This window comes from Undibacterium sp. 5I2, assembly GCF_035019605.1.
In the GTDB taxonomy this organism is placed as follows: Bacteria; Pseudomonadota; Gammaproteobacteria; order Burkholderiales; family Burkholderiaceae_D; genus Undibacterium.
The window spans coordinates 1-44,106 of record NZ_JASJVS010000037.1; the positions used below are offsets into that span (position 1 = coordinate 1).

Consider the following 44,106-nt stretch of genomic DNA (forward strand, 5'->3'; position numbering starts at 1 on the left):
ACCCACCGAAGCGACTCAAGCAGTTTTTGTTTGAGCGCCGTAGGAATCCCTGTCCTTTAGGGCGGCGAGGATGTCAATTGTTGCGGATGGCGCAGGTCGTGAAGCCGAACGGCAGGTAGGCTGGACAACGGCCGACCAAGCCGGTCAGCAGTGGGATGAGGCCGAGATAGCCCCAGGGCGTTTGCGGGCCGAAAAAGGCCAGGCTCAGTATGGCTGCGCCGAGCAGCAGACGGAGGATACGGTCGGCATTACCTACATTTTGTTTAAACATGGTGATTTCCTTGCTGTGTATGAAGCTGTATTACACCGCGGCGGCGGCAGGACCGTCTGTGACTAGCTCACAGATGGCGCAAAACAATGGTTTGCAGCAAGGCGCGGTCACAGATTTCTATTTGCTTATGCCCGAGGCGCAGCGCGCCCTGATGCTCAAATTCCTTGAGCATGCGCGAAACGACTTCGCGTGCCGAGCCCAATTCGACGGCGAGCTGTTGGTGCGTGGCCAATACGATGCCGGCAGTGTCTGGTGCCGCGAGTAAGTATCGGGCCAGTCTGACATCGATACGTTGCAGGGCGATTTCTTCTATGCGGGCGATCAGATTTCCTAGCCTTTGCGAGAAGGCGGCAAACACGAAACGACGGAAGGCCGGACTGTTGCTGAGTGCTTGTTCGAAGGCTGCCGCATCGAGCGTCAGCGCGTGCACCTGGGTTTCGGCAATAGCGCTGGCCGGATAGCATTCTTGGGCCATCAGACAGGAGGTGGTGATGCTGCAGGTTTCGCCGCCGTTGACACGATAGAGCACAATTTCACGGCCGTTTTCGGCCGTTTTTACTACCCGCACCGTTCCCGCCGTCACGACAAAGTAGCGCTCACAACGGTCGCCCGGACGAAACACGACGGTGCCGACCGGAAGCAGGATTTCCTGACATGCCGGCATCAAGGCGCGCCAGTCGGCTGGGCTCAGCATGGCATTGCTTGGTACAGCTTGGGCGCGGCGTAACGCGTGTTGCGTGGTGACAGGAGGGACGGCGACATCGGCTTGCTCGCTTGTATGCAGACAGAGAAGGCTTGATGATACGGCTTTCAGCATGACGGCGGTAGCTTTAGAACGTGCAGACATCGTTGGCGCAACGTTTCAATCGTGTTTCATATGTGTTTCAATGGATTTAAATTGCAACGCCATGTGAAACGTATACCGATTGTTTTGGGATAGGTTTTTCTTGCTAGCGGCGCTAAGTCGATGATTTTGTTGAGGAGTTTATATTTCTCTCACTGTTGGCATGGTGTTTGCGTTATGCCTGACAGTTCCTACCCTTTCCGGAGTGAAAAATGAGTCATTATTCAGCAGGCGCCGCTTTCCGCAAGGCGATCCAAGAAGAATCACCTTTGCAAGTGATCGGCGCGATCAATGCCAATCATGCCTTGCTGGCCAAGCGTGCCGGTTTCAAGGCGATTTACTTGTCCGGTGGCGGCGTTGCTGCCGGTTCCCTGGGTTTGCCTGATCTCGGTATTTCCAATCTCGACGATGTGCTCACCGATGTGCGCCGCATTACCGATGTCTGCGATTTACCGCTGCTAGTCGATGCCGATACCGGCTTCGGGGCGTCGGCTTTCAATGTTGCCCGTACTGTTAAGTCGATGATTAAATTCGGCGCGGCGGCCATCCATATCGAAGACCAGGTCGGTGCCAAGCGCTGCGGTCATCGTCCCGGTAAAGAAATCGTCACGCAGCAGGAAATGGTTGACCGTATCAAGGCGGCGGTGGATGCCCGTAGCGATCCCGATTTCGTGATCATGGCGCGTACCGATGCCTTGGCGGTGGAAGGCTTTGAGCGTGCGCTCGAACGTGCCCACGCCTATGTCGAAGCCGGTGCCGATATGGTGTTTCCGGAAGCGATCACGGAATTGCCTATGTATCAGCGTTTCGCTGCGCATTTGCGCGTGCCGATTCTGGCCAATATTACCGAATTCGGTGCTACACCTTTGTTCACGGTGGAAGAGTTGAAATCGGTCGACGTCGGTCTGGTGCTGTATCCCTTGTCGGCTTTCCGTGCCATGAATAAGGCAGCGGAAAATGTGTATGAAGCGATCCGTCGCGATGGTACACAGAAAAACGTCGTCGATACCATGCAAACGCGGATGGAACTCTACGAGCGCATCAATTACCACAGCTTCGAGCAAAAGCTCGACGCGCTGTTTGCTCAGCAAAAAAACAAATAAAACCATTCCTTACCATATCTGCGAGACATCGAGGAGCAAAAAATGACTGAAGCTACTACCCCATTCAAACCGAAAAAATCGGTGGCCTTGTCCGGTGTTACCGCCGGCAATACCGCTTTGTGCACGGTCGGCAAGACCGGCAATGATTTACATTATCGCGGCTACGATATTCTCGACATCGCCACCACGTGTGAATTCGAAGAAATCGCGCATTTGCTGGTGCATGGCAAATTGCCGACGCCGGCCGAACTGCTCGCTTATAAAGCCAAACTCAAAGCCCTGCGCGGTTTGCCAGCCAGTTTGAAGGCGGCCTTGGAATGTTTGCCGGCTTCGGCTCATCCTATGGATGTGATGCGCACCGGGGTGTCTGCACTCGGTTGCATGCTGCCGGAAAAAGATGATCATAATTTGCCGGGCGCGCGCGATATTGCCGATCAATTGATGGCGTCGTTCGGTTCCATGCTGCTGTACTGGTACCACTACAGCCACAATGGCCGCCGCATCGAAGTTGAAACCGGCGATGATTCCATCGGTGGCCACTTCTTGCATCTGTTGCACGGCATTGCGCCGTCTGCGCAATGGGTCAGCGCCATGCATACTTCCTTGATTTTGTACGCGGAACATGAATTCAATGCTTCGACCTTTGCCGGTCGCGTCATCGCCGGTACTGGTTCCGACATGCATTCGGCCGTGGCCGGTGCCATTGGTGCTTTGCGCGGTCCTAAGCATGGCGGTGCCAATGAAGTCGCTTTCGAAATTCAGAAACGTTACGATAATCCGGACGAAGCCGAAGCCGATATCAAAAAACGTGTGGAAAACAAAGAAGTGGTGATTGGTTTCGGCCATCCGGTGTATACCATTTCTGATCCGCGCAACAAGGTCATCAAAGATGTTGCCAAAGAATTGTCGCAACAGGCCGGTTCGACCAAGATGTACGATATCGCTGAACGGCTTGAAAGCGTGATGTGGGAAGCGAAAAAAATGTTCCCGAATCTCGATTGGTTCTCGGCGGTGTCGTATCACATGATGGGCGTGCCGACGGCGATGTTTACGCCCTTGTTCGTGATTGCCCGTACTTCCGGTTGGGCCGCCCATATCATCGAGCAACGCATCGATAACAAGATCATTCGTCCGAGTGCCAATTATGTTGGCCCGGAAGATCTCGCATTTGTGCCACTTAAAGACCGTCAATAAGCTGCGCGCCGACGCTGCCGCCGTGATTACTGCGGCGGCGCCGCTGCTGCTGTCTCTTAATTTTTCCCTGACTGAGCCATGAATACTGCAAATCGCAAAGCCCTACCCGGCACTAAACTCGATTACTACGATACCCGTGCCGCGGTCGACGCCATCACTCCTGGCGCCTATGACAAACTGCCCTACACCTCGCGTGTTTTGGCCGAAAATCTGGTGCGCCGCTGTGATCCGGCCACGCTGGAGGATTCGCTCAAACAATTTATCGAACGCAAGCGTGATCTCGATTTTCCTTGGTTTCCGGCACGCGTGGTGTGCCACGATATTCTGGGACAAACTGCGCTGGTCGATCTGGCCGGTTTGCGTGACGCGATTGCGGCGCAAGGCGGTGATCCGGCGCTGGTGAATCCGGTGGTGCCGACTCAATTAGTGGTCGATCACTCGCTGGCAGTCGAATGCGGCGGTTTTGATCCCAATGCCTTCGCTAAAAACCGCGCGATCGAAGATCGACGTAATGAAGATCGCTTCGATTTCATCAATTGGACTAAAAAAGCGTTTAAAAATGTCGATGTCATTCCACCTGGTAATGGCATTCTGCATCAGATTAATCTTGAGCGCATGTCGCCGGTGATCCAAGTGCAGGATGGCGTGGCCTATCCCGATACCTTGGTCGGTACTGACAGCCATACACCGATGGTCGATGCGCTCGGCGTCATCGCCATCGGCGTTGGCGGTCTGGAAGCCGAGAGCGTGATGCTGGGACGTGCCTCGTGGATGCGTCTGCCCGATATCATTGGGGTGGAACTGAGCGGCCGACCGCAGGAAGGCATCACCGCCACCGACATCGTGCTGGCGCTGACGGAATTTTTGCGCAAGCAAAAAGTGGTCTCGTCTTACCTCGAATTTTACGGTGACGGTGCCGCGCGTTTGACGCTCGGTGACCGCGCCACCATCGCCAATATGGCACCGGAATTCGGTGCTACCGCGGCGATGTTTTACATCGATGAACAAACCATCAAGTATTTGAAATTGACCGGTCGCGACGATGAACTGGTCAAGCTCGTCGAGTTGTATGCGAAAGAAACCGGCTTGTGGGCCGAGAGTTTGAAACATGCCGAATATGAACGCGTGCTGCATTTCGATTTGTCGTCGGTGGTAAGGACGATTGCCGGGCCATCGAATCCGCATAACCGTGTGCCGACTTCGGAATTGGCGGCGCGCGGTATCAGCGGCAAGGTCGAGAACGAAGCCGGTTTGATGCCGGATGGTGCGGTGATCATTGCCGCCATCACCAGTTGCACCAATACCAATAACCCCCGCAATATGATTGCCGCCGGTTTGATCGCCCGAAATGCCAATGCCCGTGGCTTGACGCGTAAGCCTTGGGTGAAGAGTTCCTTGGCACCCGGTTCGAAAACCGTCACCTTGTATTTGGAAGAAGCCGGTTTGATGAGCGAGCTCGAACAGCTGGGTTTCGGCGTGGTGGCGTATGCCTGTACTTCTTGCAATGGCATGAGCGGTGCGCTCGATCCGGTGATTGAGCAAGAAGTGATCGCGCGTGATTTGTATGCGACTGCGGTGTTGTCGGGTAACCGAAATTTCGATGGTCGGATTCACCCGTATGCGAAACAAGCATTTTTGGCTTCGCCGCCGCTGGTGGTGGCGTATGCGATTGCCGGCACAATACGCTTCGATATTGAAAAAGATGTGCTCGGCATCGATGCCGCCGGCTTGCCGGTGACGCTCAAGGATATTTGGCCCAGCGATGCGGAAATCGATGCGATTGTGGCTAGCAGTGTTAAACCTGAACAATTCCGCAAGGTGTACATTCCTATGTTCGCCAAACAAGCCGATGATGGCAGCAGCGTCAGCCCGCTTTACGACTGGCGTCCAGCAACCACCTACATCCGCCGGCCACCGTACTGGGAAGGTGCACTGGCAGGGGAACGCACGATGAAGGGCATGCGTGCGCTGGCGGTATTGGGTGACAATATCACGACCGATCATTTGTCACCGTCGAACGCGATCATGCTCGACAGTGCGGCCGGTGCGTATTTGGCAAAAATGGGTTTGCCGGAAGAAGATTTCAATTCCTATGCCACTCACCGCGGCGATCATTTAACCGCGCAACGTGCCACTTTCGCCAATCCAACTTTAAAAAATGAAATGGTGCAGGAAAACGGTCAAGTCAAGGCCGGGTCGCTGACGCGGATTGAACCGGAAGGAAAAATTTCGCGTATGTGGGAAGCGATAGAAATTTACATGGAGCGCAAGCAGCCGCTGATCATCATCGCCGGCGCCGATTATGGGCAAGGTTCTTCGCGTGATTGGGCCGCTAAAGGCGTGCGTTTGGCCGGGGTGGAAGCGATTGCCGCCGAAGGTTTTGAGCGTATTCATCGGACTAACTTGGTCGGTATGGGCGTGCTGCCTTTGGAATTTTTCCCTGGTGTGAATCGTCTTACGCTCGCGCTCGATGGCAGTGAAACCTATGATGTCAGCGGTGTGCGCAGTCCGCGCGCGACGCTGAGCTTGCTGATTCATCGCAAAAATGGTGAGCGCCTCGAAGTGCCGATGTTGTGTCGTCTCGATACCGCTGAAGAAGTTTCGATTTACGAAGCTGGCGGCGTGTTGCAACGCTTCGCGCAGGATTTCCTCGAATCGAGCAAAGCGGCGTAAAAGTTGTTTGAGTTACTTGTTGTTCCGGGCGCGCCGGTTCCGGCGCGCCCCTTTTTTCTTCGGAGTGCTAGACATGGCCCATCTTCCTCAAATTAAAATTCCTGCCACGTATATGCGTGGTGGTACCAGTAAAGGCGTGTTCTTCCGTCTGCAAGATTTACCCGTGGCCGCGCAAGTGCCCGGTGCGGCGCGCGATGCTTTGTTATTGCGCGTGATCGGTAGTCCTGATCCTTATGGTAAGCAGATCGACGGCATGGGTGGTGCCAGTTCGAGTACCAGCAAGAGCGTGATTCTGGCGACCAGCACGCGGCCCGAGCACGATGTTGATTACTTGTTTGGCCAAGTGGCGATCGACCAGGCATTTGTCGATTGGAGCGGGAATTGCGGTAATTTATCGGCGGCAGTCGGCTCGTTTGCCATTGCCAGCGGCTTGGTGGCGTTGGAGCGCGTGCTGGGCGTCGGCATACAGAGTGGCATGGCGAGGGTACGTATTTGGCAAGCCAACATCGGCAAAACCATCATCGCCCATGTGCCGGTTACTGATGGGCTAGTGCAGGAAACGGGCGACTTCGAACTCGATGGCGTGAGCTTTCCGGCGGCTGAAGTACAACTTGAATTTCTGGATCCGGCCGCTGAAGAAGAGGGCGGTGGCGGCGCGATGTTCCCGACCGGGAATGTGGTCGATGATCTTGAGGTGCCTGGTATCGGTACGCTCAAAGTCACGCTCATTAATGCCGGCATCCCAACTATTTTCGTCGACGCGGCGGCGCTCGGTTATACCGGTTGTGAACTGCAGGAGGCGATTAACAGCGATCCGCTCGCCTTGGCTAAGTTGGAAACGATACGCGCCCACGGTGCGCTGCGCATGGGTTTGATCAGCGCGCTGGATCAGGCAGTCACGCGCCAGCACACGCCGAAGCTGGCGTTCGTGGCCGCCCCAGCTGATTACATCGCCTCGAGTGGTAAGGCGGTACAGGCAGCTGATATCGATTTGTTGGTGCGCGCCATGTCTATGGGTAAGTTGCATCATGCGATGATGGGCACGGCCGCCGTTGCCATTGGCACCGCCGCCGCGATTCCTGGCACCTTGGTGAATCTGGCTGCCGGTGGTGGCGCACGCAGTGCGGTGCGCTTTGGTCATCCATCGGGCACGCTGCGAGTTGGTGCCCAAGCCGTGCAAAATCCACACGATGGCAGTTGGAGTGTGACCAAGGCGATCATGAGCCGCAGTGCGCGCGTGCTGATGGAAGGGTGGGTCAGGGTGCCGGCTTAGCTGCGCTTGCGGCAGCAGCATACTGGAACGATGGCGACATTGAACTGTTTTTGCGCGAGCATATTCACATCGCGTGCACAAGCCTTGCATCGCCATTCTATCCTGCGAATTGTGTGAGGAAGAATGTAGAAAAAATCTTGCTTCAATTGATCGCTTGCGCGGCAAACCTCGCCCTTCAGAGGCTGTCGCAAAAGGGTATTGAGTCGGTATCATTACTCCAACTGGCCGACATGTCATTCCCCCATGCTCTCGACTCGTCATTCCCCGCGCAGGCGGGGAATCCAGTGGCACGTCAGTGCCTTCAGGGTGGGATGGTCGATCAAGGGCATTTTTTTTTCTGTTAAATCAACACGTCCTGCTGCGCCTGAGCCGCACAGATATAAAAAGCGCGTGCGCGCCACTGGATTGCCGCCTACGCGGCAATGACGAATTGGGCGATTGGGTGGATACGTAGTCGACCTGGCCTGCTCTCGACTCGTCATTCCCCGCGCAGGCGGGGAATCCAGTGGCACGTCAGTGCCTTCAGGGTGGGATGGTCGATTAAGGGCATTTTTTTTTCTGTTAAATCAACACGTCCTGCTGCGCCTGAGCCGCACAGATATAAAAGGCGCGTGCGCGCCACTGGATTGCCGCCTACGCGGCAATGACGAATTGGGCGGCGGGATGGATGCGCAATCGACCTGACTTGTGGGTAATGATCAGCGCGCTTTTGCGCGGGAACCTGGCGGCGTTCGTGCTGAACTGAAAATGCCAGAAATCATGCTGTTTTCAGTGCTGAAAACGATACTGGGTTCCAGCCAAAAGCATGCGGGACTGACGAGGTATGCGGTGTTTCAGGTGTAAAAAAGCGTCCATCAGGCTTTTGCGACAGACTGCCCACGCGCCGCATCAAGCTTGCCGCTGCAAGCCATTGTCGATCAACCAATCGACCGCGCTTTCCCAGGCAATGCCGGCGGCATTGAGCATCAGCGGGACGATGCTGTTTTTTCCCAAGCCGGGATGGGTATTGACTTCTAACAGATAGGGCTGGCCATCGGCAAAGCGGAAATCGACGCGTGAAAAGGCATTGAAGCGAAAACAGGCATGCAGTTTTTCCGCGATGCTTTGTAATTCCAGTTGAGTGGCGGCGGACAGGCCGCAGGGAATGGCGACTTGGTAGCGATCAGATTTTTTGATAGCCGCATCGAACATTCTTCCTGCGTAGGCGATGCGGGCTACCGGCAGGCTCTGGAACTGCGGGCTGCCGGGCCGGCCGAACACGGCAGCAGTGTATTCGAGCCCATCCAAAAAGGGTTCCAGATAAATTTCATCATAATTGATCAGCAGGCGCGTGATGGCTTGCTGAATGTCTTCTTGGCTTTCGACTAATTCAGTCGAATTGCTCGAGCCACCGGTGGCTGCCTTGACGATCAGTGGAAAGCCGAAAGCGGCGGCAGCAGCGCCGATGTCGGCAGCGCGGCTGGGCCACTCGGCGCGGGTAAATGCATACCAGTCGGGCGTGAGGAAGCCGGCGGCGCGCATGATTTGTTTCGACAGGATTTTATTCATGCCTTTGATGCTGGCCATTTTTCCATTGCCGGTGTAGGGCTGGCGTATCAATTCAAACATGCCTTGCAGTTGGCCATCGCATTCGAGTTCGCCGTGCAGGGTGTTGATGACGATATCGAAGCGCCCCTGAATGGCAAAGGTGGCCAGTACGTTGGCATGGCGCGTGACGATGTGCGCGGCTTGATCCGGGGCTGATTCGTCGACCCAGCCGGCGCTATCCCAATTCAACAGGGTACAGCGATAGCGCTGTGGATTGGCGTGGGCGATGATTAATTCAGCACTGCGGCGCGACAGATAATCTTCAGAAGAAAATCCGCCGCTCAGTACGGCTACGTTCAAGCGATGCTGTGTGTTTACCATCGCTCAGGCCGTCGCGTTTGGGCTGGATTTTTCTGACGCGGCGATGACTGCGCTGAGCGTGACGTTGGTGTAGATATTAGCCAGCGTGGCGATCGGGTCGATGATGGGATTGATCGCTAACAGCAAGATCGTGATCGCTTGTGCCGGTAATCCTAAGGGAATGAGCACAATTGAGACCATGGCGATCGAGACGATGCCGGGTGCACCGGCACCGGCAGTGGCGGCTAACACACTCAATACCAGCGCCAGAGCCAGATCGGGGAAGCTCAGCGATATGCCATACAGTTGGGCCGCAAACACGGTTGCTGAGGTGTAAATGATGATCATGGAAAAGCGGTTGATGACGGCACCAAGCGGGATGACCAGGTTGATGATGTCCGGTGACATCCTGAGTTTGTCGCCGGTCAGGCCATCGATTGCCGCCGGCATGGAAGCGAAGGTGCTGCTGGTACCGAAGGCGATGAGCATGGATTCCTTCATGGCGGACAATACCACCAGCGGCGAGCGGCGCGTCGCCATGCACAGCACTATGGTGTCGAGCAAGATGATGAGCAGTGAAATACCCCAGATCATGGCGACGAATTTGGCCATTGCCACCAGGGTTTCGGCACCGGTGCTGGCGAGTTCGCTGGCCAGCAGCGAGAATAAGCCGAACGGCAGCAAATACATGATCCAGCTGATGATTTTGAACAACACCTTGAACAAGGCATCGGTGAAATTGAGGATGTGATGGGCGGTGCTGCCGCCGATCTTTCCGGTGGCTACGCCCAGCACCAGTGAAAAGAACAGGATGGACAGATTCGAGCCTTCGCCCATGGCTTGGAACACATTCGAGGGGATCATCGATTGCAGAAAGTCGAAAAAGCCGCGACTGGTGCCGAGCTGGGTGCCACCGTCAGACTGGTCGGCGGCATTGAGTGTTTTACCGAGCAAGATCTGCGCTTCTTTACTCAGGTCTTCACCGGGGCCGACTAACAGGCTGACCACCAAGGCCAAGAGGCTGATGGCGAATAAAAAAATCAGGCTGCTGACGATGATTTTAACGATGTTGTGGCGCGCACTTTCTGAGGAAAATAAGCGCCCGACGCTGGTGATGAGGGCGGTCATCAGAATCGGGATGATGGTCATTTGCAGCAGCTTGAGATAGATCGCACCGACCGGTGCGATCATGTGCGAGAACGCGGGGAAGAATAAGCCGGTCAGGATTCCGACGATCATGGCAATGAGGATGACGACGGGCGACTTGAGCCAGTCGAGAGAGTAAGCCTGCACTGCTTCGGGAGCGGATTTCATGGGGGTGTGACCTTGTGTTGATTTTAATAATGATGCAGAAACAGCTGATTAACCGTGGTGTTGCCGGAGCTTGGTTCGAGCAAGAGGTTGAGCCAGGCCAGCCAGTGCTGCTGCGGCCAGTCGACCATCGCCACGATTCCGCTGGTTAATTCCGGTAAGGCGATATAACCGAAGCGGATGCCGAGTTCGGCATGTTCGATGAACAGGTATTTGGCTTCGACTTCATCGCAGAATGCGGCATCGATGCGACCGGCTTCGAGCGCCGCACGCAGACTGGCGATATCAGCAAAGGCGCTGATGCGGCCAGCTGGAAAGCGTTGTTTAGCCATGCTCAGGTAGGCGCTCTGGTCGATTGTACCGATTTGCAGCGGCAGCTTGCTCAGGGCTTGGATCGATTCGTCGCCGGGGCGCTGCGCCATGATGCGCATGCGATTGGTCAGCAGCACGTAGTTGAGACTGATGTAGGGCTTGGTGTAATGGATTTGCCGCGCGCTTTGCAAGTCACGTTTGAGGCGGGAGAAGGCGATGTCGGCTTTGTTTTGTTTGAGGGCGGCAATCAGTTCGGCATTGCTGCGGTAACTGGCATCCCAATTGAGCTTGACGCCGATGGCGTTGGCGATGCGAGTGGCGAGGTCGACGTCGTAGCCGCTCCAGACACCGTCTTTTTGCAGCGTGAACGGATAGACTGGGACGGCCATGGCGGCCACGCGCAATTGGCCACGCAGGCGAATGTCTTGCACCATCTGCAGATTATCCGGTACTTGCTGGGCTGGCACGGCCGCGGCGTAACAACACCAGAAGCTGAGCGCGAGTAGCGCTAGCGGCAGCCGGAAATTATTTTTTATAATATTTCGCATAGATTCTGACTAAATCTTCGGCGCTGCGCGTCGGATAGTTGAGTTCCAAATACAGATTAATCCACGATAATAAATGCGTACTGTTGCTGTTGACGGCAATGCCAAGGCCATCGGCGCGGGCGGGGTCGGTGATCGGGATGGTTTTCAATTGCACCGAACGTTCCGGGTATTTCATCAGATAATTTTTGACGCCGATTTCATCGCGCAGGGTGGCCATGGCTTTACCTTCGAATACGGCATTGAAGACTTCGTCCCAAGTGGCGAGCTCGAGCACGCTGGCTTTGGGAAAGGCGGCCTTGGCAAAGTCGATGTAGGAGTTGCCCTTGGGTTCGGCCAGTTGACCGCGGAACAGCGCCATTTCCTTGAGCGGGTTATTACCGTCGAAACCGGCGCGGCTGGCGGTGAGACGATTGAGCACCAGTACCGGGCGCACGATCACATATGGATGGGAAAAACGTACTTTTTCAGCACGGCCGAGGGTTCGACTGATTAAGCTTAAGCCGATGTCGGCCTTACCGCTGGCGACTAAGTCGACCAGCTCATTGAAGGTTTTGGCCGAGCGATCGATACTGATCTCAACTTGCAGTGCTGCAGCTAAATTTCTGGCTAAGTCGACGTCATTACCCGATAATTGGCCCATGCTGTCGGCCATCAAATACGGGATCACATCTTTGGAATACATAGCGACTTGTAAGCTGCCACGGTCTTTGATTTTTTGTATATCGGGTGGTAGCAGCGTGCCGGCCGTGCCATTTTGTGCTTGCGCTGGCAAACTGATCAGGCACAGCCAGCACAGGCGGTAAAAAAGTTTCTTGAACATCGACATGCGTTTCCTTGTTATTTACTGTCTGGCACAAACGCGCCATTCCAGTTGTCGGCGGGTGGGTGCAGGGTGAATTCGGCGCAGCGCGCGCGCATCAGGGTGCAGGCATGGTCGTTCGCTTGCAATTGTTGCGCTTGGGCGAATAAACTGTCGGCTGCTTCCCAGCGTTGCGCGAAGTATTCCAGCAGGGCGCTTTCATAGAGGGCGCGGAATTGCTGGGCCGGTTCGCCCAGTTCACCTTTCTTTGCCAGCAGTTCGTAGATATTGATGGCTTTACTCTTGCCCATCAAGATGACGCGATCGAGCCAACGGGCTTCGATGCCGCTGCCGGCTTCGCCAAAGGCGACTTCGCCGATCAAGATGCTGACTTGGTAGAATTTACCCAGCGATTCGAGGCGGCTGGCTTGATTGACGGTGTCGCCAATGACGGTGTAGTTGAGGCGCTTGGCGCTACCCATGTTACCAACTACGACGTCGCCGGTCTCGATGCCGATGCGGGCATGGAAGATCGGCAGGCCTTGGGCTTGCCAGTGCGGCCGTTGTGCGCGTAAGGCGGCTTGCACCGCCAGTGCGGCTTCGCAGGTGCGCAGCGCATGCTGCTCGACCGGCAGCGGCGCATTCCAGAATGCCATGATGGCGTCGCCGATGAATTTGTCGACGGTGCCGCGCATTTCTTCAATGACATTGCTTTGCAAGCTGACATATTCGCCCAAATGCGTGATCAGGGCTTCGGCACTCATTTGTTCGGCGATGCGGGTAAAGCCGACGATATCGGAAAAGAAAATCGTGATCCGTTCGCGCCGCCCACCCAGACTTGCTTCTTCGCCCGACTGCACCAGGGTGCGCACCAAATCGGCCGGCACGAATTTGCGGAAGGAGCGCAGGCCGGCCTTCATGCTTTCGAACGCCGTCGCCATTTCATGTAACTCGCGAAAGCGCGTATGGAGCGGCAATGAGCCGTCGACATGGAATTCGCGGATCGCCAGTGCTTCACGTGTCAGTATCGCCAAGGGTTGGGTGATGCCTTTGGAGAGGCGGATCGAGAGCAGGAAGACGATGAGCAAAGCGAGGCCCGATATGAGTATGCTCAGTACCAGGTTGCGCCGGATGTCGCCGATGAAATCATCTTCCGGTACGACGATGCCGATGTACCAGTCGAGCCCGAGTTCTTCCGGTATCGGTAGGAAATAGCCGATGTAGTTCAGACCGGCTGATTGAAATTTGGTAAACCGCGGACCGCTGACATCGAGTACGTGTTGGTGCTCGGAAGTTTCGCTGGCCAGCAGCTGATAGCTGAGTAAAGCGGCGGCATCTTTGCTCTGGTTGATGTTGGCCAGGCTGGTTTGGCCAGCCTCATTGGTGACGGTGACCTTGCTGTAATCGCTCAGCGCAATCATTTGACCGGTGGAGTTGATGATGAAGGCGCGGCCAGTTTTGCCGATTTGTAAGCTGCCGATGAATTTGGATAATTCGAGTAAGGTGATGTCGACGCCGACTACCCCTTGCAAGTCTGAGAACGCTTGCGCACCCAAGATCGGGCTTGAGGCGGTGATGCCGAGTTGGCCAGAAGCGAAATGCTTACCGGTTGAAGAAAACAGGTAGGCCGGGGTCCAAGTCGTCGATTTTTTCTTGACTGCAGCTTTAAACCACGGCCGCAGGCGCGGGTCGTAGACCGAACCCTTCAGTACTTCCGTTCTGCTTGGCTGACCGTCGATATCGCGGTAGCTGGCGCTGGTCTTGATGATGGGCGTGACTAAGGCGGCGATGGCGGCTTTGTCTTCCAGGCTGACTTTCGGCATGCTCAAGGCGGTCGCGACGATGCTGCGGGCGGCTTCGTCATCTCTGAGCCGGGTGGTCGATTGGGAGGCAATGCTGCCGTCTTTTTCACGGGTGTTGAGCAGGAAGTTGCCCTTGGTATCGGCGATATAGGTTTGCGTGACTTGCGGGTAGACGTTTAATTGCCCTATTGTTACGCGATTGAAATTTTTCAAATAATCGGATTGGCTGTTGTGCGGATCGAGTAAATCGGCATTGATACTGGCTAATTTGGCTGCCGGGGCCAAATGATTGAGGGTTTTTTCCAGTACCAAGCTGCCGACATTGCCGATGTAATCACGGCTGACTTTATCCATCGATGACAGCGAGAAAATGTAATTGACCAAGAAAATCAGTACCGCCGTGATCGTCACCAAGGCGGCAAAGAACACCGGAAGGGCTATTCGCAGTTGAAATTTGCGCTTCATCATGTGATCGAGCTTCCTGGTTGATACCGTGGCGAACCGATGGGCACACGGAGTTTCTTGGATTATTGCAATAATGCCAGAATTGTACTTGCTCTCCACCATCTGCAGAGCATGCTTGTTGTTTCAGCGTTACTTTGTGTGCTGTATATCTTGTTGGTAACGTTGCTCTATTTCTAAGGCGCGGCTGGCGCTGGGTGCGGCAGGGTCGGCAGGCAAGCCGGGTAGGGCTGCGCGGGCGGCATTTTTTTTAATGATACGCCAGGTCAAAATTATGCCAAGTAGCAACATTAGAAACGGCCCCAACCAGAGCATGGCGTTGGTGGCGTTGAAACTCGGTTGATACAGCACGAACTCACCGTAGCGTTCGACCATATATTGCTTTATAGCCACATCGCTTTTGCCGGCTTCGATCTGGCTGCTGATTTGATGGCGCAGGTCGATGGCAAGGCCGGAGTTGGAATCGGCGATGGTTTGGTTCTGACAGACCAGGCAACGTAATTCAGCCGCCAGGTGTTGCATGCGCTCGTAGTCGGCTTGCGCGCTGGCAGGCACCGATTTCAGCGTACCAGTGTCAAGGCGGGTCATAGGTTTTCCTTCATTGGGCGGCAGCGCTTTGCAGCGGTGCGATGTGGACGGCATAAAAATCATCATCGATAGGGCCGACGTGACGATAGCGGATGATCCCTTTGGCATCGATGACAAAAGTTTCAGGAACGCCATATACGCCGTAATCGATGGCGACGCTGCCATCGATATCGAGGGCGACTTGGCGGTAGGGGTTGCCATGCTCTTGTAACCATTGCCGCGTCGCATCTGGTTCATCTTTATACGCCAGACCAATCAGGGGCAGTTGGTGTTCAGCGGCCAGTTTCAGCAGCCGCGGGTGCTCGCTGATACAAGCCGAGCACCACGAGGCGAAGACATTCATGATCCAGACTTGGCCGCGCAAATCGGCCGTGGAAAATGCTGCCGCTGGCGCCAGGCTGGGACGGCTGAATGCTGGCGCGGCTTTACCCACCTGCACCGAGGGCAGGTGGCGCGGATCGAGTTGTAAACCACGGGCGAGCACGATGGAAAGCAAAACCAGCACTAACAACGGCAGGCCCAGACGTAAGGCGCGCATCATGCCGATGCCTCAGTATGTTGTGCTGCTGGCCGACGTCGGTAGCGGCGGTCAAACAGGGTCAGGATGCCGCCTAGTGCCATCAGTGCGCAGCCCCACCAGATCCAATTGATGCAGGGTTTCAGATAGACTCGTACACTCCAAGCTTGTTCTTGTGTCGTACTGGCTTCGCCCAGTGAGACATACACATCGCCGAAGAAACCGTAAGAAATCGCGGCTTGTGTGATGACTTGGCCAGCCCCATTGAACTGGCGTTTTTCCGGTTCGACCAGTTCGATCAGCTTGCCTTCGCCACGCGTGAGTTCGAATACGCCATGGGCAGCCAGGTAATTCGGGCCGGGAACTTGATCGACGCCAATGAAGCTCAAGCGCCATGGTCCTATGCTTTCAGTCTGACCCGGTTGCATCACCAGATCGCGTTCGATTTCATAGGTTTTGACCATGGTGACGCCGGCGACGAACAGGGCGATACCGCAGTGGGCCACGATCATGCCCCAGTACGACAGACTGAGCAAACGCATGCGGTCGAACAAGGCGCGCGAGGCACCGTTATCTTTGAGCTTGCGTAATTGCTGCAGCGGATGGGCCAGGGTGGCCAGCGCCAGCGTGATGGCGGCGACCAGACCGATTGCCATCAGCAGGCTGCCCTTGCCCATGCTCCAGATGACCGCGCCGGTCAGTGCGATGGCGACCAGCAGTGGCAGGCACATCGGTTTGATTGCTGCCAGCAACGGCATGGCTTTCCACTGGCTATGCGGTGCCAGCGCCATCAGCCAGACGGCCGGCAACAGCAAGGGGGCGAACACGGCATTGAAATACGGTGGACCGACCGACATTTTTTGTCCGCTCAGCACTTCGACGATCAAGGGATACAAGGTGCCAAGCAAGACCGCGGCGAGGGCGCAGACGAGTAATAAGTTATTCGCCAGCAGCATGGATTCGCGCGATACGGCAGCAAATTGGCCGCCCAGCCCGACTTGTCGGGTGCGCGCAGCATAGAGCATGAAGGAGCAGCCGATGATGACGATGAGTAAGCCGAGTATCAGTATGCCGCGGCGTGGGTCGGTAGCAAAGGCATGTACCGATGTCAGTACGCCCGAGCGTACCAAGAAGGTACCGAGCAGCGAGAGTGCGAAGGCAACCATCGCCAGCAGGATGGTCCAGCTTTTGAGGGCATTGCGTTTGTCACTGACGGCCAGTGAATGGATCAAGGCGGTGCCGGCTAACCATGGCAGTAAGGAGGCATTTTCTACCGGATCCCAAAACCACCAGCCGCCCCAGCCTAAGACTGAATAGGCCCACCAACTGCCGAGCAAAATGCCGATGGTCAAAAATGACCAAGCGGCATTGGCCCAGGGGCGTGACCAGCGCGCCCAAGTCGGATCGAGTCGGCCTTCGAGCAGGGCGGCGATGGCAAACGCGAAGCTGACGGCAAAGCCGACATAGCCCATGTAGAGCAGCGGCGGATGGCTGACCATGACCGGATCTTGCAGCAGTGGATTCAAATCATGCCCGGCCGCAGCGGCTGGCAGCAGGCGCAGAAAGGGATTGGAACTCGACAGTAAAAATCCCAGGAAGGTGACTTGCAAGAGCAAGAGTATCGCCAGCACGCGCACGCGAAAGCCGGCGGCCAGCGCTTGCGAGAACAGCGCGACGGCGCCAGTCCAGCCAGCCAACATGAGTATCCACAGCAGCATGGAGCCTTCATGCGAACCCCAGCTGGCGGCAATTTTGTATTGCAGCGGCAATAAAATATTTGAATTTTCAGCAACATTGCGCACCGAAAAGTCGCTGCTGACGAAGCTGGCGACGAGTGCGCCAAAGCTCGCTGCAATCAAGCCGAACACCAAGATGCTCGAGCCGGCCATAGCGCGCGATAAATACGCTTCATCTTGGCTGCGGCGACTGATGTGCCACAAACCGTAGCTGCCGGCCACGAGCGAGAGTGCGAGCGCGAGCGCGAGGGCGAATTGTCCCAGTTCAGGTATCATTTTTTAATTTCTATCGGAAAAAGTAGCGAATATACGTGCTCTGCATCAGAGTACGCTTCACGGCAGCACGGTAGCGATGCGCAACAGCACATCTTGCTTACCGACAGCAACGTCATCGAGGGCAACAAACCAATCGCCAGCTTGCTTGCCCGGTGTGCCGCTCATCGAGATGCGCGCTTCCAAGCGGACTTTTTGCATGCTCGAGAGCTTCTTGGCTGGATTCATTGCCTGACTGTCGTCGAGCTGGAACGACAGGGAGTTACTTTCCAGTAATTTGCTGGCGGGAAAGCGTCGCGCCGCCAGTGGCATGGCCGTGCCGTCCGGCGCTTTGGCGATGATGAACAAGGTGGCGCTGGCCGGCAGCCCGGCGCTGCGCCAGCGCTGTTGCAATTCCTTGCTCACGCTGACTTGTCCGGCGAGGCTGGTGGTCGCTGCCGCAGGTGCCGGCGCTGCCGCAGCTGCTGCAGTTGCAGCAGTAGTAGCTGCACGGCGCACCGGTAAATCGGCCAAAATCGCATCGATTTGGGCGATGTCGGGGGCACCGGCTGGGAAGCTGGCACGCAGACGGCGCCAGTAGTCGGCCGCCAGCTCGATATCATTGTTTTGCATGGCCGCAGTAGCTGCCAGCGACAAGGCTTTGGCATGGACCGGATCATTTTGCAGCGCTTGTTGTATCAGTTGCAGTGGTCGTCCAGCCAGTATTTTGTTATTGCTCATCGCTAATACGTCGGCCAGGTCGGCCAGGATGTCGGGATGCCCCGGTGCCAACAGCAAGGCTTGATCGAGTGCTTGCGCTGCGCCGCTGAAATTGCGCTGCAAGGCGCGCGAGCGCGACAGCAATACCCAGCCTTCGAGATTATCCGGTGCGGTTTGTAATTTTTTCTCTAACTGCGCAATCCGCTGCTCGATCGGGTCGCTGCTGCCCGGATGTTTGGCGCTGTCTGGCATGCTCGCTTCGTTTGATACGGTCGACACGCTGGCCTCGGTAACGGCGTCGGCCCCCGGCGATTGCCAGACGCGGCTATCCCACTGTGTCGTCAAAGCATAGATAGCGAGCGCCAACACCGCCACGGCGGCGCTCAGTTGCCAACGCTGATCGGGGCCATCTACCGCCGCAACGGGGCCGCGTGCCAGTACCTGATCGGCTAATTGCGTCCATTCTTGCCGCAGCAGTGTTTGAGTGTTGACTGGTTGCAACACTTCTTCTTCAATTTCCAAACGCTTGGCGAGCATCAATTTCCATTCCGGCGAGCCCGATGCCGCGTTGCGCAAGAGGGAAATGGGCTTTTTCCAGATCAGACACAGCAGTCCAACGATCAAAGTCAGCAGGAGTGTTGCAAGAAAGAAAAAAATGATCATGAAGTGTCGGGTTTTTTGGATGTAATTGACGTAGAGCAAAGTATAATTTGCTATTTTCTTATTCATACGGCAAATAAAACTGCCCTCGCGCCGCAAAACAGACGCTAACTTAGAGCACTTTCAACTATGACGCAAGACAATATTTTATCCTTTGGGAAATTAAAATATTTGAAATTAGCTTTGGCTTTGATGGCGCTTTGCATCATCTTGTACGCCTTTGATAATCCACCGCTCAAACCCAATGGCGGCACGCCGCTCGGCTACGGACTCGGAACCGTGGCGGCCTTGCTGATCTTGTGGTTACTCGCTTTCGGCATGCGCAAGCGCGCCTACCATTCCACCCTCGGTACGCTGCGCGGCTGGTTGTCGGCGCATGTCTACTTGGGCTTGGCCTTGACCGTGGTGGCAACTTTGCATACCGGTTTTGAATTCGCTTGGAATATTCATACGCTGGCCTATGCCTTGACGATTGCTGTCATTCTCAGCGGCTTCTGGGGTGTGGTGCTGTATCTGCGGCAACCGGCGATGATGGGGAATTTGCTGAACGGCCAAACTTTGCAGCAATACGGGCAGAGCTTGCGCGATCTTGACGATGAATGCCGTCAACTGGCTGGCACCACGACGCCAGAGATCCAGGCTTGCTTGGCAGAATCGGCGCGGGCGCATATTTTTGATGCTTATTGGCAAAGATTTACCGGGCGCAATCGTCACTGTGCGACCCAGCAAACGTTGACGGCACTCGAGCAAAATCGCGCCGAGCGCACGCCGCTGTTGCAAGAAATTTACACTTTGCAATTTCGACGCTTGCAGCAGCTCAATCGTATTCGCGCCTATGTACGCCTGAAAAGTTGGACGGAAGTCTGGCTCATCGTTCATGTACCGCTATCGTTCGCCCTGTTGGCCTGCTTGATTGCCCATATCGTTGCCGTTTTCTTTTACTGGTAGGTCAAGATGCACAGTACCCCTGACGATGCGATTTCTGCGGAAATATCGCGGCTGCAAAAACCGCTGGCCGGGCGCCGCTGGCTTTCCTGGGTTTTGTTTCTGGCACTGATCAGTGCCTGCTTACTGGCACCGATTGCCGCCGGTATCTGGCCCGATCAATTTGCGGCTATGCATGCCGGTCAGTATTTCAAGCCGCCTGCGAGCGCGGCCGAGATTAGTGCTGCTAAGCATGCTACCGCACCGCCGCCACGCGCCGCCGCCCCCACTTATATGCAACTCGATGCCAGTTGGAATCCTGGTCATGTATCGAGTTCTCATCAGCCTTGGGCCAATGATTGTAAAGTTTGTCATGCTCAGCCTTTCGTGCGGGTGCAAGATAAAGAGTGCTTGAGCTGTCATAAAAACACCGGCGACCATGTCCCTCAGCATACCGCCAATGTTGCTGAGCTGCATGAGGTACGCTGTGCCACTTGCCATCGTGATCATCAAGGTGAATTTGGCTTGGCGCAGCAAAATAAACGTTACACGGCAGTTGCTTGCAGTAGTTGCCATGCCAATATTAAAGCCAGTTTTGCGGCTACGAAAACCGAGAACGTCAGCGATTTTGCCACCGGCCATCCGGCTTTCCGTATTCAAACGGCGGATGCCGCCGGCATCTTGGTGCGGCAACGTCAGGACCATCCCTTATCGGAAAGCACGACGCTGAAATTCCCGCATGACGTGCATGTGGCCAAGGCTGGGGTAGCCAGCCCGGACGGTAAAGTAGTGCTGGGCTGTGTGGCTTGCCATAAGCCCAATGCCGATGGGGTGGGGTTTGTCCCGGTGACTATGAAAAAAGATTGCCAGAGCTGTCATGCGCTGAAGTTTGAGCCAGCCGTGTCGCAGCGCGAAGTGCCGCACGGCTCGGTATCGCAAGTGTTGTCGACTTTGCGTGAATTTTATAGTTATGTCAGCGTCAATCGGGTCGCACTCGACCGTCGGCCAGACCTGGTAGCACCATTTCAGATCCGGCCCGGTGGCACGCATACCCAAACCGTGGCCAGTTTTATCGATGCCCCTGGTGATGCACGTAGCCGAGCAGTGGCGGCGGCGACCGATTTGTTTGAAAAAACCTCCTGCGTGGTGTGTCATCAAGTGAGTCGTGTCAATACGCCAGGTCAAGCCGGTACACCGGGGCAAGATATGCCACAGTGGAAAATTGCCCCATTGGCAGCAGCCCATAGTTGGATGCCGAAAGCCGCGTTTGATCACAGTAAACATGCTACGGCGCAATGTGCAGATTGCCATAAGGCTGCCAGTTCAAGCAAAGCCGATCAGGTGTTGATGCCGAGCATCAGCGATTGCCGTACCTGCCATGCCGGCAACACGCCGGTACCGAATAAAGTGCGCTCCGATTGTGGCTTATGCCATGGTTTCCACTTGCCGGCCGCGAGTGCCGCTTCGATATTGAGCAAGACACATGTGCCAGCACTTGCGGCGGAAAAGATAGTCCCATGATGAATCACTCGAGTTTCTTCCAGCCGCGCGCCCGCTTGGCCATGGCCTTGACTTTGCTGGCCGCTCTGTGTGCTTGCGGTGGCGGCGGCGGCAGTGCCGGCAGCAGTGCCGCCGTCAGCAGCGGATGTCAATTCACGATCTCATCAGTGCCGCAAGCTTTGACGGCGGCCGAGGTCGAAACCATCATCGCTCAGGCCGTGCAAGCGGCCGTCAGTATTCATGCCAAAGCCACGGTCGCGGTAGTCGACCGCTCTGGGAATGTGCTGGCGGTATTTAAAATGACGGGCGCTGCCGATACCATCAGCATCGGTTCGCGCCTTGGTGTGCCAGCGCAAGGCTTGGAAGCGCTCAATGGCATCGTGCCATCGGAGTTGGCGGCCATCGCCAAGTCACTGACTGGTGCGTATCTGTCGTCTTCCGGCAATGCTTTCAGCACCCGCACGGCCAGCTACATTATTCAAAACCATTTCGCTCCGGAAATTTTACAAACTGCCGGTGGCCCCTTATTCGGTGTGCAGTTCAGTCAATTGCCATGTGGTGATTTTGTTACGCGCGGCATTGTCGACAGTGTTGGCCCCAAGCGTTCTCCGCTAGGCTTATCGGCCGATCCCGGTGGTTTCCCCTTGTATAAGAATGGCCGCGTGGTTGGTGGTATCGGTGTCATGGCCGATGCGGTCTATGGGCTCGATAAAACGCCGTCCGCTGGCAATACCGATATCGATGAACGTATCGCCCAGTCGGCTGGCAAAGGTTTCGAAGCGCCAAGTTGCATTCGTGCCGAGCGTATCACTGCCGGTGGTTTGGCCTTGCCATATACGAATGCCGATGCGGCATTGATCGCGGTCAGCGCGCTCAGTTTGCGCGATGTCAGCGTAGCCGGTGCCGGGCAGTTGTCGGCGGTGGCGACATATTATGATGCCACGTCGATTCGGGCCGGTCAGGCTTTTGGTACGGCGGCTTCGGGCTTTGTGGCGGATGCCTCGGTGTTTCAGACGCAGAACGGCTATGTGCTCAGCGATAGCAGTGGCGCGCCACGCTATGCGCCCAGCGCTTCGCAAACGCCAGTAGCCATCGATCAAGGCGGCAGCGGCTTGAGTGCGGCCGAGGTAACAGCCTTGTTGCAGCAAGCACTAGGTGTGGCGAATCAAGCGCGTGCGCAGATTCGCAGTCCGCAGGGATCGGCGGCGCAAGTCAGCGTGTCGGTGGTCGATCTCAACGGCAAGCTGCTCGGGCTGACTCGCACGCCTGATGCGCCGGTATTCGGTACCGATGTGTCGCTGCAAAAAGCACGCACGGCCGTGTTCTTTTCCTCGACGCAAAGCGCCGCCGCGCTGAACGCACAGCCAGCCTTGGCCTATCTGGGCGGGACGGGATTTGCAAACGGTGCGCCATTCAGCTTAGCCAGCAAATATGTAGCTGGGGCGCAAACGTTTTTCAATCAGTCGTATGCTTTCGCTGATGGTACGGCTTTTTCAGCGCGCGCCATCGGTAATATTGCACGACCAAACTTTCCGGATGGCATTGATGCCAATAGCAATGGTCCTTTGGCCCCAGCTTTGTCGCAGTGGAGCGTGTTCAATGATGGTTTGCAGCTTGATTTGATCTACAGCAGCTTGATCGAAGCCATCACGCAACCAGGTACGGCGAATAATAATTGTAGCGCCAGTGGCAGTCCGGCCAATACCGGCATCGCCGCATTGAAAAACGGTATACAGATTTTCCCGGGCGGCTTTCCTATTTACCGTGGCAATACCTTGATCGCTGCCATCGGTGTCTCTGGTGATGGTGTCGATCAAGATGACATGATTGCTTTCCTTGGGGTGGCGCGTGCCGCTGCCGCGTTGCACAGTGGTTTCGGCCATGCGCCGGCCGCCATGCGCATCGACAGTGTGGCCTTGCCGCTGTCGGGTTTGCGTCTGCGTTATGCGCAATGTCCGCAGGCACCGTTCAATGCTAGTAGTGAGCAAAACGTCTGCGATGGCTTGTGATGCATAAACCGCTGCTTCTTAGAATGATGATGGCAGCACTGTTTTACAGTGCTGAAGTGGCGGCGCAAGAGACGCAGCCGGCATTTACGCAATTGCAAGTGCAAGCCGCTACGGTATTGGTTCGCGGCGCGCCAGCGCGCAGCGCCGAGGCGATGGCGGAAGTCGCGCGGGGGAATTTGCTCAATGTGTTGGAGCAACGCGGCGACTGGTATCGGGTGGCCTTGCCTAGCCAACTCAGCGGTTGGATACAAAATGTGCCGGCCGAGTATGGTCAGATGGCCTTGTTCATCTTTCCCGCCGCGCAAGCGGCCCGCTTCCTTGATGACACTGCCGCGGGCGGCGTCGATAGTGTGCGTCCCGGGCATGTGCCTATGCTGCTGACACTGCCGCCGATAGACAGTGCCCAAGTCGCGCCACCGCAAGCCGACTTGCCGCGTGAAACACAGGCCGTAGCGGATCGCTGGCGCTTGATGCAGGCGCTGGGCTATAAATTTCCGCTCTACGATCCGTATAATCAAAACCCGCTCAAGGGGGATATGCCTGTCCTCAAGAGTCTCGGGAATGAACTGTTCTTTGAGTTAGGCGTGGTCTCTGAGACTAACTTTGAAGCACGCCGCTTGCCCACGCCAGTGGCGGCACAGGTGGCGATACGAGCGGGGGCCAATGATATCTTCGGTGCTGGGCAGCAAACTGCTTTGGCGCAAAACCTGACCCTGAGTTTCGCTTTGATCAAGGGCGATACCACCTTCCGCCCACCGGATTTTGAATTCCGCTTCGTGCCTGTATTCAATTTTAATCATGCTTCTGTGCGAGAAGCTGGGGCGCTGAATATCGACCCGGGCAAAGGGACGACGCGCAACGACCAGTTTGCCGCTGTGCAGGAATTATTCGCCGATTTCCATTTGCGTAATGTCTCCGAACGCTTTGACTTCGATAGTATGCGCATCGGCATACAGCCATTCAATGCCGATTTCCGTGGTTTTCTATTTCAGGATGCACCGTTCGGGATACGTGTTTTCGGCAACCGTCACAATAATGAATTTCAATACAATCTGGCTTGGTTCCGCCGTATAGAAAAAGATAGCAACAGCGGTCTCAATGATCTCGGCAAGGGTTTGCGTCACGATGATGTGTTTGTCGCCAATCTGTACCGGCAGGATTGGCCTATGCTTGGCTTTACTTCGCAGTTCAGCGTGATTCATAATCGCAACCGTGAAACCGAATTTGCTTACGACAGCAATGGTTTTCTGGTGCGCCCGGCCGCGGTCGGCGATGTGCGCCCGCATAAGTACCAAGTTACTTATCTTGGTTATAACGGCGACGGCCACTTCGGTCGCTGGAATCTGACTGCTTCGGCCTATGCCGCCCTCGGCACCGATGAACATAATCCTATCGCGCAAAAGGCGCAGCAAATCCGTGCCGGCTTTTTTGCCGCTGAATTGTCGCGCGATATAGACTGGCTGCGCGTGCGCGGCAATGTTTTGCTGGCCACTGGCGATAAAGATCCGAACGATAACAAGGCGACCGGCTTCGATGCCATTTTGGAAAATCCCAAATTCGCCGGTGCCGACAGTACTTTCTTCGTGCGCCAAGCCTTGCCCTTGATCGGTGGGGGTGGGGTGGCGCTTGCTGGTCGCAATAGCCTCTTGCCTTCACTGCGTTCTTCGGCCGATGAAGGGCAATCGAATTTCGTCAATCCTGGTTTGGCCATGGTCGGCCTCGGTATCGATGCCGATGTCTTGCCGCAATTGCGACTGTTCAGTAATGTGTCATATCTGCGTTTCATGGAAACCAGTGTGCTCTCGCTGTTACGCAATCAAGCCATGCCTTCGGCTGTGATCGGCACCGACCTCTCGGTCGGCTTCCACTGGCGCCCTTACTTTACCCAAAACCTGATCGTCAATGGCTCGGCTTCCGTGCTGCAACCGGGGGCCGGCTTGCGCGCCCTGTATGGCGATGGGCATGGTAGTTTTTATTCCGTGGCTTTAAACATGGTACTGACATTTTGAAAATCCTTCGCCTGCTCCGCCTTTCCTTGTTCGCGTTGTGCTGCCTGCTGTTGGGCGGCGTGCCCTTGCTCTGGTCCGCACCGGCTGCTGCGTCGGACGGTGCCAAACTGGTCGAACGCGATTATCACATCGCCCCAGCCGCGCCGAAAGCACAAACTGCTGCCCAAGCCGAAGCCAAATCGGCCGGCTGCATGAGTTGCCATAGCGCGACCGACCGTCATACCATGCATGCCAATCCGGCGGTGGTGCTCGGGTGTACCGATTGCCATGGTGGTAATGCGAGTATCACGCACACTGGCGCGACCAAGACGCCACAGTATTGGAAGGCTTTGGATGCGGCGCATATCATGCCGCGCGATGAAAAATTCTGGAATTATCCATCTTCGGCTAATCCGCAGCATTCGTTTGCGCGTCTCAATAAAGAACATCCGGCCTATATCCGCTTCATCAATCCCGGTGATTTACGCGTTGCGCGTGAAGCCTGTGGTAGTTGTCATTTACCTGTGATCCAGGCGCAAGAACGCAGTTTGATGGCAAGCTCGGCCATGCTCTGGGGCGGGGCCAGTTACAACAATGGGATTTTGCCGTACAAACGTTATGTACTCGGTGAATCGTATACCCATGACAGCCAACCCGGTACGGTGATCAATCCTGTGCGCGTCGATAACGAACAGTTTGTGTACAAGGGCATACTCGACCGCCTCTATCCTTTGCCCGCCTGGGAAACTATCCCGCCGGCCGACGTGTTTCGCGTGTTTGAACGGGGCGGTCGGGTAATTTCGAGTCAGTTTCCAGAAATCGGTTTGCCCAATGTTTCCGGTACCTTGCAAAAACTCGATGAACCGGGTCGTCCTGATATCCATCAATCGAATCGTGGCCCCGGCACCGGCAGTCGGATTGCCGTTCCGGCGATCAATATCACCAAGACCCGTTTGAACGATCCGCATCTGTGGTTCCTCGGCACCAATGACCAGCCTGGCGATTATCGTTCTTCCGGTTGCACCGCCTGTCATACCATTTACGCCAATGACCGCGACCCCAAACATTCCGGGCCATATGCCAAGTTCGGTAACAATGGCACGAGCGCGAGCATCGATCCGACCATCCCTAAAAACGAACCCGGTCACCCCTTGAGCCATGCCTTCACGCGCGCGATTCCCTCGTCGCAATGCATGGTTTGCCATATGCATCAACCGAATGTCTTCGTCAATTCTTTCTATGGCTACACCATGTGGGATTACGAATCGGATGCCCCGCATATGTGGCCGGAGAAGCAGAAGTACCCGACCGATGCGGAATTGCGCAGCAGTTTAGACCGTAACCCGGAAGAAGCGGCCGCGCGCGGCAAGTGGAATGAGCCCGAGTTCTTGAAAAATGTTTCTGAACTCAATAGCAAGCTCAAAGACACCCAGTTTGCCGATTACCATGGTCATGGCTGGAATTTCCGTGCCGTGTTCAAACGTAATCGTAAAGGAGCATTGCTTGATGCCAAAGGCAAGATCGTCTCCGATGATGATCCGGATAAATTCAAGAAAACCGTGCATTTGTCCTCGATACACATGGACCTCGGCATGCATTGCGTCGACTGTCATTTTGCCCAAGACATGCATGGCAATGGCCATATTTACGGAGAAGCGGCGGCGGCGATTGAAATCGATTGTGCCGATTGTCATGGTACGGCCAAGAAATATCCGACCTTGCATACCAGCGGCCCGGCGGCGCAACCGGGTGGCCTCGATCTGACCCTGCTCAAGACGCAAGATGGCCGACGTCGCTTTGAATGGCGCGAAGGAAAACTGTATCAACGCGCCGCGCTCGATCCCGATAAAGAGTGGGAAGTCAGCCTGGTGCGCGACAGCGTTAATCCCGAGCATCCTAAATACAATGCCAAGGCGGCACGTGCCAAGTTGATGGCGGCCGGGCCAGAAGGTCGCGCCGGGCAGTGGGGCCCGGGCGTGGCGAAATTCGCCCATGATGATGACAAGATGACTTGTTTCACTTGTCATCTGTCTTGGACTACCAGTTGTGCCGGTTGCCATTTGCCGATTCAAGCCAACTGGAAAACCGAACGCAATCATTACGAAGGCGGCGAAACGCGTAATTACGCTTCGTATAATCCGCAGGTAGTGCGCGATGACATGTTCCAGCTCGGTATCAGTGGACCTGTGAAAGGCAGCAAGGTCACGCCGGTACGTTCGAGCTCGGCCTTGGTGCTGTCGTCGACCAATATCAACCGCGAAAAAATCTACATACAGCAGCCACCGATCGCTGCCAGCGGCTTTTCTTCGCAAGCCTTCGCACCGCATTACCCGCATACGGAACGCAAGGAAGAAACCAAGACTTGCAGCGATTGCCACGTATCACAAGACAACGATAACAATGCCATCATGGCGCAATTGTTGTTGCAAGGCACGAACTTCGTTAATTTCATCGGCTATAACGCTTGGTTGGGCGAAAGCCGTCACATCGAAGCGACCACGGTGACCGAATGGGACGAGCCGCAAGCGGTGATCGGCAGTTATTTGCAGCGCTATGCCTATCCCGATTGGTTCCGTCGCCATCAGGAACATCTTGGTGAGCTGACGGAATCGCACGATCATGGCACTGATGACGCGGTCAATTGCTTGCAATTGCGCGGCGAATACATGTTCGTGGCCGAAGGCAAGGGCGGTTTCCGTGTTTATGACACCGCCAACATCGTCAATAAAGGCGTGTCGCAACGCATCGTCACCGCGCCGTTTTCGGCGCTCGGGCAAGGCACCCACATTGCTTCGAAAAACGCCACCTGCATGGCCTTGCCGACCAATCAGCCTATCGCACCGACGCGTAACAGCGGCGATTTGATGCGTGTGACCAATCAGGAACAAGCTTTCCATCCTATCTATCACTATGTCTTCATTACCGATGCCGAAGAGGGCTTGATACTGAGCAATGTTGATACCTTGGCCGACGGCGAGCCGCGCAATAATTTTCTCACCCGCGCGCTGACCTGGAATCCGCGTGGCTTGTTGACCGGTGCGCGCCATATCACGCTCGGCGGGCACTACGCCTACATCACCACGCCGGCCGGCTTGGTGATTGTCGACCTCAATGATCCGCTCAAGCCACGCCATGTGGCGACAGTGCCGCTCGATGATGCGCGCGCCTCGGCTTTGCAATTCCGCTACCTGTACGTGACCGATAAAACCGGCTTGCGGGTGATTGATGTGACGCAGCCGAGCAAACCGGTGTTACAGGCGAACAGTGTGCCCTTGCAGAATGGCCGAAAACTGTATCTGGCCCGCACCTATGCCTATGTCGCTGCCGGGGCGCAAGGTCTGGCCATCATCGATATCGAAAAAGCCGACCAGCCGACCCTGTACCAACTGTTTACCGCCGACGGCAAGCTCAATGATGCGCGTGACGTCGTGGTCGGCAGTACCAATGCCTCGCTGTTTGCTTATGTAGCCGATGGCAAGAATGGTTTGAAAGTCTTGCAATTGACTTCACCTGATAGCCAACCGCGTTTTTATGGCTTTTCACCGGAACCGAAACCGCAATTGATCGCTTGGCGTCGCACTGCCTCGGCGGCCTTGTCGCTGTCGAAAGGTTTGGATCGTGACCGCGCCGTCGATGAAACCGGCAACCAAATTGCCGTGTTCGGACGCATAGGTGCGCGTCCTTTCCTGGCCAAAGAAATGGAAAAACTGTATATGCAGCCTGACGGCCAGATTTGGAAAGTCACCGATACGATACGGATGCAAGACTTTGTCTCTGGAAAGCCTGCCATAACCATGCCGAAAGGAAGCAAGTGAGAGCGTCTATTTCCCTTTCAATGATCGTGCGCATACTCTGCGTGCTGGCGCTGGCAAGCGGTGTTGGCGCTGCCAGCGCCGCTAACGATGCCGTCTTGCCGAATGTGGCCACCGCACAGACGGTCGGCAGCGTCAATTGCGCCAGCAGTACTTGCCATGGCTCGGTCACGCCTTGGCAGGACAGCAATGTCTTGCAGAATGAGTACACCACCTGGGTGCGGCTGGATAAACATGCCAAAGCCTATAACGTTTTGCTTAGCGACAAGTCGCGCAAGATTGCCAGCAGCCTCGGTCTCAAAGAACCGGCGCAGCAAGCCAAAATCTGCCTCGATTGCCATGCCCACAATCCGGCCCCGAAACTGCAAGGCGAACGCCATCGAGTCTCGGAAGGCGTGGCTTGCGAAGCTTGTCATGGCCCAGCCGAAAAATGGATCGCCTCCCATACCGTGGCCGGCACCACCCATGCCGAGAATGTGAAAAATGGCCTGTACCCGACCGATCGTCCGGTCGAACAAGCCAAGCTGTGTTTGTCTTGCCATTTCGGTGATGAAAACCGCTTCGTCACGCACCGCATCATGGGTGCTGGTCACCCGCGCATTTCCTTCGAACTCGAAACCTTCGCCACCATCGCTCCGGCGCATTACAAAATTGATGCCGACTGGCATCAGCGTAAAGGCGAATACGACAGTAACCGGATTTGGGCCATCGGTCAGGCACTCGCGGCCAAACAATTACTCGATACCTTGGTCGATCCGAAACGCGGTCGCGACGGTTTGTTCCCGGAATTGGTTTTGTTTGATTGCCATTCCTGTCATCACCCTATGAGTGAAAAGAAAGCCTCGCCGCGCTTGGGCGTCGGTCCTGGGCGCATGCATTTGAATGACAGCAATTTGTTGATGTTGCGTGCCATCATTGCTGCCGTCGACAAGCCCGGTTCGGCCGCTTTCAATGAGGAAGTCGCGCAATTGCATCGTTCCATCGCCGGTAACAGCAATGCCGATCCGCTGGCGCTGGCGAAACAACTCTCGTCGCACATCGGCCGCTACCTGAATGTTTTAGAGCAAAAGCAATTCGATCCAGCGCTGTTGCGCGAAGTCTTGCGCGCCTTGGTCGCCCAAGCCGCCGCCGGCAGTTATGCCGATTACGCCGGTGCCGAGCAAGCCTATATGTCGATTTCGAGTTTGACCGCTTCGCTGTCGAAACAAGGCGCGCTGACTGGTGTGGCCGACATCAACCGCCGCTTGGCGGCGCTGCGTAAAACCCTGATCAATGAAGAGCGTTATCAGCCCGAGCTGTTCAGTGCCGAACTGAGCGGCTTACGTGGCCTCATTCCTACTCCGGCCAAGCAGGCCAACCATGACTGAACCACTTATGCCCGCACAAGACACGCCCATCTACGATCTGATCATCGTCGGTTCCGGCCCGGCCGGTTTGTCGGCGGCAGCGCGCGCCAGTGCGCTCGGCAGCGCGCATTTGCTGCTCGAAGCCGATACCAAGCACGCTTCCGATACCATCTTCAAGTATCAAAAAGGCAAGCATATCATGGCCGAGCCGGGGATCTTGCCCTTGCGCAGCGACATGAGTTTTAGCGTCGGAAAACGTGAGCAATTGCTCTCGACTTGGGATGCCGAACTGCTCAAATTACAGGTTAATATCGCCTACGGCAAGCGCGTCAATGCCATCGATCGCGATGCCAGTACCCAATTGTTTACCGTGCGCAGCGAAGATGGCAGTACTTATCTGAGCAAGAGCGTCGTGCTCGGCATTGGTTTGCAAGGCAATATACGCAAGACCGGCACACCGGGCGAAGACCATGCGCGCGTGCAGTACACCCTGGCCGACCCCGACGAATTTGTCGGTGAAACCATCATCGTCATCGGTGCCGGTGACGCCGGTATAGAAAACGCGCTGGCGCTGGCCAATCAGAATAAAGTTTATCTGATGAACCGCGGCGATGAATTCGTCTTTTGTAAAGATGGTAATCGCAGCCTGATTTTAGCGGCAGAAAAAAGCGGCAAAATCACTATCTGTTACAGCGCCAATACCGTGCGCATCGAAGACAGTCAAGGCAGTGCGCCGCTGAACTTTGTGTTCAATGGCAAAGAGGGGGAGACCAGCATCCCTTGTCATCGCGTCATCGCGCGCCTCGGTGCCACGCCGCCACGCAAGTTGATCGAAAGTTTCGGCATCGTTTTTCCTAACGCTAACCCCACCTCGGTGCCGGTTTTATCGGAAAGCTATGAATCGAATGTGCCGGGTCTGTACATCGTCGGTGCACTCGGTGGTTATCCGCTGATCAAGCAAGCCATGAACCAAGGCTACGAAGTGGTGCACACCATTCTCGGTCAGCCGGTCGAACCGGTCGACGAGCCGCTGTTGCGCGCCAAATTCAAAGCCTGGAAACCGGCTGCCAGCGTTTCGCTGGTGATCGACAGCATCATGCAGAATGTGCCCTTGTTCAAAGGCATGTCGAAGTTACAGTTGCGTGAATTTTTGCTCGAATCGAATTTACTCACGCCCACCGCCGGCAGCGTCGTGTTCAAGAAATTTGATTACACCAATACCTTTTATTCTGTGGTCGAAGGCTCGGTGGACGTCGAGGTGGTCGGTGCCGATGGCAAGCCGAAAACCATTACGCTGGAACAAGGCAAGTATTTCGGTGAAATGGGTTTGATTTCCGGCCGCCGTCGCAGCGCTACCGTGCGCGCCGGTCAAGCCTGTGTGTTGCTGGAAACACCGCGCCGCTCCATGCTCAAACTCATTTCCGCCGTCGACGATGTACGTGCGCAAATGGACGAAGTCTTCGTGCGCCACGCGATTGCCAATTACATCGGCCCGATGTTGACGCCGGAATCGATCGATGCCCTCATTGCCGGCAGTGTGCAGATGCGGCGCTACAATACCAATGAAGTCTTGTTTCGCGATGGCGACAGTGCCGACGGCCTGTATCTGATACGGCGCGGCTCGGTCACCGTGTCGAAATTGAGCGAAGGCAAGGAACGCATCCTGTCTTATGTGTCGGCCGGCAACTACGTCGGTGAAATGGCCTTGCTCAGCGATGCGCCCCGTTCCGCCACCGTTACCGCCACCGTCATGACGGAAGCCCTGATACTCAATGGCGAATCATTCAAGCAGCAGTTGGCCGCCAACCCCGCCTTGCGCGTGGCGATAGAAGCAAAAACCTTGCAGCGCACCCAGAACAATGTGATGCTCGAGCAAAGCACCGGGCGCGAGAGTGATTTGATGCGCTTCTTGCTAGGTCAAGGCGTCGGTGAAGCGTCTGATGTTTTGCTCATCGATGAGTCGCTGTGCATACAATGTAATAATTGTGAAACCGCCTGCGCCGAAACCCATCAGGGTACCTCACGTCTCAAGCGCGAACTCGGCCCCAGTTTTGCCAACATCCATTTGCCGACCGCGTGCCGCCATTGCGAACATCCGCACTGCATGAAAGATTGTCCGCCCGATGCCATCAGCCGCTCGCAGCAGGGGGAAGTCTTCATCAGTGACGCCTGTATCGGCTGCGGTAATTGCGAACGCAATTGCCCATATGGCGTGATCCAAATGGCGGTGCAAAAGCCGCCGAAAGCCGGCGGTGGTTTATTGTGGACTTTGTTTGGTCTTGGTGCCGCACCGGGTCAACGTCAAGCTGATTATGATCCGAATGCCTTGAAAAAAGCCGTCAAGTGCGATCTGTGCAAGGATTTGTCGGGCGGGGCTTCCTGCGTGCGCGCTTGTCCTACCGGTGCCGCGATCCGTATTTCACCCGAGCACTACTTTAAAAACAATAGCCTGCGCTGAGCCGCGCGCAGGCAGTGGCGATCACAGTTCAAATACTTGATCGTGCAATAGCATACGCGGCCGATGGCGGCCGCTGAAAGCGGCGATTTCGGCGGCGATATGCTCGAATTGCCCGGGTTTGGCATGGGTGACGAATATCTCGACGGCCGCATTCAGTTGCAATAATTCCTGTTCCAGCAAGCTCGGGCACAAATGCTTGGACAACAGCGCCAATTCGCGCTCGGCGTTTGGAAACGCCGCTTCGATAATTACCTGGCGTAAATTCGGCACCGCGTTGAGCGCTTCCCACAGAGCGCTGCAACAAGTGGTGTCGCCGCTGAAGGCCAGACTGGCGCGGCCACTGTCGAGCAAATAGCCAACTGCCGGCACGGTATGCTTGGCTGGCAGGGCGGTGACGCGACGACCACCGCTCAATTCCACCGCCACACCCTCAGTGATCGTGTGAAAGCGCAGAAATGGCTGGCTAGGCGAAGGAATCGTGCTGAAATCGGGCCAGATATGCCAATTGAAAATATGCGTTTGTAACACTGCCAGCGTGGCCGCCGTCGCATGCACGGTCAGAGCGCTGCTGCGTTTATCGCCGACACTGTCTAAAATAAATGGTAGGCAGGCAATATGATCGAGATGCGCGTGCGTGATAAACACATGATCGATTGCCGTCAGCGCCGCCAGCGACAAATCGGCACTGCCGGTGCCGGCATCGATCAAGACATCGTCGTCAAGCAGTAGTGAAGTGGTGCGCAGGGCCGGGCCGCCGATGCCGCCGCTGCATCCTAGTATTTGTACTCGCATCGTGCTGCTCCCCTTGGAAATGTTGTGCCCGTCACGCGCTTAATTTGAAAAATTGCTTGATACTGCTGAGTAATTTTCCATGTTGAACCTGCTCGGGTTTGATATTGACTTCATGAATTTTCAGTAATTCCTGATTGCGTTCGCTCAGCAATGCCGCCATTTCCATGGCCAAATCGGGGCGGCTTTGCATGAGTGCATCAAATACCGGTTTATCTATCCGGTAGCATTCCACATGTGTTTTCGCCGTCACCGTGGCGCGGCGCGGTTCGCCCGTCATCAAACCCATCTCACCGAACACCGTGCCGGCACTGAGCGTGGCCAAGTGGCGTCGCTCGGTGGCGCTGACTTCATAATTGACATCGGCCTGACCGCGCACGAGCAAATACATCCAGTGGCCGACATCGCCTTGTTTCGTCATCACATCATTGCGCGCAAAAATATTTTCCTTTACCGCCGTCGCCACTTGCAATAATTCTTCGCGACTCAGGGTGGAAAACAAATGCACTTGTGCCAGCGTGCGGATACGCGCTTCTATTTTGTCCTGCAATTGGGCGGCGCGGCGTTCGCTGGTATCATTGGCCAGGTTGATATCCATGCATGGCCGACCCATTTCAAAACCCTGACCTTGGCGTTGCAAACAGGCATAAATATGCTGCCGTATTATGGAGTCGGTGCTTTCATCGGCCTGCGGTAAGCTCAACCAATAACGCACCATATACTGGGTGGAACCCTCAGCAAAATCGAGCACCAAACATTGCGGCAGTGGCGATGTGGCGACATGCTCAATATGCGCCGCGCGCAGCGCGCTTTCGATCGCTGCCACCACGAGTTGCGGTGCCACGGCAGCGCTGCTGCTGAAACGCACCACGCGCCGCCAGTTCGGACTATCCGGACTGCTGAAGACTTCAAACTTGGAACGCATCAGTATGCTGTTGGGAATGATCACACGCGAACCATTATTCATCCGCACCGCCGTATGGCGCCAATGCACCTCGACCACGCAACCGCGCACATCATCAATCCGGACCCAGTCACCGATGCGTATCGAATTATCGAGTTGCAGGGCTAAGCCACCGAGAATATTCCCCAAGGTATCTTGCATGGAAAATGCCAAAATACCGGTGATCACGGCCGAGGTCGTCACCACCCCGCTCAAATTCAAGCCGGCGTAACGCAAGCGCAGCAAGCCCCAGACGATGCAGCCCAAGACCAAGACAATATCTTGCAGAATACGCGGCGCTTTGATACGCATGGCCGGCAACAGCAAGCGAAACAGCAGCACACTGCTGAGACGAAGAAACACCAAGCCCCAGCCGATGGTGCTGCATTCCTGCACCAACAAGGCCGCGTCCGACCAACCGAGCAGCGGCATATAACTGGCACTCAGACTAAGCAATACCAGCAGGGCCGATAACAGTAAATTACTTTTCAGTAATTTTTTTCCATCTGTCAAAGTTTTCAATAACAGCAATTGCAATAGCAAGGCCATCACGATCGCCGCACTCAGATCGAGATGATCAGCCAACCAGCCACTCTGAAAAAACGCATACACCATGCCACTCTCCAGAAAGACTGATTACGATTTCTTTTTACCGTGCAATTGCTGACGCGATAATTTGCGCTGTCCCGCTTGCTCATGACGGCGCTTCTGCTGTGGCGTGATCACTTCCAGCGGCGGCACCGCGGTCGGCTTGCGGTTGGCATCGACCGCCACCATCGTGAAGTAACAACTGTTGGCATGCCGAACCTGACGTGCCTGTATATTCTCGGTCACCACCTTGATACCGACTTCCATGGAACTGCTGCCGGTGTAATTGATCGAAGCCAGAAACGTCACCAGCTCACCGACATGGATAGGCTGCAAAAACATCACCTGATCGACCGACAAGGTCACCACATAGCTGCCCGAATAGCGGCTGGCACAGGCATACGCGACACTATCGAGATATTTCAGGATAGTACCGCCGTGAACATTGCCGGAAAAATTCGCCATATCAGGCGTCATCAATACCGTCATGCTCAATTCATGTGGTAACCAACTCGGGGAATTCTGCATCTTTACTCCAGGGGTAGGGGGCAAGGTCTGCCAGGGTAGGTGGCGCGGGCCTTGCTATAATTATTGTTCAGAAGCATACACGTTGGGCATGATGGGCAAGCAAAAAACCAACATACTTGCAGCATTGCCACAACACTGCTTTACATAAACTCTTTTTCCAAATCGACGCTGGAGCGCTGATTCAGATCATTGAAATGCTGTTTCAACCAAGCGCTCGCGCAAGCACGGCCGCGATCCCGCAGCATACATAAGAAATCCCAATCGCTGTCCATTTTGCTGGCGGCCGATAAATCCGACATCGCTTGATCGGCGCGTACCGAATGGATCAAGACATATTTCATTTGTTTCAGGTACTCATCTTTAATCCAGCCATCGTCCATCATTTTCTGGACAAAATACACGGCGCGTAATTCCTTCATCAAGGCCGCATTGAAAGTGATTTCATTGAGACGGTTAGCGATATCGCCGGCCGTCGTCGGCACGCCCGGCCGCTCGATAGGGTTAATATGCACAATCACCACATCGCGTGAATCGGTGTGGTAAAACAGCGGATAGAGCACCGGGTTACCCATGTAACCGCCATCCCAATAATGTTCGTCACCGATCTGCACGGCCTGAAATAATTGCGGCAGACAGGCCGAGGCCAGCACCACATCGGCGCTGATTTCATCCGTATGGAATACCTTGGCCTTACCGGTACGTACATTGGTTGCGCAAATGAAGAGCTTGGTCTGTGCCAAACGGTCCAAGGCTTCGAAATCGACCTGGGCTTCCAATACGGCGCGCAAGGGATTGGCATTGTGCGGATTGAGTTGATATGGCGAAAACGTATCGGTCAGCATCTTCATGCCACTGTGGACCATGGTTTGCAGCATATTGCCGCCAAACAGGGCATCGAACGGTGTCGGTTTGATCGCATACTTCTGACCGGCATCCGAAATGGCTTTCCAGAAATCATGTAATGCAGCCCGTGCGCCATCATTGCCCTTGATCTTACCAAAAGCGTAGACCACGGCATTCATCGAACCGGCGCTGGTACCGGAAATTCCCTCAATCTCTATACGTCCATCTTCAAGAAACTTGTCCATCACCCCCCAGCCGAAAGCGCCATGCGCGCCACCGCCTTGCAAGGCCAGATTAATACTCTTGCGCTCGGCGGTCATCGGTGTTGCTTGGCTTGTTTTTGCTGCTTTCATGCGGTGTTCTTTCACATCAGTTGAACTGGCGTAGGAATCAATGTGGCGGCGCTGCCAAGGCAGAGACAGTCCGGTCAATTATTGCTTAAATGCATACTCGCCGAGTATACCGGAAGCCGTCTTCCTGGTGGCGACTGATCGTCAACCTTATCTGCACAGCAGGGCTATAATCAAGTTTCTCGCCGCGCCACTGCGGCACAACAATTTTATCGGGAGCCAGCAGCATGAAACTATCGAGCGAAGCATTTGAAAACGACGGCCTACTGCCGCCAGCCTACGCCTTCGGCAAGATCGATCCGCAGCAGCACGTGGCGTGGTCGTCGAATCGCAACCCGCCGCTGGCGTGGAGCGATGTGCCGCCGGGTACACGTTCTTTCGTACTGCTGTGTCATGATCCCGATGTCCCTTCGCGTGGCGACGATGTCAACCGTGCCGATCGACAAGTTCCGGCCGATTTGGCACGCGTCGATTTTTTCCATTGGACCCTGATCGACCTGCCTGCCACGCTGCGCCACATCGCCGCCGGTGCCTACAGCGATGGCGTGACGCCACGCGGAAAACCCGGCCCGGAGCTGGCCGACAGCAGCGCGCGGCAAGGCCTCAACGATTACACCGGCTGGTTTGCCGGCGATGCCGACATGGCGGGCGAGTATTTCGGTTACGACGGTCCGTGCCCGCCATGGAATGACAGCATCGAGCACCACTATATCTTCACCCTCTATGCCCTCGATATCGCGCAATTGCCGCTCAGTGATCGCATCGATGGTGCGACGGTGCGCGCCGCCTTGGCCCCGCACATTCTGGCGCAAGCCCAAGTCTGTGGCCGTTACAGTCTCAATCCGGCCTTGTCCGCAGCATAAACGGGCCGGCCCTTGCGCCGGCCGCATTTTCGTATTCGTCCTATAGCTTGCCAAGGCGCTTGCTGATACCGTTGTTGTGATCATCACCAAAGGACAGCGGTATGGATACGCCTGCTCGACGCCCCGTCCCCGTACTTTTTTTGCTCGGTGCCCTGTGCGCGCTCGGCCCGCTGGCACTCGATTTGTACTTACCGGCCGCCGCTGCCTTGGCGCTTGAGTTCGGTGCTGAGCGGCCGGTCGTCGCGTGGTCGGTGGTCAGTTATTTGCTCGGCATGGTTTTCGGTCAATTGTTGTATGGTCCGTTCAGCGACCGCTACGGCCGCAAACCGCCGCTGCAAGTCGGCTTGCTGATCTATACCGTGGCGGCGCTCGGCTGCATGCTGGTCGACCGTGCCGACGGCTTCATTGCCTTACGTGGCTTGCAAGGACTCGGTGCCTGCGCCGGCATGGTGATTGCGCGTGCGGTGGTGCGCGATCTCAGCAGCGGTGCCGCGGCGGCACGGCTGTTTTCACAACTGATGTTGGTCGTCAGCGCGGCACCCTTATTGGCCCCATCGCTTGGTGCTTTCTTGCTGCAGTATGGCGGCTGGCGCGCTTTGTTCGGTGTCATGGCCGGTTTCGGATGGCTTTGTCTGTTGGCGGTACGCTGTGCGATGACAGAAAGCTTGCCGCCCGAACGACGGCTGCCAGCGAGCTGGCGTTTAGCGTTTCGCAATTACGGCCTGCTCATGCGCGATGAGCAATTTCTTGGCTATACCATTTGTAATGGCTTGGTGCAGGCCGGCATGTATGCTTACATCGCCGTGTCGGCACCGCTGTTCATCGAGGAGTATGGCCTGAGCCCGGCGCAGTACGGCGTCTTGTTTGCCGTCAATTCACTCGGCATGATCGTGGCGGCGCAAGTCAATGTGCAATTGATCAAGCACTATGCATTGAGCAACATCGTCTCGAACACGCTGGTGTTTTTGCTCGCCTTGGTCTTGCTCGGCATGCTGACGCTGAGCGATGGGACCCGCTTGCCACTGCCCGTGCTGCTCGGTGGTTTGTTCTGTTTTCTCAGTTGCATAGGCTTGATCGCTCCCAATGCCGCCGCGCTGGCGCTGGCCGCACATGGCGCACGTGCCGGTACCGCCTCGGCCTTGATGGGCACATTATTATTCGCCATCGGTGCCGGCTGCGGCATCGTGGTCAGCCTGTCCGACGCCGGCGCGGACGCTGCTTTGCGGGAGGCGATCGTTATTGTCACGATTGCTGCTGCCGCGCTCGATTGTTGGATGCGCTGGCCGGGCGTCACGCCTCCTCATGCTTGAGACGCGCCGGCCAGCGACAGCTTATTTCTTCTTCAAACAGTCGGCAAAGAATTTTTCACCGCGACGATATAAATCAAACACGCTGACATCACGATTGAAACCATGGCCTTCCTCGGCATACACTTTATAGTCGAGTGACTTACCGGCTTGGCTCATCGCATCACGCATTTTTTCTCCATGAATCAAGGGTACGCGGCGATCATCCGAACCCATGCTCAACATAATCGGTCCACGGATGCGCTGGGCATTTCTGGCAGGCGAACGCAATTCGAACAGCGCGGCATCGGCCTTGGCATCGCCCACCCATAAGCCGAATTCATTGGCAAAATAACCGCCGGTCGCCACATCACCGGCTTCGGCCGTGTCAGACCAAGTGACACTTTGCAATAAGCCCAAATCGGAGACTGCCACACTGGCATCGGCGCATTGCCAGAGCTCAGGATTTTTTACCATCCCTTGTAATGATGCATAGCCGCCATAACTGCCGCCCAACAGTCCCATCCTCTGCTTATCGACTATCCCTTCTTGGACCAGGAACAAGGCCCCGTCGGAGAGATCGTCTTGCATGGTGCCACCCCATTGCTTCCAGCCAGCCAAGTAATTTTTTCGCCCAGAACCGACCGAGCCGCGTGGTTCTAATTCCAACACCGCATAGCCGCGCGAGGCGAAAAATTGCGCTTCCGGCCAGCGTCCCCATGATTCGCTATGGTAGCCGCGTACCATCGGGCCGCCATGGACGTTGACAATCAGCGGCAGATTTTTGGCTTCAGTATGGCGCGGCGTAGTCAGGTAACCGTAAATCGGCAGGCCATCGCGCGCTTTGAAGGCGATCGGTTTGCGCTCAGCCATCAGGGCCGGCACCACCCAATCGCGTTCCTTGAGTAAAAACTCCAGCGATTTTTTTTCCGCATCATAGAAATAATAGCTGCCCGCATCCACATCCGAACTCGCGCGTACCAAAGCCTTACTACCGTTTTCACTGATGCGGATGGTGTTGTAACTCGCTGGTAACGTGGCATCGATGGCGGCAGACATGGCCTTATTCGGACTCTCACCGAACCACACCCGTGTCGGTGTCAAGCCTTGATACACCAGACCATAGACGCGCCGATTTTTCGGATCGGGATCGCGTATCAGGCGTGCATCGGCCGATTCGCCGTCGACATCAAACACCGCATCCTCGGCCACCACTGCACCAAATTGCTTGCTCGTGGTATCGTATTTATACACCGCCATTTTGTCTCGGCCATCACGATTGCTCGCGACGTAGAGGGTGCGGTCATCATTATCAAAGCCGAGAATATGGTAGCTGACGCCATCGTTGTAACTCGATGACTCAAACAATTTTTCCCATTTATCGGAATTGACTGGCAAATGCCAGTAAGTCGTCATTTGGGCTTGGCCTTGCGCTACTCGCAACTCTTCGCGGATGGCGATGCGCGGACGATCTTTGGTATCGAGTACCCAGCCGCTGGTACGCCCCGGTGAATCAAAACTGAGGAATTGATGGCGACGGGTTTTGAAATTGAATCGATACACATCTTCGAATTCGCGGCTACGGCCATTCATCGTCACCATGGCAATCGGTGAATCCCCGCCTTCATGACTGAGAATGCTGGTGATATGGATAGCATTTTTTTTATCGCCATTGGTGCTCTCGAGTTCCTGCACCTGCGCTTGCTCGACATCGTAATAATACGCACCCTTGTAATTGAAACGACCGGAGGCATCCTGGCCATCGGCCACCTTAAAGAGTAAAAATTTATTCCCTACCCATTCCAGCGAAGCCACATCGAAGCGCTCCGAACTGGTGATGATTTGCGCCTTGCGTGTGGCGATATCGATCAAAATCAAATTGCCGCGGGTTTTTAATGGCACCACGGCCGCCAGTGTCTTCCCATCTGGCGATAAGCTCAAACTACGATAATCGACGCGCTTGAAAAATACTTCCACCGGAATATCGGCGGCCGATTGATACGCAGTCGCGGCCATACTCGCCGCTGCCCATGCCGCCAATACCGCTGTCGCAAGGGCGCGACGTACTGTTCGATTCACATACATTGCCTGTCTCCTGAAAAAATCGGGAGCCTGCGCTCCCGACCAATTAGCTTACTTGAAGGTGTATTTGAGCGTCGCTCCGAAGCGGCGTCCGAACGGATTCGAGTAACCCGGGTTATACGGGAAGGAACCGTTATTGAGTGCGCTCCTGGCATCGAACGAAGGGCTGGCATTGAAAATATTTTGAACGCGTAAGCTCAGCTCGATGTTTTTAAAACCCTTATAACCGGTGAACCAATTGAATTGCGAAAAATGCTGGATCTGGCAATACGACTGCGAACCGCCGTAAATTTTATCGAGCTGGCAGGTATCTGTCGGTGAAGCGTTGTAGCTGTAACCCGAGGTATAGGTCATGGCCACTTCATTGGTCCACGGGCCTTTTTCCCAAGCCACGGCCACATTGCCACGGAAACTAGGCTGATCGTAAGTACCGTTGTAATTGACGGTAGGGCTGTCCGGGAACGGTGTGCTCATATACTCTTTAATGAAATTGAGTTGTGAACGGAAATTCAGCGTACCTTTGTCGCCCAAATGGGCTTTCCCTTTGAAATCAAGATCGATACCGCTGGTACGGGTTTTACCGATATTAATGTAAGGCAGAGAAATCGCTGAAATATCGCCGTTGGCATCGCGTTGCGTGATGAATTTGGCAAAATTCGGATCATTTTGATTGGTCAGCAAATAGTTAATATCCAAGGAACTGATTTCATTGGTGCGCTCGATCCGGTAGTAATCAAGCGTGATGCTGTAATCCTTGATCGGTTCCCATACCAAGCCAGTGGTGAAGCTGTTCGATTTTTCCGGCATCAGGTTTTGATTACCAGAAATATTGGCCAGCACCGATAAATTACACGCCGTTTCGGTACCGGTTACGCAGCGTGCCGGATCGGTAATCCCGTTGTAATACCCAACCGAAACAGCCGGCGACACTTCCCGAAAATTCGGTGCACGGAAACCGCGTGCCGAGGTGGCACGCCATACCAAGTTAGGCAAAATATTCCATTTGATGCCCAACTTCGGTGTCACCGAGGTACCGCCGACACTGTAATTATCGTAGCGACCAGCGGCTGAAATTTCTACCGTTTTCAACACCGGCAGATTGATTTCTGCATACGCCGAAGAGGTCGTGCGGCTTTCCGTCGGCAATGCTGGCAAACCACCGGATCCGAATACATTACCGCTGGCAAATTGTGGATCATCGATATCGCTGGTGCTTTCACGACGATACTCAACACCGGCAGCCAAGCCGGCCGAGCCGCCCGGCAAACTGAACAATTCCGAATTACTGACTTTAAAATCGATGAAATTCGATTTGTTTTGACCGCTGCGCTGCAAGTTCGGGGAAATCGCCGCCAACACCGAGGGCGCATTCGCACCACCCGGAACATAGCTGCCGTTGGCCAGCGCCGCCTCCATCTGATCCGTCAAAATCAAACCGGTCGAGTTGACTGTTGCCTTACTGCTCAGATAACCGATGGCGCTGTCGTATTCCCAATTTCCCAACACACCTTTGAAACCGCCGATCAAGCGCGTTTCGGTATCGGTCACAGCGATGCGACGTTGACCCAAATCACCAGCGCGGTACAAATAGCTATTCCCACCGGCTTGCAACTCACTATTGTCATTATTGTAATAAAACTGCGGATCAAAATGCAAATCGGTATTGATTTGCGTCACGCCTGCTTCAAAGAAAAAACTGTGATTGGCATTGATTTCATAGGTCCCGCGCGTAAACAAGGAATCGCGCGAAGACTTGGGAACGGCAGCCGTACTGTCAAAGCTATCGAGCACACAGCGCGTGGTGCCGCTACGCACCGCTAAATTGGCCGGATTACACGGGCCATTCGAGACAAAGCCGGCCGGGGTAGAGATATTGCCCGGATACGAATACGAACTGCGCCGATCGCCGCGGCTAAAGCCCATGCCGCGATAATCCTGAGTATGATAGGCATTGATATCGCGCATCAATAATTCAGATTGATCATTGTGTTCGTAACTGCCGAAGACATTGAATTTATCGGTGGTGATATCCCCCATGCCATAGCTGAGATTGACCGTGCCATTACTGCCTTTGCCATTCTGATTGGTCAACCCGCTGACACTGACTTCGGCACCGGTATAGTCTTTACGCAACCAGACATTGATTACCCCGGCAATCGCTTCGGAGCCATAAATTGCCGAAGCGCCATCGAGCAAGACTTCGATACGATCGACCGCACCGACCGGGATACTATCGAGATTGGCGAACTGCGATTGAAAACCAGTCAAACCGTACTGAGCAATACGACGACCGTTCACCAACACCAGCGTGGCACCACTGCCCAAACCACGTAAGGAGGCGGTTGACGCGCCGGGTGAAAAACCATTGTATTCCACGCCGCTCAAGGAACCGGTATTATTCGAGGAAATACTTTGTATGACACTCGACAAACTGCTGGCACCGGAACGTTCAATTTCCGCTCGACTGATAATCTGTATCGGCGAGGCCGTTTCGGTATCGACACGCTTGATGTTAGAACCGGTGATTTCCACCTTCTGGAGTTTATTGTTCTCGCTCTCTGTTTGTGCTTGCGCATACCCACTCAGCAACAGGGTGCCGGCGATGGCACTGAGGGCAATCCGAACACACAGGACATTCTTTTTTTCTGGAAATTGCATTGATGAAATTCCTTGAACATGACTAGACAATGAGCGAGGCGAAGTGAGAACGCCTGAGCTGGCTTTTGGGGGAGAGATTGTTTTTCCGCTTCCTGCCTGATACTCGAAATCTGTAATGGTCTAATGTTTACGGACACCTCAATAGGAGGAATAATTACCTAAACGAGGAAAATAAAGATGACTGGGA

30 protein-coding genes are annotated in these 44,106 nt (G+C 55.3%); 13 read left to right on the forward strand and 17 right to left on the reverse strand.

What is annotated here, in order from left to right; all coding sequences use genetic code 11:
• Positions 1-73: 73 nt before the first annotated feature.
• Both QN359_RS13135 and QN359_RS13140 read right to left on the reverse strand, forming a co-directional pair.
• Positions 74-271, reverse strand: coding sequence for a DUF2892 domain-containing protein (locus tag QN359_RS13135; protein ID WP_322247352.1), 198 nt, complete (start codon positions 269-271; stop codon positions 74-76).
• Positions 272-338: 67 nt separating this feature from the next.
• Positions 339-1,118, reverse strand: coding sequence for a Crp/Fnr family transcriptional regulator (locus tag QN359_RS13140; RefSeq protein WP_322247353.1), 780 nt, complete (start codon positions 1,116-1,118; stop codon positions 339-341).
• 209 nt (positions 1,119-1,327) lie between these two features.
• Between QN359_RS13140 and prpB the strand changes: the two genes are divergently transcribed.
• From prpB to prpF, 4 genes are all read left to right on the forward strand, one after another.
• The gene (prpB, locus tag QN359_RS13145; protein ID WP_322247354.1) at positions 1,328-2,218 is read left to right on the forward strand and encodes a methylisocitrate lyase; all 891 of its coding nucleotides are present in this window, start codon (positions 1,328-1,330) and stop codon (positions 2,216-2,218) included.
• Between the two features lie 42 nt (positions 2,219-2,260).
• A complete protein-coding gene (gene prpC / locus QN359_RS13150; protein ID WP_322247355.1) occupies positions 2,261-3,412 on the forward strand; it encodes a 2-methylcitrate synthase in 1,152 nt (383 codons plus the stop codon).
• A gap of 78 nt (positions 3,413-3,490) precedes the next feature.
• Entirely contained in the window at positions 3,491-6,085 is a 2,595-nt protein-coding gene (gene acnD, locus QN359_RS13155) for a Fe/S-dependent 2-methylisocitrate dehydratase AcnD (protein WP_322247356.1), read from the forward strand.
• A 73-nt stretch (positions 6,086-6,158) separates the two neighbouring features.
• Positions 6,159-7,358: a 2-methylaconitate cis-trans isomerase PrpF gene (gene prpF / locus QN359_RS13160; protein WP_322247357.1), complete on the forward strand. Its 1,200-nt coding sequence runs from the start codon at positions 6,159-6,161 to the stop codon at positions 7,356-7,358.
• A gap of 888 nt (positions 7,359-8,246) precedes the next feature.
• On the opposite strand, the gene QN359_RS13165 is transcribed toward prpF, so the two are convergent.
• From QN359_RS13165 to QN359_RS13205, 9 genes are all read right to left on the reverse strand, one after another.
• Positions 8,247-9,266 carry a hypothetical protein gene (locus tag QN359_RS13165; protein ID WP_322247358.1) on the reverse strand — a complete coding sequence of 340 codons (1,020 nt, stop codon included), beginning with the start codon at positions 9,264-9,266 and terminating at the stop codon, positions 8,247-8,249.
• A 3-nt stretch (positions 9,267-9,269) separates the two neighbouring features.
• Positions 9,270-10,559, reverse strand: coding sequence for a dicarboxylate/amino acid:cation symporter (locus QN359_RS13170; protein ID WP_322247359.1), 1,290 nt, complete (start codon positions 10,557-10,559; stop codon positions 9,270-9,272).
• A gap of 23 nt (positions 10,560-10,582) precedes the next feature.
• Positions 10,583-11,416, reverse strand: a complete 834-nt coding sequence (locus tag QN359_RS13175) for a substrate-binding periplasmic protein (protein WP_322247360.1) — start codon at positions 11,414-11,416, stop codon at positions 10,583-10,585.
• Complete coding sequence (locus QN359_RS13180) at positions 11,394-12,236, reverse strand: substrate-binding periplasmic protein (RefSeq protein WP_322247361.1); 843 nt, start codon at positions 12,234-12,236, stop codon at positions 11,394-11,396. Before QN359_RS13180 ends, QN359_RS13175 begins: the two co-directional genes overlap by 23 nt.
• A gap of 17 nt (positions 12,237-12,253) precedes the next feature.
• The gene (locus tag QN359_RS13185) at positions 12,254-14,485 is read right to left on the reverse strand and encodes an adenylate/guanylate cyclase domain-containing protein (RefSeq protein WP_322247362.1); all 2,232 of its coding nucleotides are present in this window, start codon (positions 14,483-14,485) and stop codon (positions 12,254-12,256) included.
• Positions 14,486-14,611: 126 nt separating this feature from the next.
• Entirely contained in the window at positions 14,612-15,067 is a 456-nt protein-coding gene (locus QN359_RS13190) for a cytochrome c-type biogenesis protein (RefSeq protein ID WP_322247363.1), read from the reverse strand.
• Positions 15,068-15,077: 10 nt separating this feature from the next.
• Positions 15,078-15,608, reverse strand: coding sequence for a DsbE family thiol:disulfide interchange protein (locus QN359_RS13195; protein ID WP_322247364.1), 531 nt, complete (start codon positions 15,606-15,608; stop codon positions 15,078-15,080).
• The gene (locus QN359_RS13200) at positions 15,605-17,596 is read right to left on the reverse strand and encodes a heme lyase CcmF/NrfE family subunit (protein ID WP_322247365.1); all 1,992 of its coding nucleotides are present in this window, start codon (positions 17,594-17,596) and stop codon (positions 15,605-15,607) included. The genes QN359_RS13195 and QN359_RS13200 overlap by 4 nt, the downstream gene beginning before the upstream one ends.
• Before the next feature lie 57 nt (positions 17,597-17,653).
• On the reverse strand, positions 17,654-18,955 hold the full coding sequence (locus tag QN359_RS13205; RefSeq protein ID WP_322247366.1) for a hypothetical protein: 1,302 nt from the start codon (positions 18,953-18,955) through the stop codon (positions 17,654-17,656).
• Positions 18,956-19,081: 126 nt separating this feature from the next.
• Between QN359_RS13205 and QN359_RS13210 the strand changes: the two genes are divergently transcribed.
• Genes QN359_RS13210 through QN359_RS13240 form a run of 7 tightly spaced genes read left to right on the forward strand, consistent with a single transcriptional unit; the run spans position 19,082 to position 32,989 of the window.
• The gene (locus tag QN359_RS13210) at positions 19,082-19,900 is read left to right on the forward strand and encodes a hypothetical protein (RefSeq protein WP_323493305.1); all 819 of its coding nucleotides are present in this window, start codon (positions 19,082-19,084) and stop codon (positions 19,898-19,900) included.
• A gap of 6 nt (positions 19,901-19,906) precedes the next feature.
• Complete coding sequence (locus QN359_RS13215; protein WP_322247368.1) at positions 19,907-21,397, forward strand: cytochrome c3 family protein; 1,491 nt, start codon at positions 19,907-19,909, stop codon at positions 21,395-21,397.
• On the forward strand, positions 21,394-23,385 hold the full coding sequence (locus QN359_RS13220; RefSeq protein ID WP_322247369.1) for a heme-binding protein: 1,992 nt from the start codon (positions 21,394-21,396) through the stop codon (positions 23,383-23,385). The genes QN359_RS13215 and QN359_RS13220 overlap by 4 nt, the downstream gene beginning before the upstream one ends.
• A gap of 29 nt (positions 23,386-23,414) precedes the next feature.
• Positions 23,415-25,394, forward strand: coding sequence for an SH3 domain-containing protein (locus QN359_RS13225; protein WP_322247370.1), 1,980 nt, complete (start codon positions 23,415-23,417; stop codon positions 25,392-25,394).
• Entirely contained in the window at positions 25,391-29,188 is a 3,798-nt protein-coding gene (locus tag QN359_RS13230; protein ID WP_322247371.1) for a hypothetical protein, read from the forward strand. Before QN359_RS13225 ends, QN359_RS13230 begins: the two co-directional genes overlap by 4 nt.
• On the forward strand, positions 29,185-30,552 hold the full coding sequence (locus tag QN359_RS13235; protein ID WP_322247372.1) for a multiheme c-type cytochrome: 1,368 nt from the start codon (positions 29,185-29,187) through the stop codon (positions 30,550-30,552). Before QN359_RS13230 ends, QN359_RS13235 begins: the two co-directional genes overlap by 4 nt.
• Positions 30,545-32,989, forward strand: a complete 2,445-nt coding sequence (locus QN359_RS13240) for a cyclic nucleotide-binding domain-containing protein (RefSeq protein ID WP_322247373.1) — start codon at positions 30,545-30,547, stop codon at positions 32,987-32,989. The genes QN359_RS13235 and QN359_RS13240 overlap by 8 nt, the downstream gene beginning before the upstream one ends.
• A gap of 21 nt (positions 32,990-33,010) precedes the next feature.
• On the opposite strand, the gene QN359_RS13245 is transcribed toward QN359_RS13240, so the two are convergent.
• From QN359_RS13245 to QN359_RS13260, 4 genes are all read right to left on the reverse strand, one after another.
• A complete protein-coding gene (locus QN359_RS13245) occupies positions 33,011-33,781 on the reverse strand; it encodes a 3',5'-cyclic-nucleotide phosphodiesterase (RefSeq protein ID WP_322247374.1) in 771 nt (256 codons plus the stop codon).
• Between the two features lie 31 nt (positions 33,782-33,812).
• Entirely contained in the window at positions 33,813-35,336 is a 1,524-nt protein-coding gene (locus QN359_RS13250; protein WP_322247375.1) for a mechanosensitive ion channel family protein, read from the reverse strand.
• A gap of 21 nt (positions 35,337-35,357) precedes the next feature.
• Positions 35,358-35,837, reverse strand: coding sequence for an acyl-CoA thioesterase (locus QN359_RS13255; RefSeq protein ID WP_322247376.1), 480 nt, complete (start codon positions 35,835-35,837; stop codon positions 35,358-35,360).
• Between the two features lie 140 nt (positions 35,838-35,977).
• Positions 35,978-37,033 carry a patatin-like phospholipase family protein gene (locus QN359_RS13260; RefSeq protein WP_322247377.1) on the reverse strand — a complete coding sequence of 352 codons (1,056 nt, stop codon included), beginning with the start codon at positions 37,031-37,033 and terminating at the stop codon, positions 35,978-35,980.
• 224 nt (positions 37,034-37,257) lie between these two features.
• On the opposite strand from QN359_RS13260, the gene QN359_RS13265 reads away from it, so the two are divergent.
• Positions 37,258-37,893, forward strand: a complete 636-nt coding sequence (locus tag QN359_RS13265; protein ID WP_322247378.1) for a YbhB/YbcL family Raf kinase inhibitor-like protein — start codon at positions 37,258-37,260, stop codon at positions 37,891-37,893.
• A 101-nt stretch (positions 37,894-37,994) separates the two neighbouring features.
• Entirely contained in the window at positions 37,995-39,203 is a 1,209-nt protein-coding gene (locus QN359_RS13270) for a multidrug effflux MFS transporter (protein WP_322247379.1), read from the forward strand.
• A gap of 21 nt (positions 39,204-39,224) precedes the next feature.
• On the opposite strand, the gene QN359_RS13275 is transcribed toward QN359_RS13270, so the two are convergent.
• Both QN359_RS13275 and QN359_RS13280 read right to left on the reverse strand, forming a co-directional pair.
• Positions 39,225-41,258, reverse strand: a complete 2,034-nt coding sequence (locus QN359_RS13275; protein WP_322247380.1) for an alpha/beta hydrolase family protein — start codon at positions 41,256-41,258, stop codon at positions 39,225-39,227.
• A gap of 54 nt (positions 41,259-41,312) precedes the next feature.
• Positions 41,313-43,919, reverse strand: coding sequence for a TonB-dependent receptor plug domain-containing protein (locus QN359_RS13280; protein ID WP_322247381.1), 2,607 nt, complete (start codon positions 43,917-43,919; stop codon positions 41,313-41,315).
• Positions 43,920-44,106 lie beyond the last annotated feature (187 nt).

Excerpts from the sequence above, each read along its gene's own strand:
- QN359_RS13185 (WP_322247362.1), bottom strand. The coding sequence starts at position 14,485 with ATGATGAAGCGCAAATTTCAACTGCGAATAGCCCTTCCGGTGTTCTTT.
- prpC (WP_322247355.1), top strand. The coding sequence starts at position 2,261 with ATGACTGAAGCTACTACCCCATTCAAACCGAAAAAATCGGTGGCCTTG.
- QN359_RS13135 (WP_322247352.1), bottom strand. The coding sequence starts at position 271 with ATGTTTAAACAAAATGTAGGTAATGCCGACCGTATCCTCCGTCTGCTG.
- QN359_RS13265 (WP_322247378.1), top strand. The coding sequence starts at position 37,258 with ATGAAACTATCGAGCGAAGCATTTGAAAACGACGGCCTACTGCCGCCA.
- QN359_RS13205 (WP_322247366.1), bottom strand. The coding sequence starts at position 18,955 with ATGATCATTTTTTTCTTTCTTGCAACACTCCTGCTGACTTTGATCGTT.
- QN359_RS13165 (WP_322247358.1), bottom strand. The coding sequence starts at position 9,266 with ATGGTAAACACACAGCATCGCTTGAACGTAGCCGTACTGAGCGGCGGA.
- QN359_RS13140 (WP_322247353.1), bottom strand. The coding sequence starts at position 1,118 with ATGTCTGCACGTTCTAAAGCTACCGCCGTCATGCTGAAAGCCGTATCA.
- QN359_RS13250 (WP_322247375.1), bottom strand. The coding sequence starts at position 35,336 with ATGGTGTATGCGTTTTTTCAGAGTGGCTGGTTGGCTGATCATCTCGAT.
- QN359_RS13220 (WP_322247369.1), top strand. The coding sequence starts at position 21,394 with ATGATGAATCACTCGAGTTTCTTCCAGCCGCGCGCCCGCTTGGCCATG.
- QN359_RS13225 (WP_322247370.1), top strand. The coding sequence starts at position 23,415 with ATGGCAGCACTGTTTTACAGTGCTGAAGTGGCGGCGCAAGAGACGCAG.
- prpF (WP_322247357.1), top strand. The coding sequence starts at position 6,159 with ATGGCCCATCTTCCTCAAATTAAAATTCCTGCCACGTATATGCGTGGT.
- QN359_RS13270 (WP_322247379.1), top strand. The coding sequence starts at position 37,995 with ATGGATACGCCTGCTCGACGCCCCGTCCCCGTACTTTTTTTGCTCGGT.
- QN359_RS13280 (WP_322247381.1), bottom strand. The coding sequence starts at position 43,919 with ATGCAATTTCCAGAAAAAAAGAATGTCCTGTGTGTTCGGATTGCCCTC.
- QN359_RS13200 (WP_322247365.1), bottom strand. The coding sequence starts at position 17,596 with ATGATACCTGAACTGGGACAATTCGCCCTCGCGCTCGCGCTCGCACTC.
- QN359_RS13180 (WP_322247361.1), bottom strand. The coding sequence starts at position 12,236 with ATGTTCAAGAAACTTTTTTACCGCCTGTGCTGGCTGTGCCTGATCAGT.
- QN359_RS13245 (WP_322247374.1), bottom strand. The coding sequence starts at position 33,781 with ATGCGAGTACAAATACTAGGATGCAGCGGCGGCATCGGCGGCCCGGCC.
- QN359_RS13260 (WP_322247377.1), bottom strand. The coding sequence starts at position 37,033 with ATGAAAGCAGCAAAAACAAGCCAAGCAACACCGATGACCGCCGAGCGC.
- QN359_RS13240 (WP_322247373.1), top strand. The coding sequence starts at position 30,545 with ATGACTGAACCACTTATGCCCGCACAAGACACGCCCATCTACGATCTG.
- QN359_RS13255 (WP_322247376.1), bottom strand. The coding sequence starts at position 35,837 with ATGCAGAATTCCCCGAGTTGGTTACCACATGAATTGAGCATGACGGTA.
- QN359_RS13175 (WP_322247360.1), bottom strand. The coding sequence starts at position 11,416 with ATGCGAAATATTATAAAAAATAATTTCCGGCTGCCGCTAGCGCTACTC.
- acnD (WP_322247356.1), top strand. The coding sequence starts at position 3,491 with ATGAATACTGCAAATCGCAAAGCCCTACCCGGCACTAAACTCGATTAC.
- QN359_RS13215 (WP_322247368.1), top strand. The coding sequence starts at position 19,907 with ATGCACAGTACCCCTGACGATGCGATTTCTGCGGAAATATCGCGGCTG.
- QN359_RS13190 (WP_322247363.1), bottom strand. The coding sequence starts at position 15,067 with ATGACCCGCCTTGACACTGGTACGCTGAAATCGGTGCCTGCCAGCGCG.
- QN359_RS13195 (WP_322247364.1), bottom strand. The coding sequence starts at position 15,608 with ATGATGCGCGCCTTACGTCTGGGCCTGCCGTTGTTAGTGCTGGTTTTG.
- QN359_RS13170 (WP_322247359.1), bottom strand. The coding sequence starts at position 10,559 with ATGAAATCCGCTCCCGAAGCAGTGCAGGCTTACTCTCTCGACTGGCTC.
- prpB (WP_322247354.1), top strand. The coding sequence starts at position 1,328 with ATGAGTCATTATTCAGCAGGCGCCGCTTTCCGCAAGGCGATCCAAGAA.
- QN359_RS13210 (WP_323493305.1), top strand. The coding sequence starts at position 19,082 with ATGACGCAAGACAATATTTTATCCTTTGGGAAATTAAAATATTTGAAA.